The sequence below is a fragment of the Paraburkholderia sp. RCC_158 genome (assembly GCF_041355255.1).
Lineage (GTDB): Bacteria > Pseudomonadota > Gammaproteobacteria > Burkholderiales > Burkholderiaceae > Paraburkholderia > Paraburkholderia graminis.
In genome coordinates this window covers 1-56,499 of sequence record NZ_JBFUPM010000023.1, presented here as the reverse complement: position 1 = coordinate 56,499, position 56,499 = coordinate 1, and the positions used below count along the sequence as shown (strand labels likewise).

Below are 56,499 nucleotides of genomic sequence, written 5' to 3'. Positions count from 1 at the left end.
TGCTCACGCGAGCCGCGTCGATGTCCGAACGCAAGCCGACGATCTCGGTCACCAGCGCACGCTCCTTGTCGTAGCGCGCTTCGTCGGCGGCGAGATGCTTCAGATCTTCTTCGCGCAGCTCGCGCAATTGCGCGAGCCGTTCGTCGTGCTGCGCGCCGCTCGCGACCTCGCGTTCGAGTGCGGCGATTTCCGCGTCGATGCGTTCCAGGCGCTTTTTCGTATCGTCGATTGCGGCCGGTGTCGAGCTATGCGCGAGCGCGACTTTCGCGCAAGCGGTGTCGAGCACGCTGATCGCCTTGTCGGGCAATTGCCGCCCGCTAATATAGCGATGCGACAGGCGCACCGCTTCCGCGATCGCGTCATCGAGCACGCGCACGTTGAAGTGCTTTTCCATTAACGACGCCATGCCGCGCAACATCGCCGCGGCAAGCGCCTCGCTCGGCTCTTCGATCTTCACGACCTGAAAGCGGCGCGCGAGCGCCGCGTCTTTCTCGAAGTACTTCTTGTACTCGCTCCATGTCGTCGCCGCGATGGTGCGCAATTCGCCCCGCGCCAACGCGGGCTTCAGAAGGTTGGCCGCATCGTTCTGCCCGGCCTGGCCGCCCGCGCCGATGATCGTGTGCGCTTCGTCGATGAAGAGAATGATCGGATGCGGGCTCTTCTTCACTTCGTCGATCACGTTCTTCAGGCGGTTCTCGAACTCGCCCTTCACACTTGCGCCCGCTTGCAAGAGGCCCATGTCGAGCACATGCAGTGCGACGCCTTTGAGCGGCGCGGGTACGTCGTCGGCGGCAATGCGCAGCGCGAGTCCTTCGACCACGGCCGTCTTGCCGACGCCCGCCTCGCCCGTCATGATCGGATTGTTCTGGCGGCGCCGCATCAGAATGTCGATAGTCTGGCGAATCTCGCCTTCGCGTCCGATCACCGGATCAATCTTGCCTTCACGCGCGCGCTGCGTGAGATTGCTGGTGTATGTATCGAGTGCGGGCGTTTTTGACGGAGCGCCCGACGTTGATTCTGAACCCGCTATATCGCTCGTATTGTGTTCCGTGTTTTGCGCGTCATTGGCGCGCTCGACTTCGCGCGAGCCCGCGGTCAACTCGTCGAAGTTATGCTTGAGCTCGGTCACAGGTACATCGCGCAGCAGCGGCGACATGCGTTCTGCGAATTGCGCGAGATCAGGCGCACTCAGCAACGCAAGCAGCAAATGCCCGGAACGGATGCGCCCAATCTGCGAATCGAGCGATGCGATCAACCACGCCTGCTCGAGCAGATCGATCAGATGCTTGGAGAACACCGGCGTGCGCGTATTGCCGCTTTTCAGGCGCTGCAATTCGCGCTCGATGTCCGCGCGCAACGCATGCGGATCGATTCTGCTCGCACGCAGAACGAGCGCAACATCGCTTGCCGGCTCGTCGAGCAGCGCAAGCAGCAGATGCTCGACGTCGACCTCGTAATGACCGCGCGCGAGACAGTTGTTCGCCGCCAGCAACGCTGCTTGCCGGCAGGTCGGATTGAGTTTCGCGATCAGGGTGTTGAGGGACGTGCTCATGTCGTGCGATCCGGTCAGGTTCTATCGTTATGGTCAGTGAATCACATGCAGTTCGTAGCGGGCATCCGCGCGATCGCGGTCGGCATCGCGCGTGCAGAGGAATGCGTCCCAGCCGAGGCGCGCGCCGTTGCTCAGGAGCGCCGGCCCAACCGCCTCGCGGCGCAGTACCAGCGACACTTCGTACTCCAGCGTAATACCGGCGAGCAGCGTCAGCATGCGTTCGAGTGCAACGGCGCGATCCGCCCCCGGCAGGAATGCTTCGTAATCGGCTTTACCAAGCGGGCCGATCACGAGCCGCGCCCGCATGTCGCGCTGCCAGACGCGCTCGCCCGCCAGCGCAGTGGCGCCGAGCGTCGCGTTGACGCTGCCGAGTACCGTCAATTGATCGCGCGGTACGTCGTACCACTTGCCGACAAACTGTTCGACGCGCACAGGAACCTTGAAGTAGTCCGACAGCGTGCGTTGTAAATAAGCTGCCGACACGGGTCTGTGCCGCGCGGGCAATGCGTAACCGGCAATCGCTTCGTCGAATAGCGCGCCGTCGCCGCTTTGCAGGCTGCTGCGCGTGTCGTTGTCGGCCACGCCCGCAAGCGCGAGCAGCAATGGCAAATAGCGCTCGTCGCGATCCAGTTCGTAATGAAACGGCAAACGGTACTTCTTCCACGCCGCATAAAAGAGCGCGGTGGCGCGATTCGAAAATACATCGAAGAACTCGCGCGCGGCGCGGTCTCGCTTGATCTGCTCTCGCGCGATGATCTGCTCGGTGTAATGCAGCGGCAACGCACCTTGCCCGCCGAGCAAACCGAAAAACGCGGGGGTAATATCGACTTTATCGAGTGAGCCCGCCTCGAGCGCCGTGGTGCGCTGCGCTTTTTCTTTTAGCGGCAAGCCTTCGTCGTCGTAGGATTGCGCGCCGTGAATTTCGCTCGGCGGAAACGACAGGGACAGCGAATTGCGAAAGGAAATGCGCTGCGCGACGATGTCGCCCGAACGCCCGACTGTAGATGGCGATTGCTGTGCGAACCACTTCTCGAGCAGACGCACCGCCTGAAAAAATTCAAAGCGGTGCGGCTCGTCGAGAAACTGCTCGACTACGCCAGGATCGATTCGCCGCTGCGCGGTTTGCATCGCAAGATCTCCTCGCCCGTGCGCTTCGACACGACGACCAGTTGCACAAAGCTGTTCAGATGCACGTACAGCCCGAAGAATGTGTCGATCACCCGCACGAACGACGCGAGACTCGTGCCGACGAAATGTTCTTCGTCGATCGTCAGGCGAATTTCTATGCCGCGCACGAAAGTGGCGAACGGTTTGCCCGGCAGCCATTGCACGGCTGCGCGCTGCTCGATTCCGACGAGCCCGTCGATATGCCGCGCCGATACCGCCGTGCGCCGCAAATCGTAGAGCACCAGCATTTCCTTCAACGCGGAAAGACCGCTATTCGCGAGCGACACGTGATTCAGCGCGAGATGCGAAATGAGCCGCCAGTGCGCCGCGCGCCCACGTTCGAAACGCACAGTCGGCGTCGGCCGGCGCAGCATCGTAATGTTGCCGGTCAGCGAGCCGCCTTCGAGAAACAGATCGCCGCCTTCCAGACCCACCGCGAGACCGGCGGGCAAATCGCGATTCGTACACGTCAGGTCGAGACTCAGCGTGTCGGTTTGCGGCGCGGCCGGTTCAAAGTCGATATCGACAATGGAGATTTCCGTCTCATAGCCGGGGCTTTTTTGCGCGACCCAGTCGTTGCGCCGTGCGAACCAGTAGTGTCCGGCGCGGGCCGCCTCACCGTGATGCAGCGAATAGAACGGCCGGAATTCAGTCACCGATTCCTGATGCGCCTGTTGCCTGACGAGCTTCACCGAATCGATCGAATAGACTTCGTAAGCGAATGCGCGGCGCGCTTCGGCGATCACCGGATAGGAGATCGCCTGATGATTCACGCGAATGGGTTCGCCGTGCTGTTCGAACAGATTGACCACCGGCGTGCAAAAGAGCCGCAGGTGATGTGCGGACAACGCATCGAGAAGCCGCGCGACATGCGAATCGCTGCGTACTTCCTTGAGCACGACGTGTAGTGTCAGACGCTGGCAGCGGCCCGCCGCACGCGTCATTGCCGCGAGATCGAAGTCGGCGAAACTGAATTTTTCCGGGAACGCAAAGTACTCGGTGAGAAGCCGGTAAGCCGGGTGCGATTTGGCGGGATAGTCGATTAGCGCGTCGTCTTCGTCAAAGCCTGCTTGCGCGAGCGGCGACGTGCGCAATGGCGTCCATACGCCGCGCCGGTCCGCTTCGACATACGTGGCCATTGCATTGACGAACAGGCAATCGGCAAGCGCTGCAATGAACGACTGCTCGCCGTGCAGATGCGCGCGCAAGGTACTGACTTTCAATGCGGACAGATCGAGTTGCGCAGCGGTCGATTCGAAAGTGATCGACACAATGGCGGTTGCATTGCCGGGCAATACCGTCGCGCTCGGCGCCATCGCCACTGACGTGTACTTTGCCTCGGAAATGCGAACCGGCGCGAGCGTGACGTCGTACGCGGTACGGAAACGGCATTGCACGCCGCGAATGGGCCGCGATTTGAGTTCCGTGCCGCGCTCTATCGTAACGGGCTCGGTCAGATGACTCAGCGCTGCGGACGTGCCCAGTTGCGCGATCGAGCATGAAGGAAATGGCCGCAGATAGTGCGGATACAACACTTCCAGCAGCGCTTCGGTGAATTCGGGGTAATCGTCGTCGAGCTTCTTGTTGATGCGCGCGCCGAGCAATGCGAACGATTCGATCATCCGCTCGACGTGCGGATCTTCGCAATGCTCGCCGGACATTGCCAGACGCGCCGCGATCTTCGGATAGCGCTCCGCGAAATCGCGCGAATAGCGCCGCAGAAATGACAGTTCGCGCTCGTAATACGGCAGCAATTCTTCCATCGATCTATCCCCGAACCCGAACCCTCTACGCCTGAACTAATGCCGCCGTTGCGCGTCGCCGCGGCGCTCAGGCGGTATTGAAGCCAAGCGTATTAAACAAAACAGCGTCTACAGTTTCGCGCGTGCGCGCGTCACCGAGTATTGCAATGTGGACGGCTGCAACATCGCATCGAAACTGACCGGTTCTTCTGCCGGATGAACGACCAGCAACGCCTGAATCGCGAAATAAAGCGCGTTGGTCGATTGTTCGTTCAGTTCGAGTGTGACCGATACCTGCTGCAAGCGCGGCTCATGCCGTGCAATGGCCTGCTGAATCGATTTGCAAATGAACGTGCGGTCATAGTGACTCGCGAGACTCAAACCCGCGAAGTCGTTCAGACCATAGGTCAGCACCGAGCGCTGACATTCGGGCAAGGCCGCGAGTTCATGCTCGGTCAGCGCAATTCGCGTGTTGAGAATCGCCTCGACGTCGCGCGCGACGGTGGCCTTGAGTTCCTCCAACGACAATTGCCGCATCGCCGGTGAAGCCGGCAGATGCGGTTCGTCGTCGAACAGCTTGTCGAGAAAGCTGGGCTCGAAGCGTTTCATCGGCGTCCGAAGAAGCGGTTCATGACAGGCGCACGCCGCGCGCGCCAACCTTTTCAGGCAATGCGCGCTGCGGCGTGCGCCCGTGCATTACACCGCGTACGTCTTGTCGTTCTTCGTCAGGCTCCACGCGCCTTGCGCATTGCCGCCCTGATTGCCGCCGATCTTCTGCTGCGTGTACTTCCACTGCACCGCGGCGTACTTCAGCGAGAACTGCTCGCTCGGCAATCCTTCGCCGACGACGCTCGGCGTCACGCTCGAAATGATCACGTACTTCAGCTTCACTTCCAGGTACTTGATGCGATTGCCTTCGCCATCCGAACGCATGAAGTCGATGGTGACTTCGTCGAACGTCGTGCCGCCCGATGCATGCTGATAAATCAGCGGGCTCACCACGTCGATGTCTTTCGTGAACTGCATGTCGGCGTGTTCGCAACGCTCGGACGTATGACCGCCCGCCGTCGAAGCCGTCGCCGAACGCGGTTGCGTGATGGAGTGGCTCCACGAATCGATCTCGATCCAGCCAGCGTGATCTTTATCGGCAGACTCGCCTTTGATCGCCGGATTGCCGAATTTTAAATAGATGTCCTTCATAACTCATCGACTCCCCAAAGAGGTGGTTTTAACAGCTACCCCGGGCGGCCCGCCCGGGTATTCTGACTTCGTTTATGAATTGGCCGGTTTCGGCAGATCGGCGACGAGCCGCAAGGAAATGGACAGTTCGTCGAGCTGGAAATGTGGGCGCAGGAACGCCACGGACCGATAAACACCCGGCTTGCCAGGAATCTCCGAGACCTGGATCGATGCTTCACGCAGCGGGAACTGCGCTTTCTGCTCCTGAGTTGCGTTGTCATCCAGCAGCACGTACTGCGAGATCCAGCGGTTCAGGAAAACTTCCACGTTCTGCGCGGATGCAAAACTGCCGATCTTGTCGCGCATCATCGCCTTCAGGTAATGCGCGACGCGCGATACCGAGAAGATGTACTGCAATTGCGCAGAGAGAACCGCATTGGCGTTCGCGCTGTCGGTGCTGTATTTCTTGGGTTTCTGCACCGATTGCGCGGCGAAGAACGCGGCATAGTCGGAGTTCTTGCAATGCACGAGCGGAATAAAACCGAGGTCGCTCAGTTCTTTTTCGCGGCGGTCCGTAATGGCGATTTCGGTCGGGCACTTCAGCGCGATTTCGCCGTCGTCGGTCTTGAACGTGTGCGTCGGCAGATCTTCGACAAGACCGCCGCCTTCCACGCCGCGAATGGCGGCGCACCAGCCGAAGTCGTCGAATGCGGCCGTGAGACGTGCTGCAAATGCCCATGCCGCGTTACACCACAGGTACTTGCTGTGATCCGTGCCGTCCACGTCCTCGACGAAATTGAAGCCTTCCGCGGTGGCGCCGTCTTTCGGATTGAACGGCAAGCGGCCGAGAAAACGCGGCAGCGTGAGGCCGACGTAGCGCGAGTCTTCCGAGTCGCGGAACGACTTCCATTTTGCGTATTCGACGGTGTCGAATACCTTGCCGAGATCGCGCGGCTTGCCGAGATCGGCAAACGTTTCAAGGCCGAGCAATTCAGGCGACGCCGATGCGATAAACGGCGCATGCGCGGCTGCCGCAACATGCGACATCTGCTCGATGAAGTACACGTCTTCCGGCTGACGCGTGACTTCAAAGTCGCCGATGATCGCGCCGAACGGCGAGCCGCCGAACGTGCCGAACTCTTCTTCGTAAATCTTCTTGAAGAGCGCGCTCTGGTCGAATTCGATCGCGGTCTTGAAGTCGCGCACGAGGTCGCGCTTGGGCGCATGCAGCGCCTTGATCTTGACCGTCGAACCGGTGTTGCTCTCCTTGCACAGATAGTCGAGCCCGCGCCACGTGCTTTCCATGCGCTGGAATTCCGGCGCGTGCATCACCGCGCTCAATTGCGCGGAAATGAGCCGGTCGAGTTCGGCAACGCGCGCGTCGATCGTGGCCGACAGATTGTCGGAGACCACCACCGTGCCGTCGAGCACCTCGCGCACGAGTTCGCCGATCAGGTCTTTCGCGCGCGCATGCTCGGAATCGGACTTCGCCACGCGGCTTTTCTCGACGATCTCGTCGAGCAGCGTGGATTCCGTACCGCTTTGCGCGGTAGCGAGTTGGGCTGCCGCCGTTTGCTGGTTCATCTCACACCCCGTGCTTATTCGCCTTGCTTGTCTTGATCCGGCGCGCCGCCGTCCCGGTTCGCCGCATTGCTCTGGTCTTTCGCCAGCGTCTGCAACTGCTGCGTGTTGTTCAATACTTCGGACAGCAGATCTTCGAGCTTGTCGTTGCCGGCCAGCTTGTTGCGCAGATCGGCGAGCTTCGAACGCGCTTCGAGCAGACGCCGCAGCGGGTCGATTTGCGCAACCACTTCGTCCGGACTGAAATCGGCCATCGACTTGAAGCGCAGATCGACTGCGAATTTGCCGCCGGCTTCGCTCAGGCGGTTCTCGACCTGAAACGCCGCGCGCGGCTCGATCGCCTTCATCACGTCGTCGAAATTATCGCGGTCGATACTGACGAACTTGCGATCGCGCAGCTTGGGCTGCTCGACTTCGGACTGCCCCGCCAGATCGGCCACCACGCCGACGACGAACGGCAGCTCCTTGACTTCGATCGCATCGCCGCGCTCCACCTCATAGGTGAGCTGCACGCGGGGCGGCCGCACTTTCTGCAAGCGTTTCTGTATGCTTTCTTTCTTCGCCATCGTCGGCTCCCGAATGCTGATGGTGAGGCGTGAAGATCAGCGCAGCGCGCTGAACGGATCTGACGCGCCGCCGCTTTGCGCGGCCTTGGCGGGCGCTGCGGGCGCCGCAGGTGCGGGAGTGGGAGCGGCAGGAGCAGCCGGCGTGGCGGCAGGGGCCGCGGCGCTGGTGGTTGCTTCCGGCGCTTCCACGGCCTTGCTCTTCGTGACGCGGCGAATCACGCGCTTTTTCTTCTGAGCCTGCTTGTCGTTCGGGTCGGGCGGGAACAGCGTTGCCTCGCCGAGCGTGTCGCGCAACTGCTTCGCGAGCGCCTGCGCGTCCGACTTCGCATCGCCTGCGAGCGACGCGTCCTGACGCAACTCACCCAGTGATTGCGTGGCGACGCGCAGGCCCGCGACGGCCAGCACGCTCTTTGCCTGACGATCGGTCTGGTCGCGCTGCAACGCTTCTTGCGCGGCGACAATAGCCTGCCCGTAATGACCTTGCGCGAACTGGATCTGCGCAATGCGCGACCACGGTTCTTCGCGCGTCGGATCGGATTTTGAAAGCTGCTGATAAAGCGCGATAGCGCGATCCTGATCGCCGCCTTTCGCCACGGTATCCGCGTCCGCGAGTTGCTTATTAAAAGCCTCCGGTGTGGTTGCCGCGTTGTTGCCCTGTGTCGCGCAACCGGCCATCACGCCGCAAGCCAACACTACCCCAGATAGTTTTACTAACAGACGGTCATTCATCGTTTTTCACCGACGTGCGATTTTTTAATTCAAGGGAGAAACCGGAGTTTTGCTTTGCTTCAAGTGCGCGGGTATAGTACAGGCCAACTTTCGATAATTCAACTTTCATGTGAAGAAGCATTGCACGAAAAAAATACGCATGGATCTTTAAAACCAGGCGAGCAGAAATTGTTTCCTGACGCAATAGTAGCAGCTCGCGCTCCGGCAAAAATTTCCACTAGCGGACGAAAGATGCGCTCAGCATGGGCATTACATGCGCGTTGCATCGAGCGGCAGTAGAGCGGCAGTAAACGGCAGAAAGCGGCATTAGTTGCTGAAATCTCGCCGGAATGATTTCGTTATTGATGTTTAGACGGGGGACGGCGGCAGCCGGTCGATGTATATGAATTCGCGTCTTGTTCGCCATGCATCGCTATTGATTACTCACGCCGCCTTATGCGCCCTTCTGGGCGGTTGCGCCGCGGGCGTGACGGTGCTCGGAGCCGCTGCCAACGCGGCTTTGCAGGCAAGCGGCCTCGGTAAGCCGGAACTGCCGGACGCGCAGAAACCGCCGCGCAATGTCGCGCTCACGTTATATGCGGCGCCCAATCTGAATGCCGCGAATGACAAACGCCCTTTGGCGCTGGTCGTGCGTCTTTACGCTTTGAAAGATCCGACTTCATTCCAGCAGGCGCCATTCGACGCATTTACCGATGTCGGCAAGGAAAAGACCACTCTCGGCGGCGATCTGCTCAGCGTGCGCGAAGTGACGCTAATCCCCGGCCAACGTTACGTTGTTACCGAAAAGGTGTCGCGTGAAGCGCAGGCATTGGGTATCGTCGCGCTATTCCGCGATCCGGCCATGCAGCGTTGGAAATTCGCCTTCGACCCGGCGAAGTCGGAGAAATCCGGCATAATGGTCGGCCTGCATAACTGTGCAATGACCGTGACCAACGGCACAGTGATCCCGCCGGAACAGGGATTGCCCGCACAGCCGCTGAATATGCTTTCTTCGGTTAGCTGCGGTTAAAGATGCCGGACCATTGCGATTTAACATTTTCTAGAGAATTAACAATGCGACGCCCGAATCGGGTTATTCCGGGCGCGCCGCACGCTGAACCCATATAACAGGTTTGACATGAGTTATTCCGCAAAAGTGCTCTGGGGAGAAGGCCTGTTTCTGAGGCCGCAGCATTTTCAGCGTCAGGACGCCTATCACGAGGCGCGCCTCTTCGAGTCGATCCAGGCCATCCAGCCGTACAACTGGGGCGTGCGCTCCGCGCGCTTCGACCGCGACGCGCTCGGCAGCAACGTGCTGCGCGTGAGCGAACTGTCGCTGGTGTTTCCCGACGGCGCGCTCTACTCCGCGCCGCAAGCGGACGACCTGCCGCCGCCCATCGCGCTCGACACGTTGCCCGACGGCATCAACGAATTCACGTTCTATCTCGCGCTGCATCCGCTGCGCGAGACAGGCGCCAACTATTCGCAGGACAGCAGCGCGGGCTTCGTCGCGCGGTACGTGAGCGAGCAGACGCCCGTCGCCGATCATTTCACCGACGCCGCCGAAGCCGACATCACGTTCCTCAAGACGAGCGTCAAGTTGATCGCTCATAGCGAGCCGCGCGATCAATTGCTGTCGGTGCCGCTCGTGCGCGTGCGCCGCACGGCGACGTCGGGCTTCGAGATCGACGACAGCTTCGTGCCGCCGTGTCTCGCCATCGACGCGTCGCCGGTTCTGCATCAGCGGCTGCGCCAATTGATCGACGCGTTGCAGGCGAAGGTCAACGCGCTCTATGGTTTTCACCGCGAGCCGACCAAGAACATCATCGAGTTCCGTTCGGGCGACATCGCGTCGTTCTGGCTGCTGCACACGGCGAGCGCGGCGTTTGCGTCGCTTGCGCATCTGTATCAGCATTCGGCGCTGCATCCCGAGCGGCTCTTTCAGGAACTGCTGCGCCTCGCCGGCCAGTTGATGACGTTCTCGAAGGGCTATGCGCTATCCGATCTGCCGGCCTATCGTCACGACGATCCGGGCCCCGGCTTCGCGCGGCTCGACACGATCCTGCGCGATCTGCTCGAAACGGTGATCTCCACGCGCTACTTCGCGATCGCGCTCGAAGAAGTGCGTCCGTCGTTTCATGCGGGCCGGCTCGATTCCGGCAAGATCGACGACAAGACGATGTTCTACATTGCCGTGTCCGCCGACATGCCGACGGCCGAGCTCGTCGAAGCGGTGCCCGCACGCTTCAAGGTCGGCGCGCCCGACGACGTGGACAAGCTCGTGCTCTCGGCCATGCCGGGCGTGCGGCTCGTCTACACGCCGCAAGTGCCGCCCGCCATTCCCGTGCGACCCGGCGCGTGCTACTTCTCGTTCGAGCCGCGCGGCGGCCTCTATGAGCGCATGCTGCAGGCGCAATCGGCAATGATCTATGCGCCGTCGGGCATCAACGATCTTCAACTTGAACTGATCGCGGTCACATCATGAGCTACGCGCCTTCACTCTTTGGCGGCAGCACGCCTGCCGCGACGCCCGCTCCGGCGGCCGAGCCGAGCTATCAGGTCCGCTCGCTGCTCGACCTGCTGTACGACGGCTTCTTCATGCTGTTTCTTTTGAAGAACGGCCGCGAGCCGGGCGACGCGCATGAGTTCAGTCAGCGTATCCAGCAGTTTCTCGGCGACTTTGAGCGTGGCGCGAAGAAGCTGAACGCATCGGCGGAAGATGTGTACGCATCGAAGTTTGCGTTCTGTGCGGCTATCGACGAGTCGGTGCTGTCGTCCAGCTTCAGCATCCGCACCGAATGGGAACGGCGGCCGCTGCAACTGGTGCTGTTCGGCGAGCAGCTCGCGGGCGAGAAGTTCTTCCAGTATCTCGAGGAATGCCGGGCGCAAGGCGCGGCGCGGCTGCAATCGCTGGAAGTGTTCCATATGTGCCTGCTGCTCGGTTTCCAGGGCAAGTATCTGCTCGAAGGACCGGAGAAGCTCGCGTATCTGACGGCACGCATCGGCGATGAAATCGCGCATATGAAGGGCAAGCGCGCACCGTTCGCGCCGCATTGGCCGCTGCCCGATCAGGTCGCGCATCGTCTGAAGCGTGAAGTGCCGTTGTGGTCGATCGGCGCGGTTTTCGCGCTGGTCGGGTTGCTTGCGTATCTCGGCTTGAATACTTATCTGCGGGATCAGACGTTGCGCACGTTGGCGCCGTATTCGCAGGTGGTCAAGCTCGGGCCGCAATCGGCCACGCTGACGATTTCGCTGCCGTAGCGCGGCAACGCGATAACGCGACGCGTCGCGTCGCGTCGCGTCGCTGGACAAAAAAATGGCCTGCATCGCACAGGCCATTTTTCATTGCGCTAAAGAAGCCGACAATGACAATTGCCGGCCGCTCGCATGTGCTTAACTTACTGCGACTCCTCCGCCCAAACGGCATTCTCACGCGCCATGAGCGCCGTCGACGCAGCCGGCCCGAACGTGCCCGCCGTATAGTTGCGCGGCCGCTCGCCGGACTTCGCCCATCCTTCGAGAATCGGCTCGGCCCAGGCCCACGCGGCTTCGAGTTCGTCGCGGCGCATGAAGTGCGTGAGGCGTCCGCGAATTACGTCGATCAGCAAACGCTCGTAGGCTTCCGCGCGGCGCTCGCTGAACGCCTGCTGCAAATCGAGGTTCAGATTCACCGGCAGCATATGCATGCCGCTGCCCGGTTCCTTCGCGAGCACCTGAAGCTGGATCGACTCTTCCGGCTGCAACTGGATCACGAGACGGTTGCCGTAGTTGCGCCCGCCGCTCGGAATGATGGAGAACGGCAAGTCGGAGAATTCGATGACGATCTCCGACACCTTCTTCTGCATGCGTTTGCCGGTGCGCAGGAAAAACGGCACGTTGGCCCAGCGCCAGTTGTTGATATGCGCGCGCAACGCGACGAAGGTCTCGGCGCGGCTGCCGGCCGGCACATTCTCTTCCTGGAGGTAGCCCTTCACCGCCTCGCCGTCGACCGCGCCGGCCGTGTACTGGCCGCGCACGGTATCACGGGCGATGTCCTCGGGCGTCATGGGCCGCAGCGAGCGCAACACCTTGAGCTTTTCGTCGCGGACCGCATCGGGATCGAGCGACACGGGCGGCTCCATTGCAACGATGCACAGCAGTTGCAGCAGGTGGTTCTGCACCATGTCGCGCAGCGCGCCGGTCTTGTCGTAGAAGCCGGCGCGGCTGCCCACGCCGACCGTTTCCGCGACCGTGATCTGCACGCGCTTGATGTACGGCGCCTGCCACAGCGGCCCGAAAATCGGATTGCCGAAGCGCAGCACCATCAGGTTCTGCACCGTTTCCTTGCCGAGGTAATGGTCGATCCGGTAGATCTGCGCTTCGTTGAAATGCTTGCCGACCGCGGTGTTGATCTCCTGCGCGGACGCGAGATCGTGACCGAGCGGCTTTTCGAGCACGACACGCGACTGGTCGTCCACGAGTTCCGCAGCCGAGAGGTTCTCGCAAATGTTCATGAAGAGATCCGGCGACGTCGCCAGATAAAAGACGCGGCGCACACCGTCGCGCGATGCTTCCCTCAGGCGCAGATAGTCGTCGGCCGAATCGACGTCCATGCGCACGTATTCGAACAGCGCGAGGAATTTGTCCCACGCGGCGGCATCGAACGCTTTCTTTTCGATGAAGGGCTTGGCCTTCTGCTCCATGAACTCGGCGATGTATTCCTCGCGCGACCAAGGCTTGCGCCCGATCGTGAGAATGCGCGTCTCGGGCGGCAAATTGCAATGCAGATGCGCCATGTACAGCGCGGGCAGCAGCTTGCGAAACGACAGGTCGCCGGTGCCGCCGAAGATGATCATGTCGAGCGGAAGCTCGGGAGTCGCAGAAGCGTGTTGAGTCGTCATAGCGCGGTCGCAGCGTGGTGAGAAGGAAGGCGTCGTCGGATGCCGAAGAACCAGCGACAACCGCTGGCCCTGGGCAAAGGCGGAAGAAGCCGATGCTGGGCCTGACGGCACCCATCGGCAGGTTTTTCCGGCAAACGCCTATGGTGCAACGTTTTGCGATTGTTTGCACGGCAACATGCGCCGCACGTTGGCGCAATATGCCAACGCGGGCGGCAAGGCGCTGTTTTTAAGGCGTTTTTCGCGCGCCGGCCGATGTCGCTCGCTGTCGCGTGCTGTCACCTGCTTATCCGCGCGACCAAGCCTCGCGCGCGACGCGGCAGGCCGCCAGATCCCACGCCGCACAGCCGACGCTTTTGAAAACGACCGGTGTTTGGGCAGGCGCCGGAGCAGACGTGTCCAGCACCGAAGCAATGCCGCGAACGCTGGCCCAATCCACGCCGGCCTGGATGAAATCGCCGGCCTCGTGTTTCGCGCCCGCCTCGTCGTCGACGAAAAGCGCGCTGCCCGCAATGGTGCGCGCGCCGATTTCCACCATCTCGGGCGTGAACGCGCCGACGCCGATCACGAGCCGCCCCGCGCGCGCCGCCTCGTCGTAAACCGGCTGACGGCTCGTGGTCAGCGCAATCACCGTGTCGATCGATTCCGGCAGCGGCGCGTCGGGCTGCGCAAGCGGCTGCAACTCCGACACCTTGCCGCGATGCGCGGCGCAAAACGCCTCAGCGCGCGCCGGCGCACTGCCCTTCACCCAGACGCGCGCCTCGGGATAGAGCTCGCCGATCGCTTGCAGATGATTGAGCGCCTGCGTGCCCGTGCCGATCAGCAGAAACTCGCGCGGCCTGGCCGCGGCAAAGGTGGCGACGCCGAGCATCGACATAGCCGCGGTGCGGCGGCCGGTCACCGTCGGGCCGTCGAGGATGAAAAGCGTCTCGCCGGTGTCGGCGTCGAATGCCATCACCTGGCCGTGGATGGTCGGCAAGCCGCGCGGCCCGTTGCGCGGGCACACGTTGACCAGCTTGTGGATCGCGAGGTCCGGCGCGGTCGCGGGCATCGACAGCAGAACGCCGCCTTCGTTGAGCGGCACGACGAGGCGCTCGGGACTCGCTATGCGCCGCTGCGCGTAGTCGATGCTGGCGCGCTTTAACGCGTCGACGAGCGCGGCGTACGGTGTGAGCCGCGCGGTCGCTTCGGCGTCGAAGATCTGCGTGGTCGGACGGGTCATGGGTGAGATAGGTGGTCGCAGTCGGAATAACCGATTCTACGACGCGGGACGGCGTCGGCAGCGCATCACGGCATGCCGCGCCGATGCGCGACGCGCTTCCCCGCGCGTCGCGCACGCTGTTTCGCTCAAAGCGGATTTATTGCGCCGCGGTCGACTTCCCGTCGCTGTCGCCGGACTTCTTGCCGCCTTTGAACATCGCGCGGCAAGGCGGGCTCAGTTCGTCGACGTGCTGCTTCATGCACGCCGTGATCTTCGCCTTGTTCGGAATTTCGGACGCGCAAAAGTGCATGGCGTCGCCGCGGCAGGCCTTGGCCTGTTCATCGTGGGTGGCGGCATGCGCCGCGCCGACGGTGCTGAGTGCGACAAGGCTCGCGGCGAGCAGGGCGTGAGTTTTCTTCATGTCGGGTCCTGTATCGCAGATGTCGATACGGACGGTCGAGCAGAAAACGGGCCTGATCGGCAGCGGCTTGCCGCCGCTCAGCGCCCCGGCCAACTGAGCGTCATCCCGCGTCGCGCGTAGAACCGCGTCATCGTCGCGAACGGCAGATAAACATCAGCCTGCTGCGGCCCGATGCCCGAAGGATTGTGAAACCACACGCCGCCGGCATCGCGTCCGTGCAGCAAAACGAGGTGTCCGCCCTGGCGCTGGTTCGGCTCGTCGGGGTAGCGGATCTCCGGGCTCACCGACACGATGGCGAGCGTGCGCGCATCGAGACGCGCGGCGATTTCCTCCATGGACGCCTGCGGCAACACGTCGACGCGTACGCCGAACGCCTCCTGCACCCATACCGCAAACGGACGATAGATCAGGCCGTCGACGCCGCCGTCATCCCGCATGCGATATACGCCGTGCCGCAACGCTTCGTCGAGCAGCGCGGCGCGCGGCGCGTGTTCGATACGCCAATAGTCGAGCGCGGATTCGAGGCACGTCAGCCCGCAAAGGCGCTTCGCCCAGAAACGGTAGCGCTGCGGGTCCGTGAAGCCGCTCGTCTGCCAGCCGGGATCGTCGCAAGGATCGGCTGCCCGCTCGACGATAGCGCGCACCCAGTCGGGGCTGCCCCACTGGGTGTAGTACGGAACTCCGGCGTGACGCAAAGTCGGTTCGTTCATGCTGACGTGATCGGAAGAATGCGGGCGGAGAAAATCGGCAGGCGCGCTCATAGCATGCTGCGAGGCCGCTGCATCGTGCCGTCGAAGAAACGCTGCAAACGGAACGCGGACAGATCGAGCGACGGCTGCCCGCCGTCGTTGATCTCCGCGAGCAGCTTGCCGACGATCGGGCCCATCGCGAAACCGTGCCCGCAAAAGCCGGTGGCAATGGTCAGACCGCTGACTTGCGGCGGCGCGTCGATGACCGGAATGCCGTCGGGCAGCACATCGATCAGGCCGGCCCACGATTCGACGACCTGCGCGTCCTTCAACGCGGGAAAGAGCGCGCGCAGCTTCGCCAGCGCGCGCGGCGCGTGGCTCGTGTTCGGCTGCGGATGCGGATCGCGCGGATGCAGCAGGCGCTCGCCAGGCGGCACGGCGCCCGGCAGTCGCTCACGCAAGTCGCGCAGACACGCGCCGTTCAGATGAAAGCTGAACTTCTCGCGCTGACTCCACAGCTCCGGCACAAACCATTTGAGCGCACGGAAATGCCCGAGCGTCATGTCGACGTCGACCTGCATGTCGTCGGCGAGATTGATCGCCCCGTTCGCGCGCTGCCGCACGCCGAGCCCGTGGCCCCAGAAAGTCGACGCGCTCACATGCGGCAACGGATTCGTGCGCATGCAGGTGCCGCGCACCGCCTGCTGCGGCAGTTCGAGGCCCAGCGTCTTCAGCAGACGCCAACTGCTCGCGCCCGCGGCGCAAATGAAACGCGGCGTGTGGACCGTCCCGCGCTCGGTCACCACGCCTGCAATCGCACCGGCCGCGAGTTCCACGCCCAGTACGCCGCAGCCTTCGAAAAAAAGCGCGCCGGCTTGCGCGGCCCGCGCCGCGAAAGCGGCGGCGGCGCGGCGCGGCTCGGCCTGACCGTCGCTCGGCGTGTAGAGGCCGCCCAGCGCCGTGCCTTGCATGCCGGTCACCACCGCGTCGATCTGCTTGCGATCGAGCGTGCGCGTGTCGAGCCCGTGCTGCCGCGCCACGTCCATCCATTGCTGGAACGAGGTCCAGTCGTCCTCGTCGGTGGCGACATAGAGGCAACCGCCCTGACGCCACTCCAGATCGAAATCCAGTTCGCGCTCGAGGCTGGTCCACAGCGGAATGCCCGCCATCATCAGCGGAACTTCCGCCGATTCGCGGCCCTGCTGGCGCACGAAACCCCACGCTCGCGACGACTGCTGGCCGGCAATGCGCGACTTGTCGAGCACGACCACCGACAGCCCGCGCCGCGTCAGATAGTAGGCCGCCGCGCAACCCATGATGCCGGCGCCGGCGATCACCACGTCGGCGTGGTGCGGAAACGGTTGGTCGGCGGAGGTGAAGCCGGCGTGCAGCGGATAGGTTGTCGTCATCGGGCAAGGAGGTTTTAAGCGCGGACATCATCTTCGCAGGACAGGCGGTTGCCTGCAACGCCGACCTGCGCAAAGCGCTGGAAAGCCCGTCCGCATTGGGTTTGGCGGACGGACGACGGAGCGGGAAAATTATCTGCCAGACGAATAAATGGCAAATATCCGTCTGGCAGATATTTTGCACGCGTATTCATCTCGCGAATATTTGCCAAATATCCGCGAGACGAATAAAATGCATTTATTCGCCAAACGGATATTTGACATGCTGCATCTCATCGCCACCCCGAATCAGATTGCCCAGTTGCTTGCCGCGAGCAGACGGCAGGCAGGTCTCACTCAGGCGGAAGCCGCCGCGCGGGTGGGCGTGAGCCAAAGCCGCATTTCCACCTGGGAAACCGACGCAGCCGCGCTGACCGTGGCTCAACTGCTCGCGCTATGCGGCGCCTACGGGCTGCAGTTACAAATGCGCGACAAGAACAAGCCGGAGTTTGAGCCGGCGCCGTTGATCGAGTGGTGAGCATGACCCGCCCTACACATTCGCGCGCACTTTCCGTTTGGGCAAACGGCGAGCGCGTCGGCGTCTGGCGGATTCCGGCGCGCGGTCCGATGGAATTTTCCTACGACACAGCGTGGATCGCCTCGCCTGCCGGCAGGCCGTTGTCGCTCTCGCTGCCTTTCGCGCCCGGCAACCTGGCGCACAAAGGGCCGCGCGTCCTCAATTACTTCGACAACCTGCTGCCCGACAGCGAGGTCATCAGAAAGCGCATCGCGCAGCGCTATCAGACCGAGACGCTCGACGCCTTCGATCTGCTGCAAGCCATCGGCCGCGATTGCGTCGGCGCCGTGCAGTTGCTGCCCGAAGACGACGTGCCGGAGCACGTCGACCGGATCGAGGGTACGCCGCTCTCGGAGGCCGAAATCGAGACCATGCTGACGCGCACGGTGAGCGCGCCCACGCTCGGCGCAGCGGACCAAAGCGACGACGATTTCCGCATCTCCCTTGCCGGCGCGCAGGAAAAAACCGCGCTGCTATGGCACGAAGGACAATGGAAGCGGCCGCACGGCGCGACGCCCACCACGCATATCTTCAAGCTGCCGCTCGGACTCGTCGGCAACAAGCTGGCCGATCTCAGCACCTCGGTCGAAAACGAATGGCTGTGCCTGCGCATCCTGCGCGCCTACGGTTTGCCGGTCGCGAACACGGAAGTCGTGGCGTTCGGCAAACAGCGCGTGCTGAGCGTCGAGCGCTTCGACCGGCAACTGCATTCGAGCGGGCAATGGCTGTTGCGCCTGCCGCAAGAGGATTTTTGCCAGGTGTACGGCGTGCCGTCGCATCGCAAGTATGAGAATGAAGGCGGTCCCGGCGTGCTCGACCTCGCGCGCGTTTTGCAGCAATCGGTCGCGGCCGCGCAGGACATCGAAACGCTGCTCGCCAGCCAGATTCTCTTCTGGATGCTCGCCGCGCCGGACGGCCACGCGAAGAACTTCAGCATTCGCCTGCTCGCGGGCGGCCAATACCGGCTGACGCCGCTTTACGACGTCATGTCGATCTGGCCCGTCGAAGGCAGCGGGCCGAACCAGTGGTCGTGGTTCAAGGCGCGCCTTGCGATGGGCATGTGGTCGCGCAGCAAGCACGACGCGTTTCGCGACGTGCAGCGGCGCCACTTCAACACGATGGCGCTCAAATGCTCGTACGGCGCGAGCGCCGAACCGCTGATCGAGCGCCTCATCGAACAGACGCCGAACGTGATCGACCAGGTCTCGGCGGATTTGCCGGAACGGTTTCCGGCCAGGGTTGCCGAGCGGATCTTCAAAGGACTGAGGAACTCGGCGGCCAAACTCGCCAAGATGCCGGTGAACTGACGCCGTTCGCAAGAGCCCTGGGTGGATATGGCCCGGTTTCATCGGTAAAATGGGGTTATGCAAAGCGCATAACACAAAAAGCCGACCGCGATGTTTTTTGCGGTACATTTGCTGTCCCCCGCGTAGCTGCGTCGCGCCGTGTCCATGATGCATGGCCGCGTTACGCCTGCCGTATCGCCCACCACAGCCCTTTAAGACGGCGGATTCTCACGCAGTATGACCAACGAAACACACTCACCTGACTCCATCGCAGTCGCCGAGCGCGTGCGCGAGTTGATGAGCCGGCACGGAATCGGCAAGCGACAGCAAACCACAGAACTTTGCCGCATCCTCGATCTGAGCTTTTCGCAAGGGCACCGCAAGCTGCGCGGCAATAGCCCATGGACGCTGTCGCAAATCAAGAAGGTCGCCGAGGTGTACGGCGAGCCCGCCGCGCAGCTCTTCGGCGCGCAGTCGCTCGACCCCGGCATGGTCGGCGCGATCGCGCAGGAAGCCGTGTTCTGCATCGGCGCGATCGAATTGCCGTGCACCGCCTGGGTGGGCGCGGCGCTGGAACCCGGCAGCCGCCCGGACTTCGTCGCCTACTCGAAGCTCGGCCAGTGGCGCGTCGCGCGGCACGACGGCGCTCTGTATCAAAGCGCGTACGAAGTCCACAAGATCGAGATCTATCCGCGCCGCGCGGAGACCGACAAGCCGACCATCGCCGTGGTCGACGACGATCACGCGAGCGCCGACAATCTGCGCGATTACCTCGAGCGCAGCGGCTTTGCCGCCGTGGCGATCTACGGACTCGCGGCCTTTGCCGAGCAACTGCAAACGCAGGTGTTCGACGGCATCGTGATCGACTGGCTGTTCGGCTCGCAAACCTCGGCGGCCGCGATTCGCGCGGTGCGGGCGTCAGAAAATCCTGACGCGCCGATCTTCGTTCTGACAGGCGAATTGCTGACCGGCAAGGCGAGCGAGTCGGAGATCAGCCAGGTGATCCGTAATTACGACGTCGCCTGCTATGAAAAGCCCGCGCGGATGGCGATTCTCGTCGCCGATCTGTCGAAACGGCTGAATCGGCCCTGAGGCAGTAGTCCTGCGCTTGGGCTTGCGGCCTAGGCTTAGGGGCGGCGCCTCACGCGGTATGCCGCGAAGCCAGCGCGCGCTGCAATGCGTTGCGCAGATCGCCGTAATGTACTGGCTTTAATAACGCTTCAAAGAACGGCTGCGCGCCGTTCCTCTGTTCCTCCTGTTGTTCGCCGGGCTCCGGCGCATAAGCGCTGACCACGATCACCGGCACGCCTGACGACGGCCCGCCGCGCGCGGCGAGATCCGCGAGTAGCGCGTAGCCGTCGCGCCCCGGCATATGCAGGTCGAGCAGCACGAGATCGCAGCGGCGCGCGTCGAGCCACGCGAGCGCATCGTCGGCGTTGGCGACGGCGTGCGCGTCGTAGCCCATGTGCGCGACCATCTCGCTGAGCGACTCGCGAATCAGCCGGTTGTCGTCGACGATCAGCACGCCTGGCCGCGCGTCGCCCGGCTCCGTTTGCGCCGCGGCGTCGCGCGAAGGCGCAGGCGCGACCGGCGTGACCGGAATCGTCACGGTGAAAGTCGTGCCCTCGCCCACCACGCTCGCGACTTCGACGGTGCCGCCAAAGAGCCGTACGAGTCCCTGCACGATAGTCAGGCCCATGCCCGCGCCTTCGAAGCGGCGCGTACGCGAGCCGTCCAGTTGCGTGAACTCCTCGAAAATCAGCGGGATTTGCGCCTGGGGAACGCCCGGCCCCGTGTCGCTGACCACGAAGCTCAATAGCGCCGGGCGCTGCATCAGCTTCACGCGCACCGTGCCGGTTTCCGTGTAGCGGATCGCGTTGGTCACCAGGTTGTTGACGATCTGACGAATGCGGTGCGGGTCGGAATCGACGAGACCCGTCACGCCGCTTGCCTCGCTTTCGAGCTTGAGGCCGCGCGAGGCCGCGGACATCGCATGTTCGTCGACGATCGACGCCAGCAACTCGCGCGGCTCGAAGTGCTCGTGACGCAGTTCGAGCTTGCCGGCGCCGAGTCGCGCGTAATCGGTTAGGTCCTTCATCTGCGCTTCGAGATGCCGCGCCGCGGTTTCGAGCCGCTGAATCACCTTGCGGTCCGCTTCGGAGTGATAGTTGAAGCCGAGCAGTTCGATCGACGACACGATCGCATGCAACGGCGTGCGCAGCTCGTGACTGATCATGCCGAGAAACGCGTCTTTCGCGAGACTCGCCTCGCGCGCGGCGCGGCTCGCCTGGTGCTCGGCCTGAAGCGCCGCGTGCTGCTGATGCATGAGACGCGTGCGGCGCCGGCCGTTGACCACGAGCAGCAACGTGGCCGCCGCGGACAGCAGCAGCAGGATCATGCCGCCGGCAAACAGCAGCCGCCGCTTGTCGATGAAGTCGCGGTTCATCGCTTCGCGGTCGGCGACATCGGCGAAACGGCGGCTCAGCGCGAGATCGTTGACCTCGTTCCAGTGCTGGCGCAATTGCGCGACGATGCGGTTGACGCCGCCCCGATCGGTCGGCAGTGCGGCGACGTCAGGCGCGAGACCGGCGAGCATGCGGTCGAGCGCGTGGATTTCATCCAGTTGCCGCTGCACCAGCGCGACCTGCGTGGTGAGCCGGCGCGTCGAGCCTTCCATCACATGCAACTTGGATTGCAGCAACTGATAGCGCAACGTGAGCCGCGGGTAATCGTCGTCGACGCCGGCCTGATACAACAGCAACTGGTTCTCGAAGCGCGCGTAGGCGATCTGCAACTGCGCCGCGTCCCAGTAGAAGCCGTCGTAAGAGCCCGTCAGCGACTCGGTCGTGTCGGGATTGAGCAGGTTCGCGTAGAGCAGATAGCCGATCGCGCCGGCGGGCGCCGCAAGCGCGGTGAGCCAGATCAGCACATAAAAAAACCGGCGCCCAGGACGGCGCTTTATTTGACGATGAGTGCCTTGATCTGCCATACGAATTTCGAATCGCCCGAGGCGCCCGCGAGTTCATCGGGGAACGCATCGCGCGGGTAGATGAGAAACAGCGGACCGAAGTCGCTGATTTTTAGACGCCGGCCGTTGATGCTGTACGCCAATACAACGCCGTAGCGGTCGCAATCTGAGACGGGCACCGTGTACGTATAGTCGTCGAGCGTGTGGATCTCGATCTGCGTGCCGTACGCGCCGACCGTCTTCAGAATATCCGCCAGCAGCGGTCCTGTGAAGCTCGAACGCGGTGTCCAGGTGGTCGAGGTGGTGATCGAACGAGCCGGCAGCGCCAGCAATTGCGCCTCGTCGAAGTGATAGGAACGGTGCGCGGCGTCGTTGGTCTTGCCGATTTTTCCCGTGACGTCGAGCGCGAGCGCCGTCGCGTCCGTCTGCGCCTGCACGCTCCATGCGGTCAGCGCGAGGATCAACCCCATTGCCCAGCGCACGCTCGCAGGCGCGCCGAATCCTCGTTGCACTGTTGCTGTCGCTTTGGTCATTTCTTTTTATCCGTAGCTGTTCTTTTGCGGCGCCGCCGCCCTCGCGGAACGCAGCGCCCCGGCTTGCCGTAGCGCGCATCACCCCGACGCGCGATTGCCGAACGGCATGCATAATATGTCAAAATTCTTTGCAGGAAAAAACGAAGGCTCGCCAAAGCGCCCTTCGCTAGCGCGTCGCGCCGCTGGGCGGGCGCCTTCTCACTCGCGTTAAGCGACTCAACGAGCGTTATGAACAAGCCGGTTTTGCCCCTCACGTACGAGCAACTCGATCACTGGATTGAATCGCTGCAACCCGCGTTGCTCGCCGAAGGTTTTGCGATGGCAATCGGCATTCTGCGCGGCGGTGCGCCGCTCGCGCTGATGGTTTCGCATTCGGCCGGCGCGCCGGTCGCGTTTCTGCGCTACGACCGCGCATCGCGCAAGGTCGCGTGGGACTCGACGCTGCCGATCCCGCCCGCCGGCTCCAAGGTGCTGTTGTGCGAGGACATTGCGGGGCGCGGTTTTACGCTCGTCGATTGCATCGCGTTCCTCGAGCAGCATGGCCTCGTCGTGAGGACGCTGACCGGCGCGGTCGACGACCTGAGCCGCACGCAGCCCGACTACGCGATCGACGCACGCGGCTACTTCGCGCTATTTCCGTGGGAGCGCCAGGCCTACACGCAGCGTTATCGCGACGACTGGGCGCGCGTTGAAGCCGGCGAAGCGCCCGCGATGGCGGACGACCATCACTACGCAACCTACGCAATCGACCTCGACGGCATTCTGCTTCCCGACGTGCCGCTCGCGCGCTACGACGAAGACCTCGCTGCCGCGCTGCTCGAACGCGACGCGCTGCTGCCCTTCGAGGTGCTGCCGGGCATCGACCTGCAACGCGTTCGCACGATCATCACCGGCCGGCCGGAAACGGACCGCGCGCGTACCGAGGCCTGGCTCGAGCGGCATGGCTTCGACCATATGCAACTGGTGATGCGCGTGCCCGGCACGCACGACGAAAGCCCGGCCGGCGCGGCCGCGCATAAGGCGTCGGCGGCGCTCGCGGGCGGCGTCACGCACTTTGTGGAAAGCGATCCGGTGCAGGCCTTGCTGATCGCGCAACAAGCGCCGCTGTTGCGCGTGATCTGGTGGGACGCGCACACGCGCAGCGGTGTGCTGGTCGCCGCGCGCGCGTGGCCCGCGCTTGCCCATGAACTCGCGCAATAGCTAGTGCGCGCGTCAGGCTTCGCGCGTCTCCCGTTCCTTGCCGTCCTTCGCGTCACGCAGATGCAGATGCCGCGCGGCACGCTGCGAAGCGACGATGATCAGCTTCATCGTTGCGCGCGTCGCGCCGACGAACAGCTTGCGCGCGATACGCTCATCGAATGTATCGAAGTCGACCTCAGTGAGAATCACGCACGGCGCCGCCTGACCCTTGAAGCGATAGATCGACTCGAACAGAACGTCCCCGTCACGATATTCCGGATTCCCAAACAAATCGTACTTGCCCGTGAAGCTGCGCAGCCGATGCGGGCCGAGATGATCCTGCGCGGTCATCGCGGAGCCCTCGCGTCCGCGAAACGACAGCACTGCGATGTCCTGCTTGCGAAAGCCGAGCGACAGCGCCTGCGTGATGGCGCGCTTGGTTGCCTCAATGGCGCCCTCCGCCGCGTTCGCTTCGTCGTAGACGGACAGCGAGATGTCGGAGCCGTCGAACGGACTGCCTGACGCCAGCGCCGCCGCGCTCGACACCGAGCCGCCGACTACCTCGCGCACGTAATCGAGAATGTCGCGCGGGCTGCGGTAGTTGGTGGTTTCCTTCAGCGTCGTCCAGCCGGGCAAGGCGACCGGTTCGCGCATGTACAGGTTCTGCAGCGGATCTTCGAGCCACCACCACGCGCCGCCGGGGCTCAGCAGACGTTCTAGCGCAGCGACCCACGGCTCCTGAAAGTCCTGCCCTTCATCCACGATCAGCACGTCGAATTGCCAGCGCGCGTCGATTGGAGTTTCGGCGAACATCGCTTCGAGCTGATCGAACACCTGGCCCGATTGAAAATCGGGCTGACGGCCCGCATCGCGCGCGATCCAGTCGCACAGTTGATGATAGTTCGCGACCTTCGCCTCGGGCGGCGCGACGCGCGCGATGTGATCGGCGAGCGGCCGGTTGAAGCACACATACAAAGGACGTTGGCCGCGCGCGACCGCGTCTTTCATCACCTGCACCGCGAGTTGCGTCTTGCCTGAGCCGGCCGTGCCGATCACGCGCAGCCGGAACGGCGAGAACTCGAGCCGCCGCGCCCACGTTGCAAGGCCGCCCGCGAGCCGCGTGACGAGCGTGCCCGCCTGACCGACGAGCGCGCTTGCGTCCGGCGTGAGCGCGAGTTCATCGGCGAGAAAGTGATGGATCTTCGACGCGCACGGAAGACGCGGCTCGTCGGCGGGCAGCGCTTCACGAATCACTGCGGCGAGGCGATCGCGCCGGGTTGCGTCGACGATCCGCGCGGGATTCACGCCCGCAATCGCCGCGTCCTTCACGATATGGTCCGGGCAATACAGCAGTTCTTCGATGAAATAGGTGCCCGCGCCGAATGCCGCGGTAAAACGCCGGTGCAAGCCTTCGATGGTATGCGCGAGCGCGATCGCCACGTTGCGCTCGGTTTGCAGATAGACCTTGACGAGCCCCTTCGGCGTTTCGCGCAGAAAGCCGGTTTTCTGCTCGACGATCATCACGCGTCCGGCGGGACTGACGACCACGAAATCGGCCTCGCCGAACACCGAGAAGTTCTGGTTCAGACGCGTCCAGTGCACGCCGTGATAGACGGTGTAGTTTTCAGGCAGCGCCTTTTCGAGCAGCGCAAGGGTTTCGCGTTCGCGCGCCGCCGCGCCGGTGGCGGCGAGGCTCTTCCAGTCGTCGGGGACAATGCGGGCCATGCGGTGCCTCGTCGTTTTGCGGTGCGCTCATTGTACGCAACGCATCATGCCGTGCGCGGCGCGCTCGCGTGCAAAGCATGCGCATCGTGTATCGTTACTGGTTGAACGCCGCGCGAGGCGCGGCTTGCCAACTGTCGACAAAAAAGGATGACCGGATGATTACGATCTGGGGACGCGCGAATTCAGTCAACGTGCAAAAAGTTTTGTGGTGCTGCGATGAACTGGTGCTGCCGTACGAGCGCATCGACGCGGGCCTGCAGTTCGGGCGCAACAACGAACCCGCCTACCTTTCGATGAACCCGACGGGCAAGATTCCCACGCTGGTCGACGACGACTTCGTGCTGTGGGAATCGAACTCGATCTTGCGCTATCTGGTGCTGCAATACGGCGCGGCGAGCCCGCTTTATCCTGACGAGCCGAAATTGCGCGCGAGCATCGACCGCTGGCTGGACTGGTCGCTGTCCACGCTGCAACCGGCGGAGCGGCCGGTGTTCTGGGCGCTCGTGCGCACGCCGCCGGAACAGCGCGACGCCGCGAAGCTCGCCGACGACGTGCGCAACGTCACCGCGCTGTGGCACCTGCTAGACACGCATCTGCAAGGACGCTTTTTCCTCGAGAGCGACAAGTTCACGCTCGCCGACATCGTGATCGGCGCGTACGCGAAGCGGTGGTTCGGGCTGGATGGCGTCGAGCGTCCGCCGCTGCCCAATCTCGAGCGGTGGTATTCGCGCATCGCCACGCGTTCGGGCTTCAAGAAATACGTCGACTTTCCGTTGACGTGAGCTTCGACCGCGTTGCCTCGGCCAGGTGGGAACGTCCAGGGCCGGACGGCGATGCTATTTGCGCCCCGGCAGCAATAGCGCGTTGGCCTTTATAATCGACGCATGAAGAACGCCAAGCCCGCCGCGAACGCCGCCCATTCCGCCAGTCCCGCGAAAACGGAGAAACCCGCCGCTTCCGCCGACGCGCATGCTCATACGCACGCGCCGGCGCATACGCATGGCGAGTCACCCGAAGCGGCGCTCGCCCTTGCCGAGGAATATTGTCGCGAACGCGGGGAAAAGCTCACGCCGCTTCGCCGCAAAGTGCTCGAATTGCTGCTCAATTCGGGCCGCGCGACTAAAGCGTATTCGCTGCTCGACGAAATGCGCCAGATTCATCCGGGCTCGGCGCCGCCCACGGTTTATCGCGCGCTGGACTTTTTGCTCTCGGCGGGGCTCGTGCATCGCATCGAGTCCATCAACGCATTCACGGTCTGCCACGACCTGACGCAATGCCAGCACGGCATTCTCGTGGTCTGCCAGCAATGCGGCAACGTGACGGAACTGCATCAGCCGAAACTGCGCCAGGCGCTTATCGAGCAGATCGAAGACGCGGGTTACCGCGTCGCCAGCGACGAAATCGAATTGAAGGGATTGTGTTCCGCCTGCCAGGCCGCAGAGGCCGCCGCAGCGGTTTCTTCAAAGGCGGGAGCAACGGCGCCCGTCGCCGCGAAATAACGGCGGTTTGACTGTAACGGCGGCGCAAAGCGGTATCGGCTTCGCGCCGCATTTCGCGGCGTTTGGAGCGCCGCCGGCCAGGGCGGCGTGCCAGGGCGGCGTGTTAATTCACCTACTCAACGCGCCGCACGCGCGCCAATCGCGTCGTGCAGCAGCGTCACCAGATCTTCCGGCAACGCAGGTTTCGTCATGAAATGCTGGAAACCCTCGCCGATACTTCGCAGACGGTAAGCGTCATCCGTATGGCCGGTCAAGGCAACCGCCACCGACGGCGCATGATCTCCGCGAATCTCGTGATCACGCAGACGCTGGATCAGGTAGAAGCCGTCCATGGCGGGAAGTTCGAGGTCGCATACAACCGCGTCGGGCAGCAGCCGGACGGCCGCTTCGACGCCCTCTTCGGCATCCGCCACTGCAACGACGTTTGCCCCTTCCGCTTCGAGTAGCAGGGTCAGCGACTCCCGGCTGTCCGGGTCGTCTTCTACGAGCACGATCGTGGCCTGATCGAGTCTCAATGCTCCGTTCATCTTCTGTTGTTGCTCTAAAAATCCGGTTAGGCCGTCAGGCTTGGCCAACGTGTCGCCCTGCTGACTATGCTGGTTTTGCTGCTTGCCGCCGTTTTGTGCGGCCGCGATGTTGCTGTTCATGGTTCCGACTCGATTTCAGGTGCCGAGTTGCAGGAAAGCGCACGATTGTAAACAAGGGTCCCTGCAACGCGCGCACCATAACGCGCCAAAATTGCACGCCAATGAAAAAACGGCTCCCGGAGTCCTTGCGAGGACAACCGGTGCCGGCACCCGATTCCCCCGGCAGCGCATGCGATGCTCCGCACGTAGCTCGCCGCCGCGGCTTCTTTTCGTCTTTCCGCAGATTTTTGTGCGACGCCCGCAGCCCCGTTGCGCAGCGTTCGCGTTCATCCCATCGGTAGCACGTTATGTGCCGCGCATCGGTGCAACGTAACGTGCGCGAACCGGTTGCGCGTTATGGTTTTTAATCAGCTCACTGAGCTTTCTTCGGACCAATCCCCTGGGTGAGCAGCGCGACCGCGTGGCGCGCGATTTCTTCGCCGCCGACCTGGCGGCGCTTCGGATCGTTGCGCCACAGCTTCGACGTGGCGAGCGGCAAGACCGTCAGCCCGAGCAATGTGACGAACATCAACGACGGTTCAAGCGCCGCATTGAGAAGCCCCTCTTTCTGCCATCGTTCGATGGCGGAAAGCGACATCTTCTGATTTGCGTCGCCGAAACGCTCGTGCATGCGCTGCCGCAACAAACCGCTGTCGCTGATGACTTCGCGCACCCATAACGACGGAAACCACGGATGCTCCACCGCCCCCCGCACCATCCGCTGCGCAAGCTGCGTGATGGCCGCGACGGGATCGTCGGCATGCTCCTGGAATGGCACGCCGAGACCCGCGCGCAACGGTCCGATACGTTCGTCGATCAGCACGTCGAGCAACTGCTCGCGCGTCTTGAAGTAGTAATGCATCATCGCCGGCGTGAAACCGGCCTCGCGGGCAATCTCGCCGAGCGTCGTATCGACGATGCCCTGGCGCGCGAACAGCTCGAGCGCCGCGTCGAGCAGACGGTCGCGCTGCTGAGCTCCGCGCGCCGCGCCCGAAGGCCGGCCAGGCCGTCGCGCGGCAACGTCTTGCGGCGCGGCTGCCGGCGCTGCTTCCGGCACTGCCTTTCTAACAGCACCGCCTGCGACGCCCGCACCGCGCGTCGCGCTCTTGCGCACCCTGGCCGCGCCCGCGCTACTCGCGCCCGCCTTCCCACCGCTCATCTTCTTGCCCACCGACGAAGTCCTTTTCATTGCTGTCGTGTTTGACGCGCGACCGGATGTCGCATATATTAATTTCTGCATTAATTAATTTCAATACGCCCCCATGCAAGAGTCCACTATCACACAACCCGAGCGCGTGCTGAACGCTGAGCCGCACGCCGGTTCGCGGCAAGACAGGCAGGCGGAAAATCAGGCGGACGCGCAAGCCGCCGGCCATCCGCCGATTCGCCTGCTGTTCCCCGCGCTGCTGCTCGTCATGCTGCTTGCGGCGCTCGACCAGACCATCGTGTCGACGGCGTTGCCGACCATCGTCGGCGAATTGGGCGGGCTCAATAATCTGTCGTGGGTCGTGACGGCTTACCTGCTCAGCTCGACTATCGTCGTGCCGCTCTACGGCAAGCTCGGCGATCTGTTCGGCCGCAAGATTGTGCTGCAAACCGCCATCGGACTCTTTCTCGTGGGCTCCGCGTTGTGCGGCATCGCTCAGGACATGACGCAGCTCATCGTGTTGCGCGCGTTGCAAGGACTCGGCGGCGGCGGCCTGCTCGTCGTGACGATGGCCGCTATCGCAGATGTGATTCCGCCGGCCGAGCGCGGCCGCTATCAAGGCGTGTTCGGCGGCGTGTTCGGTCTTGCAACCGTGGTCGGGCCGTTGCTCGGCGGCTTTCTCGTCGAACACCTCACATGGCGCTGGATTTTCTACATCAACCTGCCGCTCGGCATTGTTGCGCTCGCCGTGATCGGCGCCGTGTTCAAGCCGCACGTGCGCCACGTCAAGCACACCATCGACTACATGGGCGCCGCGTTTCTCGCGGGCGCGCTGACCTGCATCATCCTGTTCACGAGCGAGGGCGGCACGACGTTGCCGTGGTCGTCGCCGGAACTCTGGTTCACGCTCGGGATGGGGCTCGTCGCGATCTGGGGTTTCATCCACGAGGAGCGCACCGCCGTCGAACCGATCATGCCGCTCGAACTGTTCAGGCAGCGCACGTTCGTCGTGAGCAGTCTGATCGGTTTTATCGTCGGCGTGTCGATGTTCGGCGCCGTCACGTTCCTGCCGCTTTATCTGCAAGTGGTGAAGAACTCCACGCCGACAGAAGCCGGCATGCAAATGCTGCCGATGATGGGCGGCCTCTTCGTCATGTCGATGATCACTGGCCGCACGATCAGCAAAATTGGCCGTTATCGCATGTTCCCGATTGCCGGCACGCTGCTGGTCTCAGTCGCGATGTTATTGCTCGCGCGCCTGCAGATCGACACGCCGATTCATGTGATGTATCTCGACATGGGCATTCTCGGTTGCGGCCTCGGCATGGTGATGCAGGTGCTGATCCTCGCCGTGCAAAACACGGTCGAATTCAGGCATGTGGGCGTGGCCACATCGGGCGCGACGTTGTTTCGTTCGATCGGCGGCTCGGTCGGAGTCGCCGCGTTCGGCGCCGTGTTTTCGAACGGCCTTGCCGCGCGGCTCGAGAAGCGGATCCCACCGGACACCCAATTGCCTCACGCGCTCGGACCCGCGGCGATTCACCAGTTGCCCGACGCATTGCGCGCCGACTATCTGCAGGCATTCGCAGGCGCGCTGCATATGGTGTATCTGTCAGCGGCGTGCGTGGTGCTGCTTGCGTTCGCATGCGCGTGGCTGCTGAAAGATCATCCGCTGCGCAAGCAGTAAGTAATCGCATTGCGCTTCTTCTCTGTCGGTCGCTTCATGCCAACGTTAGTTGCAAGCGCCCGAAATTCATCTTCGAGCGGCGCGCCAATAGCATAAAAAAAGCGGCGCGCGCTCGTCTTCCTCACATGCACGATCATTCGTCCTACCTGGTAATGTGCGGTAGCGCACATAACATAGGGTCGATCGTCCATTGACGCGCGTCTCGAAACGCCACATATTGAAAACGACGGCATGCAACGTTCTCTTCGTGCATGCCCGGACTCTCTGGCGCATGTAGATCGTGGTTTCCGCGGACGCCGACCCCGCCTCAAACGCGATCGGGAGCATGCCGTAACGGCATTGTTTTCCACAGGTGGAGCCATAGCATGTCCACTCAAACCTTAGCTGGCCATCAATTTCCGACGCCCTGCAACCGATGTGGCGGCGCCCTCTACCGGCAACTCGAACACTGCCCGTATTGCGGCGCTTTTCATCCGCTCGATGACGACGCGTCTACCCGCAACGCGTTGCATGAAAGCAGGCCGAAAACGTTGAATACACTGAACATGTCGACGTTGCACGACAGCTTCACCGTGCCGACATTCAGCGAGCCCGACTTCCCTGGCGGCGCACTACATGCCGGATTGAATTTCGCGCCGGTGGCCAGTCTTCAAACGGCGCCTTCGCCGCTCGTCGCGCCGGATACTTCGTTGCTGCCCGTCACCGAAACCGGCGAGGTGGTGCAGCGCGCCGGTCTGCGTGTGCGGCACGTGGTGGTGGCGAGCGTGGCCGTTGTCGCCGCGGGCCTGGCGTATGTCGGCTATGCGCTATTGAGCGAGAGCCGCGACCTGCATGGCAACGGCGACCAGGCCTTGGAATCCGCGCAGGATGCGAGGACAGCGACGGGCACCATCGCGCGATACTCGCCGGATCAGGCGGCCAACACGGGTGTTGGCGCCGTGCCTGGCAAACCGATCAGCGCCGGCGCCATACGAAGCACCACGGAGGCGTTGCCGGCCGCCGTGCCGATCGCGATACCTTCAACGAAACCGGCCACGCCGCAATTCCGCGATGCCGGCCAGGCGTTGCAGGCAGCGCGGACCGCATTCGCCGCGAACGATCTCAGCGCGGCGCAAGCCGCTCTCGCCGCGGTGCAATTGCTGCAACCGGACAGCATCGAGGCGCAGACCCTCGCCGCGCGACTGAAGCCGTTGACGGCGCGCCGCGACGCTGCATTGCTCGCCGCGCAAATGTGCGCCGATCAGCAGTCGTGGCCCTGCGCGCGCGAGCATTCAGACGAGGCGCTCGCGCTGGACAGCGGCAGCGACGCCGCGAAAACGATCCTCGAGCGCGTGATCCGCGAAACCGGCTGGGCGCCGCTCAACTCGCAGACGACGTCCAGTGCAAAAACCGTCCGTCAGACTACCAACTAATCAAACAGATATTTCGGATGCCGAATCGAACGGACGAGGTTGTGCCAACTGACCGATAGGTGCGAACCATGCTACATAAACTTTTGACGGGATGGCTCGGAGCGGCGTTGCTCCTCGCATCTTCGCTGATCAGTGCCGAACCCGCGCACTACAAGATCGTCACCGGCCCCGAACGGGGCACGTATATCCAGATCGGTCAGGACCTGTCGAAATGGGTCGCGCAACCCGTGGGCATCGACCTCGCCGTGGTCGCGTCCAAGGGCTCGGCCGAGAACGTGCAGCGCATGCGCTATGAGCCGGGGGTCAAGCTCGCACTCGTGCAGTCCGACGTGTATCAGGCGTACATCGACATGGCCAACTCCGGCAATCCCGATGCCGGTACGGCGATTCGTCCGCTGCGTCTCATCATGCCGCTTTATGACGAAGAGATAAACGTCGTGGTGCGCGCGGATTCGCCGCTCAAAACGCTAAGCGACATCAAGGACAAAACCATCAGCGTCGGCCTGCTCGGCAGCGGCACTGCGCAGTCGGCGACCACGCTGTATCGCCTGATGTTCGGCCAGGCGATTCCCGAACAGGACGTCCAGCATCTGAGCAACGAGGACGCACTCGCCGCGCTGATCGTGAAAAAAGTGGACGTCGCAATCATCGTCGTCGGGCAGCCCGCGAAACTGTTCAACGACATGAACCCGGAACTGTTGCAGCAAATCCGTCTGCTAAAGGCCGATTCCGCCGCGCCGGAAACGACCCGCGCGAAGCAGACCTATTTCCCGGCGACGATCCGCGCAACCAGCTATCCGAACTGGCTGAAGGAAGACGTCCCGACGCTGACGGTCAAGGCTTTCCTCGTCACTTACGACTACGGCTTGCGCGATACCGTCGGCAACCTGAATCACTTTGCCGACTCGCTGTGCGCGAACTTCGATAACCTGCAGGAACACGGGCATCCGAAGTGGAAACAGGTGAAGCTCGAGTTGCCGACGCTCGTACGCGGCTGGAAGTATTACCCGCCGGTCGAGAAGCATCTGCGCGCGTGCCTCGCCAACAGAACCGCGAGCGTCAACGCGGCGGCTGCCGCCGCGCAGGTCGCGCAAAAACCGCGCAGCACGTGTACGAACCAGGAGCGGTTGCTTTTGCTGTGCAAATGAATTGAATTGGGGGCGAGCAAACAGGCGCCCTCATGCACCGTCACGCCCGCTCGCGCTCGCCGCGCGTGGCCGCGCTTTCCATCGCCCGCTGTAAGGTTTCATACACTTTCGGCCGATTGCATTGCGATACGTTGAAGCGCAAATAGCCGCCAGCCGACTGCGAGACGCTAAACACATTGCCCGGCGCGAACACGACATTGGCGCCTAACGCATGACGCGCGACGTCGGCGGCGTCGAGCGAATCGGGCAGACGCGCCCAGACGAACATGCCCGCGCGCGGCCGCGTCCACACCTCCAGGCCGGCGTAGCCGAGGCGGCGCATGGTCTCGCCCATCGCATCCGCGAGCTTCGCGCGCATCGACTCGAGATGACGCCGGTACGTCCCATCCACCAGCAATCGATGCACGACGCTCGCCGTAAGCTGCCCGTTGCCAAACGTCGTGGCGAGCTTCAGGTCGATCAGCGGCTCGATCCACTCGCCGCGCGCAGCGATATAACCGCAGCGCGCCGCCGCCGAAAGCGTTTTCGAAAAGCTGCCGATCGACACCACGCGCGTGAGCCCGTCGAAGGCCGCGAGACGCGGCGCGGCTTCGTCTTCGAAGTCGGCGAAGATATCGTCCTCCACCACGATCAGATCGTGCTCGCCCGCGAGCTTGAGCAGCCGATGCGCGATCGCCGGCGCGAGCGTGGCGCCGGTCGGATTATGAATCGCGGAATTGGTCACATAAAGCCGCGGACGGTGCGTAATCAGCGCCCGCTCGAAGGCCGCGAGATCCGGCCCGGACGGCGTGTAAGGCACGCCGACGATACGCGCGCGATGCGCCCGCAGCAGCGCCTGAAAGTTGAAGTAACACGGGTCGTCGATCAACACTGTGTCGCCCGGTTCGAGCAAAAAGCGGCACACGAGGTCGAGCGCATGCGTGCCGCCGTCGGTCAGCACGATCTGCTCGGGCGGCGCGTCGACGCCGTGCTGCGCGAGCCGCCACGCGAGTTGCTGACGCAACGCGGGCAGACCGTACGGATTCGCGTAATCGGCGAGCGGCGACTGCGGATCGCGCGCTATCGCTCGCAACGCGCGGCGCACGCCGTCCTCGGGCAGCCACGACGCCGGCATCCAGCCGCAACCCGGCTTGAGCACCTTTGAGTCCGATTGCAACGACTGGCGCGTGAGCCACAGCGGATCGACCTCGCGATCGAGACGCGGCCCGAGATCGGCGAGCGCGAGCGGCGGCGCGTGGCCCGACACGAAAAATCCCGAGCCGCGCCGCGCGACGATCACGCCTTCGGCAACGAGCCGGTCATAGGCCTCGACCACCGTCGACTTCGACACGCCGAGCGCGTCCGTCATCACGCGGATCGACGGCACGCGTGCGCCTGGCATCAGCGAGCGGCTGGCAATGCGTTCACGCAGATTGTCCATGACGATGCCAACCCGCGTGCCTTGCGGCTTTTCGCCGTTGGCGTTCTGTCCACTATCGCCCATCTGTACTGCTCCTTCGTCGGTACAGTTTGCATGAATTGTACTGATCCGTAGCTTAACGTTTTCATGCCGGGAGCGGATGCTATAGGCTTCATTTCATTGCGCACGGACTTTTCGAATGGACAAGACGACGAACGGCTGGCTGAGCGGGTTCATAGGCGTGTTGATCTTCAGCGGCTCGCTGCCGGCCACCCGCATTGCCGTGCAAGGGCTCGACCCTGTGTTTCTGACGGTCGCGCGCGCAACCATTGCAGGCACGCTCGGTCTCGCGCTGCTGCTCCTCTTTCGCGAGGCGCGTCCCGCGCGCCGCGACGTGATTCCGCTCGTGGTCGTCGCCCTCGGCGTCGTGGTCGGCTTTCCGCTCTTGACCGCGCTCGCGCTGCGCCACGTCAGCTCGGCGCATGCAATCGTATTCGTCGGACTGCTGCCGCTTGCCACCGCGATCTTCGGCGTGCTGCGCGGCGGCGAGCGTCCGCAAGCGGCGTTCTGGCTGTTTTCCGCGCTCGGCAGCGGCGCAGTGGTCGCGTTCGCGATGCGCCACGGCATCGACGCGTCTCCGGTAGGCGATGCACTGATGCTCGCGGCGATCGTCGCGTGCGGGCTCGGTTATGCGGAAGGCGCGCGGCTATCGCGGCACCTCGGCGGCTGGCAGGTCATTTCGTGGGCGCTGGTGCTGTCGCTTCCGCTGATGCTTCCGCTTGCTTGGTGGACCCGGCCCGCGTCGTTCGAGGGCGTCAGCCATGCGGCGCTGTGGGGCCTCGCGTACGTGTCGCTGTTCAGCATGCTGATCGGCTTCGTGTTCTGGTATCGCGGCCTCGCGCTTGGCGGCATCGCGGGAGTCGGCCAACTGCAATTGCTGCAGCCGTTCTTCGGACTGCTGCTCGCGGGGCTTCTGCTGCATGAACAGGTGCCGCCCTCGATGATCGCCGTGACCGTCGCGGTGGTCGCGTGCGTGGCCGGCGCGCGGCGCTTTTCGAAGGCGCCGCCTGCACGGCGCACGGCGTGAGCCGCGCGGTGTTCGCGTACTACGATTTTTGAACGGCTTTGAATTTGGCGGCGCGGCGGGCATAGTAAAACGTATCGTCGGAAGAACCGGCACGACAGACCGTAAGCGCTATGCAAGGCCGCTCCTGGAATACGTTATGAGTACAACCCTCCCCGCCTCCGCTTCGGCATCGGCATCGAGCGCCCCATTGATCCGCGACGCGACAGAAGCCGATCTGCCCGCGATTCAGGCCATTTACGCGCACCATGTGTTGACCGGCGTCGCGTCGTTCGAGGAAGTCCCGCCTTCGGTCGACGAACTGCGCACGCGTCTCGCGTCCGTGCGCAACCACGGCTTGCCGTACATGGTCGCCGAGATCGACGGCGAAGTTGCGGGCTATTGCTACGCGACGCCGTACCGCCCGCGCGCCGCGTATCGCAACACCATCGAAGATTCGATCTACGTGAGCGACGCCTATCGCGGACGCGGCCTCGGCCGCGTTCTGCTGCAGGCGCTGATCGAACGATGCGAAGCCGGACCGTGGCGCCAGATGGTTGCCGTCATCGCGGACGGCGGCAGCGGCGGCTCGCTGTCGCTGCATCAGCAACTGGGTTTTGAGCTGACCGGCACGTTGAAGGCAGTCGGTTTCAAACATGGCCGCTGGCTCGACAGCACGTTGATGCAAAGGACGTTGGGCGCGGGCGCCACGACGCCACCCGATCAGCAAGCGTAGCCGGTTCGCCTTCCGCGCAGCGCGGTAAAATCGCGGGCATGCCAAAACCGCCTCCGTCACCCGCGCCCGACGCCTCGCAACAGCCCGCCAACATGCCCGCGAGTGCCGCGCCGCGCAACGAATACACCGTCGACGAACTCGCGCGCGTGAGCGACACGACCGTGCGCAACGTGCGCGCGTATCAGGACCGCGGGCTTCTCGCGCCGCCTGAGAAGCGCGGCCGGGTCGGCGTGTACGACGACACGCATGTGTCGCGTTTGAAGCTCATCAATCATCTGCTCGCGCGCGGCTACACGCTCGCGAACATCCAGGATCTGATCAAGGCCGTCGACGAAGGACACGATCTTCGCTCGATTCTCGGCCTCGAAACCGCGATCGGCGGACGCTGGTCGCGCGAGCATCCGCGGAAATATTCGTTGATCGAGTTGCTGCAGATGTTCGGCGACAAGGCTTCGCCGGCTGCGCTCGCGAAGGCGGTCGATCTCGGCCTGCTCGAACGCGACGGCCTCTCGTTCGTGTCGGCGAGCCCCACTGCGCTCGCAGCCGGGGCGACGCTCGCGAAAGAAGGCATTCCGCTCGCCGATCTGCTCGAGGCCGTCGGCGCCGCGCGTCCGCATTTCAGCGTGGTCGCGAAGGCGCTGGTGGATCTGGTCGTGCGTCAACTCGACCGCTACGATCCCGACGCGCTTCCGCCGCCCGCCGACGTGCCCGCGCTCGTCGACGCCATCTGGCGCGTGCGGCCGCTCGCGATGGTGCTCGTCGAAAGCGAGATGAACCGCGCGCTGGAAGAAGCGTCAGGCGATTATCTCGGCGATCGCGTCGCCGCGATCATGGCGAAGAAACTCGGTGAATCCGGCGCGAAGCCGAGCATCGCGCGCCCGACGGGCACAAAGAAAACGCGCAAACAGTAAGTCAGCCGATGCGCGAGCTTTGCGCCGCAACGACCATCGCGTCATTGCGCCACCGCCGTTTCACCACTTCCTAGAGTCGGGCGTCTAGCCGCCCTCTTGCATCGTCCGTCTCGACCTCCTATCGTTACATCACTCAATGTAACAGTTATGAGCGTAAAAGGGAGACGACGGGATGAACGCACGAATGCCCCACGACGCCGCGGCGGACCACCCGTCCGCGCCTGCCGAGACCGACATCGCCATTATCGGGACGGGTTTCGCGGGCCTCGGCATGGCAATCCGCTTGCGGCAATCGGGCTTGACCGATTTTCTCGTCGCCGAAAAAGCCGATTCCGTCGGCGGCACATGGCGCGACAACCACTACCCCGGCTGTGCATGCGACGTGCAATCGCACGTGTACTCCTTTTCGTTCGCGCCGAATCCTCGCTGGTCGCGCATGTTCGCGCGGCAACCGGAAATCCGCGCGTACCTGGACGACTGTGTGCGGCGCTTTGGAGTCGAGCGTCATCTGCGTTTCGGCCATGAACTGACGAGCGCCATCTACGACGACACACGCCGCCGCTGGCATCTGCGCTTTGCCAACGGACAGCAGTGGTCGGCGCGCGTGCTGATTTCGGCGATGGGCGGACTTTCGCGCGCGGCCATGCCGAACATTCCCGGCATCGAGACGTTCAAGGGCCGCGCGTTTCACTCGCAGCACTGGGACCACGGCTACCCGCTCGAAGGCAAACGCGTCGCCGTGATCGGCACGGGCGCAAGCGCGATCCAGTTCGTGCCGCAAATCGCGCCGCGCGTCGCGCATCTCGATCTGTTTCAGCGCACGCCGCCGTGGATCATGCCGAAGGCCGACCGCGCCGTGCGGCCCATCGAGCAGTGGCTTTTCAAACATCTGCCGTTCACGCAGAAGGTCATGCGCTCGGCGCTGTACTGCATGCTCGAATCGCGTGCGCTGGGGTTCGCGGTTCATCCGTCGCTGATGAAGACCGCGCAGAAAGTCGCCGAGCGGCATTTACGCCGCCAGGTGCGCGACCCGCAATTACGCGCGACGCTCACGCCGGATTACACGATGGGCTGCAAGCGCATCCTCATTTCGAACGACTACTTCCCCGCCCTGTCGCGAGCAAATGTGTCGGTGACGACGAGCGCGATTGAGCGCATCGACGAAGACGCCGTCATCACGAGCGACGGCGTGCGTCATCCGGCCGACTGCCTGATCTTCGGCACCGGTTTTCAGGTCGCCGATCCGTTTGCCCGAGGCGTGGTGCGCGGACGCGGCGGCGTCGACATCGTCGATACATGGAGAGACGGCGCGCATGCGTACCTGGGTACGACATTGCCTGGCTATCCGAATTTTTTCATGATCGTGGGTCCGAACACCGGCCTCGGTCACAACTCGATGGTGTTCATGATCGAGTCGCAGGTCGAATACATTCTGCGTGCGTTGAAGGCGATGCAGAACGAAGGCGCAGCGGCGATCGAGGTGCGTCCGCAAGTGGAGCGCGCGTACAACGAACAGATCCAGCAGAAGCTCGGCCGCGCGATCTGGTCGACGGGCGGCTGCAAGAGCTGGTATCTGGACCCGAGAACCGGGAAGAACACGACCCTGTGGCCTGGGTTCGCCTACAAGTTCCGCCGGGCCACCAGCACGTTCAGCATGGCCGATTACTTCGCCTATTCGCCCGCGCCTCAGAGCGTGAACGTGAGCGCACCTGCCGCTGCAACGCAAAGCGCGCATGTGCAAGGCACGGCATCGGCATCGGCGGAAGCGACCTGAAAACACGCAATAACGACAACGCACCTTCAGAGAGGACAGGAGATAAAACCAATGAAGCACTTCACCGACAAGGTCGCCGCGATCACCGGCGCGGGTTCGGGCATGGGCCGCTCGCTTGCGATTCGCCTCGCGCGCGAAGGTTGCCACCTCGCCCTCGCCGACCGCAACGCGACGAGCCTCGAGGAGACCGCTCGACTCGCACAGGCCGCAGCACCGCATATCGTGGGCGCGCCGCTTCTCATCACGACGGCCGTATTCGATGTGTCGGATCGCAACGCGATGTTCGCGTGGGCGGCGCAAACGGCTGCTGAGCATGGGCGCGTCAATCTGGTGTTCAACAACGCGGGCGTCGCGTTGTCGAGCACGATTGAAGGGATGGAGTACGCGGACCTCGAATGGATCGTCGGCATCAACTTCTGGGGTGTCGTGCACGGCACGAAGGCGTTTCTGCCTTATTTAAAGACTTCGGGCGAAGGTCACATCGTCAATACGTCGAGCGTGTTCGGTCTCTTTTCGCAACCCGGCATGAGCGGCTACAACGCGACCAAGTTCGCGGTGCGTGGCTTCACCGAAGCGCTGCGCCAGGAACTCGACCTGATGAAATGCGGCGTGTCGGCGACGTGTGTGCATCCGGGCGGCATCCGCACCAGCATCGCGCAGTCGAGCCGCATTGCGCCGAATATGATCGGCTTCATGGTGGAAAACGAACAGCAAGGCAAGGACGACTTCGAGAAGTTCTTTATCACCACCGCCGACGAAGCCGCGCGCGTGATTCTGGACGGCGTGCGCAGGAACAAACGGCGTGTGCTGATCGGCCGCGATGCACGCGCCGCCGACTGGCTCGCGCGCACGCTGCCCGCCGCCTATCAGGCACTCGTCGTGCTGCAAACGCGGCGCATGAAGCGCATCGCGGAGAAACGCGCACGGCGCGCGTCGCAGCTCGCCGGCAGGCGCGCATGATGCAATGCGCCGCTCGGGAATCGCAAAGCGTCATGAGGAATCACGAGGAATCACACGCATTCAAGGAGAAAAGGCCATGATGCCCGTTCGCCGCGACTTACGCTTCAATCTTCCGCCCGAGCGTGCCTGCGATTGGCATGCACAAGGCTCGCACGTCACGCACTTCTTCAACGCCCTTTCGCTGCTGTTCCCGGCTGGCGAGCGTTTTTTCATGGACAGCGTGCGCCACTATCGCGACGACATCGACGACCCCGTGTTGAAAAAGCAGGTGCTCGGCTTTATCGGCCAGGAAGCCATGCATACGCGCGAGCATGTCGAGTACAACGACCTGTTGCAACAGGCCGGCTTGCCCGCGCATAAACTCGACAAGCGACTGTGGGCGATCCTCAACTTCGGCCGCAAGGTGCTGCCGCATTCGTATCAGTTGGCCGTCACCGTTTGCCTCGAGCATTACACGGCGATGCTTGCGGGTTTGCTGCTCGAGGACGCGACGCGCATCGACGGATCGGTTCAAGGCTACGCGCAGATGTGGACGTGGCATGCGCTCGAAGAGACCGAACACAAATCCGTTTCCTACGACGTATGGAACGCAGTGCTGAAGCCCGGCCTCGGCCGCTATCTGTTGCGCACGGGCGTCATGCTCGCCACGACGATCACGTTCTGGCTGATCGTGTTCGACTACCACGTGCGTCTGATCATCGCCGATCGCAAACGCGGCGGTCATGTGAGCGGCATGTGGCGCGTGCTCAAGTATCTTTATGGGCCACGTCATGGCGTTTTTCCGCGGATTGCCGGCGAATGGCTGAGTTTTTTCCGGCCAGGTTTCCATCCGTGGGACCACGATAATCGCGCGCAGCTTGCGCGCATCGACGGCCTCGTCGCAGCAGTCGATGCCGCCAACGCAGCCGCGCCGAATACGCGCCGCTCAGCGCGTCGCGGCATGCAGGCGGCCGCGTGATACGCGACACGTTGTCGGTGGATGCCGGCGACGTGCGGCTCGCCGTCTACGTCAGCGGACCGCGAGAGGCGCCGCCCATTGTGTTCGTGCACGGCTATCCCGACTCGGCCGCGGTGTGGGAACCGGTGCGCGCGCAACTCGACGCGCGCTACCGCGTCATCAGCTACGACGTGCGCGGCGCCGGCGCGTCCGGCGCACCGGCCACGCGCGGCGGCTATCGTCTCGAACAGCTTGCTGCCGATCTCGCGGCGGTCGTCGATGCGACCTGCGGTGCGCAGCCGTTTCACCTGGTCGGTCACGACTGGGGCTCGATTCAAAGCTGGGAAGCCGTCACCAGTCCGGAATTCAAAGGACGGATTGCGTCGTATACGTCCATCTCGGGGCCGTGCCTTGATCACGCGTCGGTGGACTTGCGCGGCACGAACGCTGCTGACGAAAAACATAGGATGACAAAACAGTTTCCGCGCGGTCGCATCCGGCAAATTCTCAGGTCCTGGTACATCTTCTTCTTTCATCTGCCGTGGCTGCCGGAACTCGTATGGCGCCTTGGCGGCGCACGCATGTGGCCGCTGTGGCTGCGCATGACCGAGCGCGTGCGGGCACCGCGCGACCCCGCACAACTGCGCAACGCGATTAACGGCCTCGGTCTTTACCGCGCGAATTTCATCGACAAGCTGTTGCATCCACGCGCGCGCCACGCTCACGCGCCGGTGCAGTTCATCGTGCCGCTACGCGACCGTTATGTCGGGCCGGAATTGTCGCTCGGACAGGAAGCGTGGCTTGGTCCTTATGAGCGCATCGAGATTGACGCAGGCCATTGGGTTGTATTGCGCGAGCCGCAAGTGGTCGCCGCGCACATCGAACGCTTCGTTGCGCGGCACCTGTATCGGCCGGGCGGCTCGGGTACATCGTCGTTCAACGCGCCCTTCAACGCTCGCGCGGCAGGCGACTGAATAGCGTCGGATAGTCGATCACGAGCCCGTCGTCATCCACTTTCATATTCGCCGTGAAATCGCGGAAAATGCCTTCATAGCGATACTCGCGATTCAGCTCGATACACGAATACGCCTGCTCGACTCGCGTGACCTGAAGGTCCGGCGTCGAAATGTAGGCAACTTGCAGAGGCCGGCGCTCGCCTTGCGCGAGTTGCAACCGGCGAATCGGCAGCGTGTTGGTAAACGGCGTGGCTGCGATGTCGATGTCGATGCATCCTTCGATCGCGCTCAGCACAAGGCCGTGACCATCGCGCCAATGGCCCTCGCCGTCGCCGTGCAACTCCAGTTCTCCCGCGCCGACAATCTTCAGCCAAGCATGACGCGTGCGCCATTGCACATCGCAACGCACTGTGTAGTGCAGCCCATAGCTCTTGCCATAGCGCTGGCCGACGACAACGCTTTCGACTTCGAAGCCGTCGTCGCGCGCGTCGAAGCTCAGATGTTCGATACCGTCGCCCTCTTGCGATGCCCACCGAAGTTCACGCATTGGATCGCCTCCTCGCGATGAAAACCGCGGCACGTGCCGCGTTTCGTATCGTAGCGCGAACGTCTTACTTTCGCCGATGCGCGAATCGCCGCATGATGCGAGGTGTTGCAAATAGCGACTATCAACGCGCCGGCATGCACGCGGCGGCGGCACTGCCCTATGCTCGCGTTTCACCTGTGTCCGCGACGTCGCCGCGATTCCAACGCTCATCGATCCACAACTCATGCACGCCGCCGCGACCGAAGCACACTCCGCAGCACTACGCACGCTGCTGCGCAGTCTTGGCCAGATCGTGCTGCAAGCGAACGCTTTTACGGGCGCATGTCTGCTGGCCGGCTGGCTGCTGTGGGACCCGCGTCTCGCGTGCGCGGCGCTGACCGGCGCGGTCGCGGCCAACGTGAGCGCGGTGCTGGCCGGCTATTCCGACGACGACCTGCACGCGGGACTTTACGGCTTCAACGGCGCGTTGGCCGGACTCGCCGCGTTCAGTTTCATCGCCGACAACGCGACCGCTGCCGCCGTCGCGATTTTCGCCGCAACAGGCACGGCCTGGCTGCTCGCACCGTGGTCGCGATGGCTGTGCTCGCGCGGCCTCTGCTATTTCTCGAGCCCGTGTCTGATCGTGACCTGGCTTTGGCTGCCGATGACCGCAAGCGCGCCGTCATCGTCGACGCTCGCAACGGCGCACACGCACGCCGACCTCGCCAGCGGCCTGCTCGCCGGCCTCGCGCAAACCGCGTTTGCCGGCGGCGCAGGGGCCGGCGCGCTGGTGCTGATCGGCATCGCCGTCGCATCTCCGCGCCACGCGCTCTGCGCGCTGACGGGTGCGGCGCTCGCGAGCGCCGAACATCTGCTGCTGGGCGCGACGGCAAGCTCGTTTAACGCGGTCCTGCTAGGATTCAACGGCGCGCTCACCGCATTGGCGCTGACCGAATGCGGGCTTGTATGGATGCTCGGCGGCGTGACGCTGTCGGCGCTGCTGCAAGCGGGCGCTGCGTGCGTTGGCTTGCCCGTGCTGACCGCGCCGTTCGTCGCCGCAACGTGGGGCGTGCAATGGCTGAAGCAGCGTCGCGCGCTAATGCTCTACTCGTAGGCACTCCGTTACGCACCATCAGGAGAAACATATGTCGTTCGCTCATGTACCGAAGGGCCGCGTCGCGCAATCCGGGCCACGCTCCGAAGCGGAGCAGCAGACTCGCGTCGACCTCGCCGCCGCTTACCGGCTCGTCGCGCTCAACGGCTGGGACGATCTCATCTACACGCACATCTCTGCGAGCGTGCCGAACGAGCCGGGCCACTTCCTGATCAATCCGTTCGGCCTCGCATTCGATGAAGTGCGTGCGTCGAATCTCGTGAAGATCGACGTCGACGGCAATATCGTCGGTGCAAGCGAATACACGGTGAACGTGACGGGCTTCGCGATTCATGCGGCCGTGCATGCCGCGCGCGCCGACGCTTTCTGCGTGATGCATCTGCACAATACGGCGGGCGTGGCCGTCTCCGCGCAGCCTGCGGGACTGCTGCCCGCGTCGCAACACGCGCTGCGTTTTTATCGCCAGCTTGCGTATCACGACTATGAAGGCTTGGCATTCACACCCGCTGAGAGCGAGCGCCTCGTCGAGCATCTCGCGGACAAGCCGGCCATGCTGCTGCGCAATCACGGCACGCTGACGGTCGGCCGCACGGTCGCCGAAGCGTACGTGCTGATGGCCACGTTGCTCAAGGCTTGCGAGATCCAGTTGCAGGCGCAGGCATGCGGCGCGCCGCTCGTCGTGCCCGACGATGCAATCGCCACTCGCACGGCCGAGCAGCTCTACGATGGCGGCGCAATCGAAGGAATACTTGAATGGCCCGCGCTGCTGCGCAAGCTCGACCGGCTCGATCCGAGCTATCGTGATTAGCGCTTAACGAATACGCGGCGCAGCACGCCGATTGCTTTATCAACGGAGTCACATACATCATGCCCACGTTTCATATCGAACTGTTTGAAGGCCGCTCACTCGAGCAGAAGCGCCAATTCGTCGAAGCAATCACGAAAGCGACATGCGAGTCGCTCGGCGTCGAACCGAATTCGGTGGACATTATTCTCACCGACGTGAAGCGCGAAAATTGGGCGACGGGAGGACGCTTGTGGTCCGACAGCGAGAGTTGAATTGAACCGCTGCGCGCGCGGTGCGCGCAGCGGTTTTATTGCTCAGCGACGCATGAACAAAATGCGCCGCTGTGGCGGCGTAACAACACGCCGCCGCTACTCCAGAGCCATTAGAAGCGGTGGATGATGCCCACGCCGCCTGCAACCTGGCTGCGCGACGAAGACGGCGCGCTGTTCTGACCGTCGCCGATATCGGCCGTCGCGTTGATGATGCTCACGCCGTTGTTGCCGATCGTCTTGCCGTTCGCACGCTGATACGCTTCCACCGCATACAGACCCGTACGCTTGGAGAGGCTGTAGTACTGCGACAGGTTGAACTGGTGATAGCTGGCTGCGCTCGAAATGCCATTCGATTCCGTCGCACGCGTGTAGCTATAGCCGGCTGCCAAGTCGAGTGCACCGATCGGCTTGAAGTGCACCACTGCGCCACCCGTGTTGAACGTCGCCTGATGACGGAAACCCGAGTTCACACCCGGAATGTATTGCACGTTCGAGTACGAGAACGACACGTCCCATTGCGAGCTGAACGCGTAGCCGCCGGTAACCGCGAAGCGCTGCTGAGCCTGCGCCGTGCGGTAACCGTTCGTGATGCCCGACAGACCCGGGCCGCTCGTCGCGCCGTTATTCGACGTAGTCGACTCGGGGCCCCACAGACCACCACCAGGCGTCGAGTTGTTGATGCGCTGGAAGCCCGCTGCGATACCGAACGGACCGTTCAGGTACTGCACCGCGGCGCTCCACGTCGAGCCGGCGTTGAAGCTGCCCGGCACGCCGCCCAACGAGTACGAACCGCTTACCGTCACACCGTACATCTTCGGCGACGTGTACACGAGGGAGTTATTCGCGCGATAGATCGTATCCAGCGAATCGAGATCGCCCGGGTGTGCGCCGTAAGCGCCCGTCAGCCACGTAGTCGGGCTATACGGCGACAGCAGCGTGTAGTACGACGTGTACTGACGGCCAGCCGTCAGCGTACCGTACGTGGGGTTCGTCACGCCGATCCAGGCCTGGCGGCTGAAGCCGAGGCCGTTCACGCTCTGCGCGCCGGTTGCGCTGTTAAAGCCCTGCTCCAACTGGAAAATGGCCTTCGTGCCGCCGCCAAGATCCTCGCTACCCTTCAGGCCGAAGCGGCTACCCGCCCAGATGCCGTTGTTCATCTTCACAACCGAGCGGCCGCCCGAATTCGAGCCGAGCGCCGCCGAGCTGCTTTGGTAGCCGATCCCTGTATCGACGATACCGTACAACGTCACGCTGCTCTGAGCGTGTGCGCCAAGGGCGAACAGGCCAAGGGCGGAGGTTGCTAGTGCCTTTTTCATTTATGCTCCTCTTTAAAAAATTGTTCTTGACTACCGGTCATTGTCTGAACCGCGCAACCGGTGAATCGGGGATGTCCAGTCAGAAAACCGGGTGTCCATTAATCAGGCTCGGCAACCACGTGGAGAACATCGGGACGTACGTAACAATGTTAATGGCGCTGAAGATAGCGAGGTAATAAGGCCACGCCACCTTGGTAGTTTCCCCAATCGACACATTCCCAATCGCGCAGCCGATGAACTGCACCGAGCCGATCGGCGGATGCACGAGACCCAATGCGCAATTCAGCAGGATCATGATGCCGAACTGCACGGGGCCGACGCCGCTATGCATCGCCATCGGCAGGAACAGCGGCGTGGTGATCAGAATGTGCGCCGCCATATCGACAAACGTGCCGAGGAAGATCTGGATGATGTTGATGTACAGCAGCATCAACCAGGGAATGCTCGTTGCGCCGTCGAGCATGTGCTCGATTGCATCGGGGATCTCCAGATAAGCCATCTGGTAGCGCAGCATGTTCGATACGCCAATCAGAAGCAGCACGACGCCCGTCGTTTTCGCGGCTTTCGACAAGGCGAAAGAGAGCTTCTTCAGCGTCATCGTGCGATACACGACGACTGTCAGCACAAGCGAATAAGCGACTGCAATAGCGGCGGCTTCCGTCGCCGTAGCAATACCCTTTGCCACGCAGACCAGAATGATCGCGATGACCATCAGGCCCGGCAATGCGCCGAGGAACGTGCGCGCGACCGCGAGCCAGCCGGGGAAACGCTGCAGTCCGGTCGAACCGTCGGGACGGCGCGGATAGCCATAGCGCACCGCTTGCCAGTACGCGGCGATCAGCACGAAGCCCATCACCCACAACACCGGCAAGAGACCCGAGAACAGCAGATCGCCAATCGACACGCCGCTCATCGGCACACCGTTCAGCGTTCCGGTAATGCCCTGCGCGGCGAACGCGTAGATGATCATGTTCGTCGACGTCGGCATCAGCGCGCCCGCCAGCGACGAATGCGTCGTGACGTTGACGGCGTATGCGGCGCTATAGCCTTCGCGCTTCATCAACGGAATGATGACGCCGCCCATTGCCGATGTGTCCGCCGTGGGCGAACCCGAGACGCCGCCGAACAACGTGCACGCGACCACATTGGCCATGCCGAGGCCGCCGCGGAAATGACCGACAGTGGCTTGCGCAAAACGCAGGATGCGATCGGCAATCCCGCCGTGGAGCATCAGCTCGCCGGAGAAGATGAAGAACGGTACGGCGAGGAATGAAAACGCATTCATCCCCGAGACCATCGACTGCATGGCGGTGGCCGCGGGCAGTCCCTCGTACAGATACGTCAGCACGCACGAGAGTCCCAGCGCGAACGAAACAGGAACGCCGAGTACCAGAAAAACGATGAAACTGATAGAAAGGAGGGCAAGTTCCATGATTGTTCTATTTGTGTTTCTTTGCGAAAAGCGCGAGCAGGTTCTCGATTGAGAACGACGCGATGCAGACGCTGGCAATAACCGGGATCAGATAACGAAGCGCTTCCGGCAAACCCAGAATTGGAATGTGGTCATGCCGCGTGGTCTCTGCCATCTCCAGAGAGCCGAAGAAGATCGCCACGGCAAGCGCGATCAGGCACAAGTGCTGGAACACGTGCGCGATCAGTTGGCCTTTTACGGGCAGGCTCTTCACGAGCGAATCGAGCCCGATATGGCCGCCTTCGCGAACTTTGAGCGCGGCGCCGAACATCGCGATCACGATTACGAGCAATAGCGCGATGGGTTCGACGAAATCGGGCGCGTCGCTAAATACATAGCGCATCACGACACCATAGATCACCAGCAGACTCAGCGCGGCAAGGCTGACGGAGGCGATGACGGTTAGCGTGCGAAAGAGAAAATCGTTTGGGCGTTTCATGAATCTCTTGATCCCATTCTTGCCTGCCGACATCAGCGGCGACGGCATTCAGCATGCGGCATGCAGCGGGAAAGTCCGCAGCTTCCTGCAAGACTTTCCCGCTGCGTAAAACACCATGCGACTCTTACTTGATTGCCTGGATTTCGTCGACGAGCTGCTTCATTTGCGGGGTCTTTTCATACTTCGCCCACACCGGCTGCATCACCTTGACGAATGCCGCGCGATCGATCTGCGACGGTGCGACGATCTGCGCGCCGCCCTTCGTCACGGTCTTGCTCGCGTCGCTCTCGCGTGCGGTCCAGAGCTTCTGGTAGTACGGCACGGAATCAGCCGCGGCCTTCTTGATGATTTCCTGTTCTTGCGGCGAGAGCGTGTCCCAGATCTTCTTCGAGAAGACGAGAACTTCCGGCGTCATCGAGTGCTGCGTTTCCGAATAGACCGGCGCGACTTCGAAGTGCTTGGTCTCTTCGTACGACGGCAGATTGTTTTCCGCTGCATCGACGAGGCCCGTCTTCAGGCCCGTATAGACTTCGGCGAACGGCATCGGCGTCGGCGTGCCGCCCATTGCCCTGATTTCGTCGACCATCAGATCCGACGGTTGCACGCGCACTTTCAGGCCCTTCATGTCGGCGGGCGTGCGAATCGGCTTCTTCGTGTAGATGGAGCGCGCGCCGCTTTCGTAGAAAGTCAGCGCGATCATGCCCTTCGCTTTGAACGCGTCGAGAATCTTCTGGCCTTCCGGGCCGTACATCACCTTGCGGAAATGGTCGATGTCGCGGAACAGGAACGGCAGCGACGGGATCATCGATTCAGGAACGATCTCGTTGAATGCCGCGCCGTTCGCGCGCGCCATGTCGAGCGCGCCGATGCGCACCTGATCGATCGTATCGTTCTCCGAACCAAGTGCGCTGTTGCCGAATACCTTCACCGAGTCCTTGCCGTCGGTTGCCTTCTTGATCTGCTCGCCCATGTACTTGACGGCCATGTTGGTCGGGTACGTGTCGCCATGCACGTCCGACACGCGGAACACGCGCGCCTGCGCCGACATGGCGCCGAAGGCCAGCACGGACGCGGCGACGATCAACGAAACACGGGAAGAGGCAAACTTCTTATTCATCGTGACATTCCTCAAAATTAGACATCCAATCGATGCAAAGAGCCGCTTGCAACAGCCGCTCGCGGACAGCCGGTAGCGAACTGCCGTAACGACGGCCAGTCTCGGATGTGACATGGTTTTGCTGCGTCTCCCGGCGCGGCGCCCGCGGTCTCCTGCGGTGGCGAACGCCCTGCCGTGCTGTCCGTGCAACGTCCCCGGCACAAAGATCAGCACTCCTGTCAGACAACTCGACTTCTTTTACTTCTGCTGCGTCGGCATGCCTGGGCGTGAACCTGTGAACCATCGCGCACGCCAAAGCCGCCGCGTACCACGCAATGCGCTGCTATCTCGAAAAGTACAGAAAGCAATCTGTTTGCGCTCATACGTTGTACGACGACATACGAAGTCTATAAAACGCAGTTTGAGTTGTACAGACGGTATTTACCCGAGGAAACGGGTATCCGGTAGAGATGACCTGAATACGCTGTCAGCATGGATAAGCGCGGCAGCGGCGGGATTGGAGATCCACGCGAGCGGAGAAGGCCGGAACGCCGATTTTTCGTAAAACGACGACGCAAATCGTCGTATCGACGCCACAATGTTGTATGACGAGTGATGAATTAACGAGCGTGAAACAATAAGCGCCGGTCGCGTTGCCCGTGCCGGCGCTCTTTCCGACTGCTCTCTTTCGCTTACAGATCGCCGGCGAATTCCGGCTCGGGCAAGCCGGTGACCCCCGGACGCACCGCGAACAGATGCCCGTCGTGTTCGGTCGCGCCGGCCGCCGGGCGAATCGACGTGACGAAGAGCGTGTCGAGATCGCGGCCGCCGAACGCGCACATCGCGGGTTTGATCGCGGGCACGTTAATCTGCCGGTCGAGCTTGCCTTGCGGCGTGAAGCGCAGCAGCGCGCCCGCGTCGTTCGCGCAGATCCAGTAGCAGCCGTCGGCATCCACCGCCGCGCCGTCGGGCCGCCCCACATAGTGGTTCAGGTCCGCGAACACGCGCCGGTTGCGCGGCTCGCCGGTTTCGACGTCGTAGTCGAAAGCCCATATCTGTCTGCGCAGCGGGTGCGAGTCCGACAGATACATCGTGCTGCCATCGGGCGACCAGCCGAGGCCGTTCTGCGTGATGAGTCCGTCCACGATCGGCGCCGACAACACCCCGCCCGCGTCGAATCGGTACAGCGCGCCGGCCGGGTTGGCGGCCGCCATATCCTGCACCATCGTGCCGGCCCAGAAGCGGCCTTGCCGGTCGCAGCGGCCGTCGTTGAAACGCATGTCGCCGAACGGGAAGACCGGCGCGGCGAGCTTGCGTCCGCTGACTTTCACGGGCTCGGCTTGCGTCGCAAGAGGCGCCGAAGCGTCGCTCAGCGTGACCGCGAAAAGACCGGTCTCACAGCCCGCGAGCACGTTGCCGCGACGATCGAACGCGATGCACGCGACCTTCTCGGGCAACAGCCATTCAGACCGCTCGCCGCTTTCGAGTCGCAAGCGCACGATTTTTTGCGCCGGAATATCGACCCAGTAAAGCGCCTGTTCGGCCGCGCGCCATACCGGACTCTCGCCCACGGCAGCCGGCACCGGCCCCGCCGCTTCGACGCGTTCGACCCGTTCGACGCGAGGATTGCCCGCCGCGCTCATCGCTTCGGCTCCATCGGCCCGGCCAGCACGAATGGGCCGCCCTGAAAGCGCTGCGTGGGATCGTCCAGATCGGCAGTCGGCGCGGTGACCGGGAACAGATGCTCGAACCGAACCGAGCTGTCCTGCGGACGAAAACCGAGAAACGCCGCTTTGGTGTTATCGACCCACTTGGTGCGGTTATCCGACACGCCGTACACGATCGCGTGGCCGACGCGATTCGTGAACAGCGAACAGCGCACGAGTTCGATGAAGTCGCGATAGCTCAGATACGTGACGAGCATGCGCGGGTTCTTCGGCTGCTCGAACGACGAGCCGATCCGCAGACACACCGTCTCGAGCCCGAAGCGGTCGAAGTAATAGCGCGACAGCGATTCGCCGAAGCATTTCGTCACGCCATACAGGCTGTCGGGGCGCAACGGCGCATCCGTATCAAGCACTTCCGTCACAGGATGAAAACCGACCGCGTGATTCGAGCTTGCGTAGACGATGCGCTTCACGCCCTGCTTCTGCGCCGCCGAATACAGGTTGTAGAGACCGCGAATGTTCGCTTCGAGCAGATCCGCGAACGGCGCTTCGACGGAGATGCCGCCGAGGTGAATCACCGCGTCCACGCCTTCGAGCAGCGCGAGGACCGCGGCTTCGTCGGCGAGGTCGACGATCGACGCTTCTTCGTGCGCAGCCAGCTCGCCGAGCGGCGCGATGTCGGTCACGCGCACCACGTCGGCCCACGCGGCCAGCGCGCCGCGCAATTGCTTGCCGAGATTGCCTGCCGCGCCGGTGAGCAGCAGGCGTCGAAACGGTTTTTTCGAGGATGGGCGGTCGGAATTCGAATCAGTCATGTCTTTTTGTTTGAGCCGTCTATGAGGCGGATGAGGCGAACAAGGCAAATGAAGCTAACGAAGCAGTGAAGCCACCACGTAAAACGAGCCGCGAATTTCGCGGCTCGCCAGATGCGGCACTCAGGTCACCGGCGCCGGATTGAACAGCGCCAGCGCATTATGCAGCTTCAGCTTCTCGGCGCAGGTCTTCTTGCGCCCGCTCGCGACGTCGAGCATGAAGCGGAACAGTTCCCAGCCCACCTCTTCGATCGTCGCCGTGCCGGTTGCGATGGTGCCCGCGTTGATGTCCATCAGGTCGTGCCAGCGGCGCGCCAGATCGGAACGCGTCGCGACCTTGATGACCGGCACTTCGGCGAGACTGTACGGCGTGCCGCGGCCCGTCGTGAAGACGTGCAGATTGATGCCGGCCGCCAGTTGAAGCGTGCCGCAGATAAAGTCGCTCGCCGGCGTCGCCGCATAAATCAGCCCTTTCTGGCGCACTTTCTCGCCCGGCGACAGCACGCCCGAAATCGCCGAGTTGCCCGACTTGATGATCGAGCCCATCGCCTTTTCGACGATGTTCGACAGCCCTCCCTTCTTGTTGCCCGGCGTGGTGTTCGCGCTGCGGTCCGCGCCGCCGCGCTTCAGATAATCGTCGTACCACTGCATCTCGCGGATGATCGCCTGCGCGACGTCCGCGTTCGCCGCGCGCGCCGTCAGTTGATCGACGCCGTCGCGCACTTCGGTCACTTCGGAGAACATCACGGTCGCGCCCGCACGCACCAGCAGGTCGGTCGCGAAGCCCACGGCCGGATTCGCGGTGAGGCCGGAAAACGCGTCGCTGCCGCCGCATTGCACGCCGACCACGAGATCCGCGGCGGAACACGTCTCGCGACGCCGGTTGTTGAGCCGCTTCAGATGACCTTCGGCGGTCCTCATGATCGAGTCGATCATCGACTGGAAGCCGACGTGCGATTCGTCCTGCAACACGACGACGTCGCCGTTCTCGTCGGCGCCAAGATCGCCGATGTCCGCGATCTCGCTCGGGTTCTGCGCGGCGGCAATCGGAATCGTGCCGGGCGGCATCAGGCGCTCCGGCTGCAATTTCTCGCAACCGAGGCTCACCATCATCACCTCGCCGCCGAAGTTCGGATTCAGCGCGATGTTGCGCACCGTGCGGATCGGCACCATCGCGTCGGGCGCGTCGATCGCCACGCCGCAGCCGTAGGTGTGGCCGAGGCCGACCACGTCGTCGACATTCGGGTACTTCGGCAGCAACTCGGCCTTGATGCGCACGACCGCGTGTTCGACCACATCCGCCACGCATTGCACTGTCGTGGTGATCGCCAGAATGTTGCGCGAGCCCACCGAGCCGTCCGCGTTGCGATAGCCCTCGAAGGTGTAGCCCTCGAGCGGCGGCATCTCCGGCGCCTTGATCGTCGCAATGGGCAAGTCTTCGAGTCCCGGCGGACTCGGCATGCGGATCACGTGCTCGTTGATCCAGCTTCCCTTGGGCAGCGCCTTCAGCGCATAGCCGATCACCACGTTATAGCGGATGACCTCGTCGCCCTCGGCCAGATCGGCCAGCGCGACCTTGTGGCCCTGCGGCACGCGCTCGCGCAGCACCAGGCCGTCGGGGAATACGGCGCCCTCACCCAGTCCGCCGTCGTTCACGACGATCGCGACATTGTCATTGGGGTGAACGCGAATGTAGAGCGGTGAAAGTTCCATTGCATCGATCCTTATGGCTATTTACGCCTTCTGCGCCAGCTTATTCATACGTCATCCTACAACATGCGAATCGCGTGGGATGTTCCGTATTTACCCTAAGAGCACCATTATGCCGCGAAAACACCGTTGAGTTAGCCGAATTGTTGTTGTACGATGACGTATAAGAAATCTTCATTTCTATTGATCCAACCTACACCGACGCCTGGATACAGACATCATGACGACACCGCAGGAACTCAAGCAGATCGTTTCAGAAGGCCTCCTCTCCTTCCCGGTCACCGACTTCGACGCACAAGGCGAATTCCGCGCCGAGACTTACGCTGAGCGCCTCGAATGGCTCGCTCCGTACGGCGCTTCGGCGCTGTTCGTCGCTGGCGGCACGGGCGAGTTCTTCTCGCTGACGCACAACGACTATTCGAACGTCGTGCGCACGGCAGCCGAAGTCTGCAAGGGCAAGGTGCCGATCCTGGCCGGCGCGGGCGGCCCGACGCGCGTCGCCATCGAGTATGCGAAAGAAGCCGAACGCCACGGCGCAAACGGCATTCTGCTGATGCCGCACTACCTGACGGAAGCCTGCCAGGAAGGCATCGCCGCGCACGCCGAAGAAGTCTGCAAGTCGGTGCCGAACATGGGCGTGATCATTTACAACCGCGCCAATTCGAAGCTTAACGCCGACATGCTCGAGGGTCTCGCCGAGCGCTGCCCGAACCTGATCGGCTTCAAGGACGGCGTGGGCGAGATCGAAAACATGGTGACGATCCGCCGCCGTCTGGGCGACCGCTTCTCGTACCTCGGCGGCCTGCCGACCGCGGAAGTCTACGCCGCGGCCTACAAGGCGCTGGGCGTGCCGGTGTACTCGTCGGCGGTGTTCAACTTCATTCCGAAGACCGCGATGGACTTCTACCGCGCAATCGCCGCGGACGACCACGCGACCGTCGGCAAACTGATCGACGAATTCTTCCTGCCGTACCTGAAGATTCGCAACCGCCGCGCCGGGTACGCGGTGAGCATCGTCAAGGCGGGCGCGAAGCTCGTCGGCCACAGCGCCGGTCCGGTGCGTGCGCCGCTGACCGATCTGACCGAAGAAGAAATGGCGCAACTCGACGCGCTCATCAAGACGCTCGGCCCGCAGTAACGCAGCGCGCGTGGCCGGCGGATCGACTGCCGGCCACGCGGACAACTGCCGCAGATGAGAGCCGCATAGACGGCTGCGCAAGGAGCGCCCGGAGACGACCGCGTCGCCGGGCGTTTTTCGCACATGCGGTCGAGGCCACGAGCCCGCTCTCTTGTACAAGAATTAAGGAGATGACCATGGAAATGAGCCGCACGGCGAGTTCCGCCAACGTCGCAAAGCGCACCAAAGTCCGCTACGCGATCCTGCTTCTTATCTTTGTAATCACCACGTTCAATTACGCAGACCGCGCGACGCTGTCGGTCACCGGCTCGGCGATGCGCGCCGAATTCGGCTTCGACGCGATCCGCATGGGCTACATTTTCTCCGCGTTCAGCTGGGCTTACGTGGCCTCGCAATTGCCGGCCGGCTGGCTGCTGGACCGCTTCGGCGCACGGCGCGTGTACGCCGCGAGCATTTTCTTCTGGTCGCTCTTCACGCTGCTGCAAAGCTCGATCGGATTGCTCGGCAGCGCGGCCGCCGCGGTGACGGGTCTCTTCGTGTTGCGTTTCGCGATGGGCGCGGCGGAATCGCCGGCCTTTCCGGCCAACGCCAAAGTCGTGGCGAGCTGGTTTCCGACCAAGGAACGCGGCACCGCATCGGCGATCTTCAACTCGGCGCAATACTTCGCGGCAGTGATCTTCACGCCGCTGATGGCCTGGCTCACGCACGCGTTCGGCTGGCACATGGTGTACGTCGTGATGGGCGTGGCCGGCTTGCTGCTCGCGCTCACCTGGCTCAAGGTGATGAAGCATCCCGCCGACCATCCGGGCGTGTCGGCTTCGGAACTGGAGTACATCGAACAGGGCGGCGGCGTGATCAACGGTCACCAGAAAACCGGTCCCGCCGACGTCGAAAAGGCCGGCGGCTGGTCGCTCGTGCGCCAGTTGCTGACGAACCGGATGCTGGTCGGCGTCTATCTCGCGCAGTACTGCATCAACGTGCTGACGTACTTCTTCCTGACCTGGTTTCCGATCTACCTCGTGCAGGCGCGTCACATGACGATTCTGCAGGCGGGCCTCGTCGCGTCGTTGCCGGCGATCTGCGGATTTTCCGGCGGCGTGCTCGGCGGCATTCTGTCGGACTCGCTGATCCGGCGCGGCCATTCGCTGACCGTCGCGCGCAAGGTGCCGATTGTCGGCGGCATGCTGCTGTCGGTGTCGATCATCGGCTGCAACTACGTTTCGACCGACTGGATCGTCGTCGCCCTGATGTCGCTCGCGTTCTTCGGCAAGGGCATCGGCGCGCTCGGCTGGGCGGTGGTCGCCGATACGTCGCCGAAGGAAGCGCTCGGTTTGTCGGGCGGCATCTTCAACATGTTCGGCAACGTGGCCGGCATCGTCACGCCGATCGTGATCGGCTACCTGGTCGCGCAAAGCGGCTCGTTCAACGGCGCGCTGGTGTTCGTCGGCGCGAACGCGCTGCTGACGGTGTTCAGCTACCTCGTGATCGTGAAGGACATCAAGCGCGTGGAGCTGCGCCCGCGCTAAGCGCGGCGCGAATTGCAGCGCCCGGCTTGGGGCCGCGGCCGCGCGCTGCGGCCCGGCCCTCACCTCCCGCTCAAATTGATCCGGCCTTTCTATAATCAGTCGTCAGACGACGGTATAATGGATCGCAGAAAGTATCTGCAACTATCTGATTCAAGGGGCGTTTTCGATGGCTACACCACTGGCATCCGCGGCACCGCCACGACGCGCTCGTAATCTCGCCGAGCTCGTCGTCAATTACGTCACCGAGCAGATCGCGTCCAACGCGCTGAAACCAGGCGACAAGCTGCCGACCGAATCGCAACTCATGGTCACGCTGAGCGTGAGCCGCACGGTCATTCGCGAGGCGATTTCGCGCCTGCAGGCGGGCAAGGTCATCGAGACGCGGCACGGCATCGGCAGCTTCGTGCTCGAGCCGCAGCGCGAAAAGCTCGGTATCGACATGGTGCCGGCCACCACGCTGCGCGACGTGCTGTGCATCCTCGAATTGCGGATCAGCCTCGAAACGGAATGCGCGGGTCTCGCGGCCCAGCGTGCCAAACCGGAAGACCTCGCGCGCATGCGCGCCGCGCTCGACGCGATCGAAGCGACGCGCCATAACGGACTCGACAGCGTCGAGGCCGACCTGCAGTTTCATATTTCGGTGGCGCGCGCCACGGGCAACCGCTATTTCGTCGACATCCTCACGCAAATGGGCAGCGCGCTGATTCCGCGTAACCGTCTCGATTCCGCGGGCATTGCGCGCGCCGAGCCGGACGCGTACCTGTCGCTCGTCAACCTCGAGCACGAGAGCATTCTCGAAGCGATCAGCCGCCACGACGCCGACGGCGCGCGCGCGGCCATGCGGATGCATCTGTCGAATAGCCGCGAACGGCTGCGTCGCGCGAACGAAACGTCCGAGGCGAATAGCTGAACGCGCCGGTTTTTCAAGCGCATAGACGTACGACTACGCGCCAACGGTAAATCGGCATAGGGGACGGCCATGAGGCCGTACCCCTGCCACACCACCCGGCATGCGGGTCCGCACCGGGCGGTTC

The 56,499-nt window shown here is 63.1% G+C and carries 52 protein-coding genes (1 of these 52 only partly in view); 25 read left to right on the top strand and 27 right to left on the bottom strand.

Going from position 1 to position 56,499, the window contains the following annotated elements:
* From tssH to AB6809_RS30265, 8 genes are all read right to left on the bottom strand, one after another.
* Positions 1 to 1,552, bottom strand: partial view of a type VI secretion system ATPase TssH gene (gene tssH / locus AB6809_RS30300; protein ID WP_029968707.1) — the 5' portion only. The gene continues 1,124 nt to the left of window position 1, outside the view; the window shows 1,552 of its 2,676 coding nt (coding positions 1–1,552); the start codon lies at positions 1,550 to 1,552; its stop codon lies beyond the left edge, outside the window.
* Between the two features lie 33 nt (positions 1,553 to 1,585).
* Positions 1,586 to 2,680 carry a type VI secretion system baseplate subunit TssG gene (tssG, locus tag AB6809_RS30295; RefSeq protein ID WP_006052920.1) on the bottom strand — a complete coding sequence of 365 codons (1,095 nt, stop codon included), beginning with the start codon at positions 2,678 to 2,680 and terminating at the stop codon, positions 1,586 to 1,588.
* A complete protein-coding gene (tssF, locus tag AB6809_RS30290; protein ID WP_006052921.1) occupies positions 2,644 to 4,482 on the bottom strand; it encodes a type VI secretion system baseplate subunit TssF in 1,839 nt (612 codons plus the stop codon). Before tssF ends, tssG begins: the two co-directional genes overlap by 37 nt.
* Before the next feature lie 108 nt (positions 4,483 to 4,590).
* Entirely contained in the window at positions 4,591 to 5,070 is a 480-nt protein-coding gene (gene tssE / locus AB6809_RS30285) for a type VI secretion system baseplate subunit TssE (protein ID WP_006052922.1), read from the bottom strand.
* Positions 5,071 to 5,157: 87 nt separating this feature from the next.
* Complete coding sequence (locus AB6809_RS30280) at positions 5,158 to 5,661, bottom strand: type VI secretion system tube protein Hcp (protein WP_006052923.1); 504 nt, start codon at positions 5,659 to 5,661, stop codon at positions 5,158 to 5,160.
* 72 nt (positions 5,662 to 5,733) lie between these two features.
* Positions 5,734 to 7,224, bottom strand: coding sequence for a type VI secretion system contractile sheath large subunit (gene tssC, locus AB6809_RS30275; RefSeq protein ID WP_006052924.1), 1,491 nt, complete (start codon positions 7,222 to 7,224; stop codon positions 5,734 to 5,736).
* 14 nt (positions 7,225 to 7,238) lie between these two features.
* Positions 7,239 to 7,787 carry a type VI secretion system contractile sheath small subunit gene (gene tssB, locus AB6809_RS30270; protein ID WP_006052925.1) on the bottom strand — a complete coding sequence of 183 codons (549 nt, stop codon included), beginning with the start codon at positions 7,785 to 7,787 and terminating at the stop codon, positions 7,239 to 7,241.
* 36 nt (positions 7,788 to 7,823) lie between these two features.
* The gene (locus AB6809_RS30265) at positions 7,824 to 8,516 is read right to left on the bottom strand and encodes a M48 family metallopeptidase (RefSeq protein WP_006052926.1); all 693 of its coding nucleotides are present in this window, start codon (positions 8,514 to 8,516) and stop codon (positions 7,824 to 7,826) included.
* Positions 8,517 to 8,898: 382 nt separating this feature from the next.
* Here AB6809_RS30265 and tssJ point away from each other — a divergent pair, with 382 nt between their 5' ends.
* The 3 genes from tssJ to icmH all read left to right on the top strand — a co-directional run bounded on the left by tssJ (position 8,899) and on the right by icmH (position 11,756).
* Entirely contained in the window at positions 8,899 to 9,525 is a 627-nt protein-coding gene (gene tssJ / locus AB6809_RS30260) for a type VI secretion system lipoprotein TssJ (protein ID WP_029968704.1), read from the top strand.
* Positions 9,526 to 9,633: 108 nt separating this feature from the next.
* Positions 9,634 to 10,980 carry a type VI secretion system baseplate subunit TssK gene (gene tssK / locus AB6809_RS30255; protein ID WP_029968702.1) on the top strand — a complete coding sequence of 449 codons (1,347 nt, stop codon included), beginning with the start codon at positions 9,634 to 9,636 and terminating at the stop codon, positions 10,978 to 10,980.
* Positions 10,977 to 11,756: a type IVB secretion system protein IcmH/DotU gene (gene icmH, locus AB6809_RS30250; RefSeq protein WP_029968700.1), complete on the top strand. Its 780-nt coding sequence runs from the start codon at positions 10,977 to 10,979 to the stop codon at positions 11,754 to 11,756. Before tssK ends, icmH begins: the two co-directional genes overlap by 4 nt.
* Before the next feature lie 137 nt (positions 11,757 to 11,893).
* On the opposite strand, the gene zwf is transcribed toward icmH, so the two are convergent.
* The 5 genes from zwf to AB6809_RS30225 all read right to left on the bottom strand — a co-directional run bounded on the left by zwf (position 11,894) and on the right by AB6809_RS30225 (position 17,092).
* The gene (zwf, locus tag AB6809_RS30245) at positions 11,894 to 13,375 is read right to left on the bottom strand and encodes a glucose-6-phosphate dehydrogenase (RefSeq protein ID WP_029968698.1); all 1,482 of its coding nucleotides are present in this window, start codon (positions 13,373 to 13,375) and stop codon (positions 11,894 to 11,896) included.
* Positions 13,376 to 13,658: 283 nt separating this feature from the next.
* Positions 13,659 to 14,594 carry a bifunctional Delta(1)-pyrroline-2-carboxylate/Delta(1)-piperideine-2-carboxylate reductase gene (gene lhpI / locus AB6809_RS30240; protein WP_029968696.1) on the bottom strand — a complete coding sequence of 312 codons (936 nt, stop codon included), beginning with the start codon at positions 14,592 to 14,594 and terminating at the stop codon, positions 13,659 to 13,661.
* Positions 14,595 to 14,730: 136 nt separating this feature from the next.
* A complete protein-coding gene (locus AB6809_RS30235) occupies positions 14,731 to 14,994 on the bottom strand; it encodes a hypothetical protein (RefSeq protein WP_029968694.1) in 264 nt (87 codons plus the stop codon).
* 77 nt (positions 14,995 to 15,071) lie between these two features.
* Positions 15,072 to 15,704, bottom strand: coding sequence for a C39 family peptidase (locus tag AB6809_RS30230; RefSeq protein ID WP_029968693.1), 633 nt, complete (start codon positions 15,702 to 15,704; stop codon positions 15,072 to 15,074).
* Between the two features lie 47 nt (positions 15,705 to 15,751).
* Complete coding sequence (locus AB6809_RS30225; protein WP_029968692.1) at positions 15,752 to 17,092, bottom strand: FAD-binding oxidoreductase; 1,341 nt, start codon at positions 17,090 to 17,092, stop codon at positions 15,752 to 15,754.
* 259 nt (positions 17,093 to 17,351) lie between these two features.
* On the opposite strand from AB6809_RS30225, the gene AB6809_RS30220 reads away from it, so the two are divergent.
* The 3 genes from AB6809_RS30220 to AB6809_RS30210 all read left to right on the top strand — a co-directional run bounded on the left by AB6809_RS30220 (position 17,352) and on the right by AB6809_RS30210 (position 20,023).
* The gene (locus AB6809_RS30220) at positions 17,352 to 17,606 is read left to right on the top strand and encodes a helix-turn-helix domain-containing protein (protein WP_029968691.1); all 255 of its coding nucleotides are present in this window, start codon (positions 17,352 to 17,354) and stop codon (positions 17,604 to 17,606) included.
* A gap of 2 nt (positions 17,607 to 17,608) precedes the next feature.
* A complete protein-coding gene (locus AB6809_RS30215) occupies positions 17,609 to 18,952 on the top strand; it encodes a type II toxin-antitoxin system HipA family toxin (RefSeq protein WP_029968690.1) in 1,344 nt (447 codons plus the stop codon).
* A gap of 216 nt (positions 18,953 to 19,168) precedes the next feature.
* Complete coding sequence (locus AB6809_RS30210; protein WP_006053220.1) at positions 19,169 to 20,023, top strand: helix-turn-helix domain-containing protein; 855 nt, start codon at positions 19,169 to 19,171, stop codon at positions 20,021 to 20,023.
* 49 nt (positions 20,024 to 20,072) lie between these two features.
* On the opposite strand, the gene AB6809_RS30205 is transcribed toward AB6809_RS30210, so the two are convergent.
* Together AB6809_RS30205 and AB6809_RS30200 are read right to left on the bottom strand one after the other, a co-directional pair.
* Positions 20,073 to 21,920 carry an ATP-binding protein gene (locus AB6809_RS30205; protein WP_029968689.1) on the bottom strand — a complete coding sequence of 616 codons (1,848 nt, stop codon included), beginning with the start codon at positions 21,918 to 21,920 and terminating at the stop codon, positions 20,073 to 20,075.
* Positions 21,890 to 22,432, bottom strand: a complete 543-nt coding sequence (locus tag AB6809_RS30200) for a molybdopterin-dependent oxidoreductase (protein ID WP_006053222.1) — start codon at positions 22,430 to 22,432, stop codon at positions 21,890 to 21,892. Before AB6809_RS30200 ends, AB6809_RS30205 begins: the two co-directional genes overlap by 31 nt.
* Before the next feature lie 228 nt (positions 22,433 to 22,660).
* On the opposite strand from AB6809_RS30200, the gene AB6809_RS30195 reads away from it, so the two are divergent.
* Positions 22,661 to 23,632, top strand: coding sequence for a phosphoribosyltransferase (locus AB6809_RS30195; RefSeq protein ID WP_029968688.1), 972 nt, complete (start codon positions 22,661 to 22,663; stop codon positions 23,630 to 23,632).
* 12 nt (positions 23,633 to 23,644) lie between these two features.
* On the opposite strand, the gene AB6809_RS30190 is transcribed toward AB6809_RS30195, so the two are convergent.
* Positions 23,645 to 25,336, bottom strand: coding sequence for an ATP-dependent helicase (locus tag AB6809_RS30190; RefSeq protein ID WP_029968686.1), 1,692 nt, complete (start codon positions 25,334 to 25,336; stop codon positions 23,645 to 23,647).
* 155 nt (positions 25,337 to 25,491) lie between these two features.
* On the opposite strand from AB6809_RS30190, the gene AB6809_RS30185 reads away from it, so the two are divergent.
* Both AB6809_RS30185 and AB6809_RS30180 read left to right on the top strand, forming a co-directional pair.
* Entirely contained in the window at positions 25,492 to 26,118 is a 627-nt protein-coding gene (locus tag AB6809_RS30185) for a glutathione S-transferase family protein (protein ID WP_006053226.1), read from the top strand.
* A 102-nt stretch (positions 26,119 to 26,220) separates the two neighbouring features.
* On the top strand, positions 26,221 to 26,835 hold the full coding sequence (locus AB6809_RS30180; RefSeq protein ID WP_006053227.1) for a Fur family transcriptional regulator: 615 nt from the start codon (positions 26,221 to 26,223) through the stop codon (positions 26,833 to 26,835).
* A gap of 116 nt (positions 26,836 to 26,951) precedes the next feature.
* Here the strand turns inward: AB6809_RS30180 and AB6809_RS30175 are convergent, their stop codons facing one another.
* The gene (locus AB6809_RS30175) at positions 26,952 to 27,482 is read right to left on the bottom strand and encodes a response regulator (RefSeq protein ID WP_029968684.1); all 531 of its coding nucleotides are present in this window, start codon (positions 27,480 to 27,482) and stop codon (positions 26,952 to 26,954) included.
* Between the two features lie 352 nt (positions 27,483 to 27,834).
* Positions 27,835 to 28,650: a TetR/AcrR family transcriptional regulator gene (locus AB6809_RS30170; RefSeq protein WP_029968682.1), complete on the bottom strand. Its 816-nt coding sequence runs from the start codon at positions 28,648 to 28,650 to the stop codon at positions 27,835 to 27,837.
* 73 nt (positions 28,651 to 28,723) lie between these two features.
* On the opposite strand from AB6809_RS30170, the gene AB6809_RS30165 reads away from it, so the two are divergent.
* The 3 genes from AB6809_RS30165 (at position 28,724) to AB6809_RS30155 (ending at position 32,855) form a co-directional block, all read left to right on the top strand.
* Positions 28,724 to 30,295, top strand: coding sequence for an MDR family MFS transporter (locus tag AB6809_RS30165; protein ID WP_029968681.1), 1,572 nt, complete (start codon positions 28,724 to 28,726; stop codon positions 30,293 to 30,295).
* A gap of 365 nt (positions 30,296 to 30,660) precedes the next feature.
* Positions 30,661 to 31,707, top strand: coding sequence for a hypothetical protein (locus tag AB6809_RS30160; protein WP_029968679.1), 1,047 nt, complete (start codon positions 30,661 to 30,663; stop codon positions 31,705 to 31,707).
* 68 nt (positions 31,708 to 31,775) lie between these two features.
* Entirely contained in the window at positions 31,776 to 32,855 is a 1,080-nt protein-coding gene (locus AB6809_RS30155; protein ID WP_029968677.1) for a TAXI family TRAP transporter solute-binding subunit, read from the top strand.
* 40 nt (positions 32,856 to 32,895) lie between these two features.
* Here the strand turns inward: AB6809_RS30155 and AB6809_RS30150 are convergent, their stop codons facing one another.
* Positions 32,896 to 34,338, bottom strand: a complete 1,443-nt coding sequence (locus AB6809_RS30150) for a PLP-dependent aminotransferase family protein (RefSeq protein ID WP_307259652.1) — start codon at positions 34,336 to 34,338, stop codon at positions 32,896 to 32,898.
* Between the two features lie 115 nt (positions 34,339 to 34,453).
* Between AB6809_RS30150 and AB6809_RS30145 the strand changes: the two genes are divergently transcribed.
* From AB6809_RS30145 to AB6809_RS30115, 7 genes are all read left to right on the top strand, one after another.
* A complete protein-coding gene (locus AB6809_RS30145) occupies positions 34,454 to 35,341 on the top strand; it encodes a DMT family transporter (protein ID WP_029968674.1) in 888 nt (295 codons plus the stop codon).
* Between the two features lie 136 nt (positions 35,342 to 35,477).
* Entirely contained in the window at positions 35,478 to 36,053 is a 576-nt protein-coding gene (locus AB6809_RS30140; protein WP_029968673.1) for a GNAT family N-acetyltransferase, read from the top strand.
* A 38-nt stretch (positions 36,054 to 36,091) separates the two neighbouring features.
* The gene (locus AB6809_RS30135; protein WP_029968671.1) at positions 36,092 to 36,964 is read left to right on the top strand and encodes a MerR family transcriptional regulator; all 873 of its coding nucleotides are present in this window, start codon (positions 36,092 to 36,094) and stop codon (positions 36,962 to 36,964) included.
* A 172-nt stretch (positions 36,965 to 37,136) separates the two neighbouring features.
* Positions 37,137 to 38,738: an NAD(P)/FAD-dependent oxidoreductase gene (locus AB6809_RS30130; RefSeq protein ID WP_029968670.1), complete on the top strand. Its 1,602-nt coding sequence runs from the start codon at positions 37,137 to 37,139 to the stop codon at positions 38,736 to 38,738.
* Positions 38,739 to 38,789: 51 nt separating this feature from the next.
* Complete coding sequence (locus AB6809_RS30125; protein ID WP_029968669.1) at positions 38,790 to 39,698, top strand: SDR family oxidoreductase; 909 nt, start codon at positions 38,790 to 38,792, stop codon at positions 39,696 to 39,698.
* Positions 39,699 to 39,774: 76 nt separating this feature from the next.
* Entirely contained in the window at positions 39,775 to 40,656 is an 882-nt protein-coding gene (locus AB6809_RS30120; RefSeq protein WP_029968668.1) for a metal-dependent hydrolase, read from the top strand.
* Complete coding sequence (locus AB6809_RS30115) at positions 40,653 to 41,609, top strand: alpha/beta fold hydrolase (RefSeq protein ID WP_029968667.1); 957 nt, start codon at positions 40,653 to 40,655, stop codon at positions 41,607 to 41,609. The genes AB6809_RS30120 and AB6809_RS30115 overlap by 4 nt, the downstream gene beginning before the upstream one ends.
* Here AB6809_RS30115 and AB6809_RS30110 read toward each other — a convergent pair.
* A complete protein-coding gene (locus AB6809_RS30110; protein WP_006052327.1) occupies positions 41,584 to 42,138 on the bottom strand; it encodes a putative glycolipid-binding domain-containing protein in 555 nt (184 codons plus the stop codon). The two genes, AB6809_RS30115 and AB6809_RS30110, sit on opposite strands and share 26 nt — an antisense overlap.
* 223 nt (positions 42,139 to 42,361) lie before the next feature.
* Between AB6809_RS30110 and AB6809_RS30105 the strand changes: the two genes are divergently transcribed.
* From AB6809_RS30105 to AB6809_RS30095, 3 genes are read left to right on the top strand one after another with little or no spacing between them, the layout of a single operon-like run.
* Entirely contained in the window at positions 42,362 to 43,231 is an 870-nt protein-coding gene (locus tag AB6809_RS30105; protein WP_029968666.1) for an urea transporter, read from the top strand.
* A 31-nt stretch (positions 43,232 to 43,262) separates the two neighbouring features.
* Complete coding sequence (locus AB6809_RS30100) at positions 43,263 to 44,039, top strand: class II aldolase/adducin family protein (RefSeq protein WP_029968665.1); 777 nt, start codon at positions 43,263 to 43,265, stop codon at positions 44,037 to 44,039.
* A 59-nt stretch (positions 44,040 to 44,098) separates the two neighbouring features.
* Positions 44,099 to 44,290, top strand: a complete 192-nt coding sequence (locus AB6809_RS30095; RefSeq protein WP_006052330.1) for a 4-oxalocrotonate tautomerase — start codon at positions 44,099 to 44,101, stop codon at positions 44,288 to 44,290.
* Between the two features lie 110 nt (positions 44,291 to 44,400).
* On the opposite strand, the gene AB6809_RS30090 is transcribed toward AB6809_RS30095, so the two are convergent.
* The 7 genes from AB6809_RS30090 to garD form a co-directional block, all read right to left on the bottom strand.
* The gene (locus AB6809_RS30090; protein WP_006052331.1) at positions 44,401 to 45,606 is read right to left on the bottom strand and encodes a porin; all 1,206 of its coding nucleotides are present in this window, start codon (positions 45,604 to 45,606) and stop codon (positions 44,401 to 44,403) included.
* Positions 45,607 to 45,685: 79 nt separating this feature from the next.
* The gene (locus AB6809_RS30085; RefSeq protein WP_006052332.1) at positions 45,686 to 47,038 is read right to left on the bottom strand and encodes a TRAP transporter large permease; all 1,353 of its coding nucleotides are present in this window, start codon (positions 47,036 to 47,038) and stop codon (positions 45,686 to 45,688) included.
* Between the two features lie 7 nt (positions 47,039 to 47,045).
* Positions 47,046 to 47,564 carry a TRAP transporter small permease gene (locus AB6809_RS30080; RefSeq protein ID WP_051153951.1) on the bottom strand — a complete coding sequence of 173 codons (519 nt, stop codon included), beginning with the start codon at positions 47,562 to 47,564 and terminating at the stop codon, positions 47,046 to 47,048.
* A gap of 76 nt (positions 47,565 to 47,640) precedes the next feature.
* Positions 47,641 to 48,633, bottom strand: coding sequence for a TRAP transporter substrate-binding protein (locus AB6809_RS30075; protein ID WP_006052334.1), 993 nt, complete (start codon positions 48,631 to 48,633; stop codon positions 47,641 to 47,643).
* A 671-nt stretch (positions 48,634 to 49,304) separates the two neighbouring features.
* The gene (locus AB6809_RS30070) at positions 49,305 to 50,255 is read right to left on the bottom strand and encodes an SMP-30/gluconolactonase/LRE family protein (RefSeq protein WP_029968663.1); all 951 of its coding nucleotides are present in this window, start codon (positions 50,253 to 50,255) and stop codon (positions 49,305 to 49,307) included.
* Positions 50,252 to 51,094 (bottom strand): NAD(P)-dependent oxidoreductase, encoded by an 843-nt coding sequence (locus tag AB6809_RS30065; protein ID WP_310032213.1) that lies wholly within the window; start codon positions 51,092 to 51,094, stop codon positions 50,252 to 50,254. The genes AB6809_RS30070 and AB6809_RS30065 overlap by 4 nt, the downstream gene beginning before the upstream one ends.
* Positions 51,095 to 51,214: 120 nt before the next feature.
* On the bottom strand, positions 51,215 to 52,804 hold the full coding sequence (gene garD, locus AB6809_RS30060) for a galactarate dehydratase (RefSeq protein ID WP_029968661.1): 1,590 nt from the start codon (positions 52,802 to 52,804) through the stop codon (positions 51,215 to 51,217).
* A 217-nt stretch (positions 52,805 to 53,021) separates the two neighbouring features.
* Between garD and kdgD the strand changes: the two genes are divergently transcribed.
* The 3 genes from kdgD to AB6809_RS30045 all read left to right on the top strand — a co-directional run bounded on the left by kdgD (position 53,022) and on the right by AB6809_RS30045 (position 56,375).
* Positions 53,022 to 53,939: a 5-dehydro-4-deoxyglucarate dehydratase gene (gene kdgD, locus AB6809_RS30055; RefSeq protein WP_029968660.1), complete on the top strand. Its 918-nt coding sequence runs from the start codon at positions 53,022 to 53,024 to the stop codon at positions 53,937 to 53,939.
* Positions 53,940 to 54,115: 176 nt separating this feature from the next.
* Positions 54,116 to 55,465 carry an MFS transporter gene (locus AB6809_RS30050; RefSeq protein ID WP_006052339.1) on the top strand — a complete coding sequence of 450 codons (1,350 nt, stop codon included), beginning with the start codon at positions 54,116 to 54,118 and terminating at the stop codon, positions 55,463 to 55,465.
* Positions 55,466 to 55,631: 166 nt separating this feature from the next.
* On the top strand, positions 55,632 to 56,375 hold the full coding sequence (locus tag AB6809_RS30045) for a FadR/GntR family transcriptional regulator (RefSeq protein ID WP_006052340.1): 744 nt from the start codon (positions 55,632 to 55,634) through the stop codon (positions 56,373 to 56,375).
* Positions 56,376 to 56,499: the final 124 nt, after the last annotated feature.

Bases quoted from the DNA above. Each gene is read 5' to 3' on its own strand.
- AB6809_RS30140 (WP_029968673.1), top strand. From the start codon at position 35,478: ATGAGTACAACCCTCCCCGCCTCCGCTTCGGCATCGGCATCGAGCGCC.
- AB6809_RS30200 (WP_006053222.1), bottom strand. From the start codon at position 22,432: ATGACCAAAGCGACAGCAACAGTGCAACGAGGATTCGGCGCGCCTGCG.
- AB6809_RS30095 (WP_006052330.1), top strand. From the start codon at position 44,099: ATGCCCACGTTTCATATCGAACTGTTTGAAGGCCGCTCACTCGAGCAG.
- AB6809_RS30190 (WP_029968686.1), bottom strand. From the start codon at position 25,336: ATGGCCCGCATTGTCCCCGACGACTGGAAGAGCCTCGCCGCCACCGGC.
- AB6809_RS30280 (WP_006052923.1), bottom strand. From the start codon at position 5,661: ATGAAGGACATCTATTTAAAATTCGGCAATCCGGCGATCAAAGGCGAG.
- AB6809_RS30235 (WP_029968694.1), bottom strand. From the start codon at position 14,994: ATGAAGAAAACTCACGCCCTGCTCGCCGCGAGCCTTGTCGCACTCAGC.
- icmH (WP_029968700.1), top strand. From the start codon at position 10,977: ATGAGCTACGCGCCTTCACTCTTTGGCGGCAGCACGCCTGCCGCGACG.
- tssG (WP_006052920.1), bottom strand. From the start codon at position 2,680: ATGCAAACCGCGCAGCGGCGAATCGATCCTGGCGTAGTCGAGCAGTTT.
- AB6809_RS30105 (WP_029968666.1), top strand. From the start codon at position 42,362: ATGCACGCCGCCGCGACCGAAGCACACTCCGCAGCACTACGCACGCTG.
- zwf (WP_029968698.1), bottom strand. From the start codon at position 13,375: ATGACGACTCAACACGCTTCTGCGACTCCCGAGCTTCCGCTCGACATG.
- AB6809_RS30130 (WP_029968670.1), top strand. From the start codon at position 37,137: ATGAACGCACGAATGCCCCACGACGCCGCGGCGGACCACCCGTCCGCG.
- tssE (WP_006052922.1), bottom strand. From the start codon at position 5,070: ATGAAACGCTTCGAGCCCAGCTTTCTCGACAAGCTGTTCGACGACGAA.
- AB6809_RS30220 (WP_029968691.1), top strand. From the start codon at position 17,352: ATGCTGCATCTCATCGCCACCCCGAATCAGATTGCCCAGTTGCTTGCC.
- AB6809_RS30120 (WP_029968668.1), top strand. From the start codon at position 39,775: ATGATGCCCGTTCGCCGCGACTTACGCTTCAATCTTCCGCCCGAGCGT.
- AB6809_RS30135 (WP_029968671.1), top strand. From the start codon at position 36,092: ATGCCAAAACCGCCTCCGTCACCCGCGCCCGACGCCTCGCAACAGCCC.
- lhpI (WP_029968696.1), bottom strand. From the start codon at position 14,594: ATGACCCGTCCGACCACGCAGATCTTCGACGCCGAAGCGACCGCGCGG.
- AB6809_RS30225 (WP_029968692.1), bottom strand. From the start codon at position 17,092: ATGACGACAACCTATCCGCTGCACGCCGGCTTCACCTCCGCCGACCAA.
- AB6809_RS30110 (WP_006052327.1), bottom strand. From the start codon at position 42,138: ATGCGTGAACTTCGGTGGGCATCGCAAGAGGGCGACGGTATCGAACAT.
- AB6809_RS30215 (WP_029968690.1), top strand. From the start codon at position 17,609: ATGACCCGCCCTACACATTCGCGCGCACTTTCCGTTTGGGCAAACGGC.
- AB6809_RS30085 (WP_006052332.1), bottom strand. From the start codon at position 47,038: ATGGAACTTGCCCTCCTTTCTATCAGTTTCATCGTTTTTCTGGTACTC.
- AB6809_RS30180 (WP_006053227.1), top strand. From the start codon at position 26,221: ATGAAGAACGCCAAGCCCGCCGCGAACGCCGCCCATTCCGCCAGTCCC.
- kdgD (WP_029968660.1), top strand. From the start codon at position 53,022: ATGACGACACCGCAGGAACTCAAGCAGATCGTTTCAGAAGGCCTCCTC.
- AB6809_RS30195 (WP_029968688.1), top strand. From the start codon at position 22,661: ATGAACAAGCCGGTTTTGCCCCTCACGTACGAGCAACTCGATCACTGG.
- AB6809_RS30205 (WP_029968689.1), bottom strand. From the start codon at position 21,920: ATGGCAGATCAAGGCACTCATCGTCAAATAAAGCGCCGTCCTGGGCGC.
- AB6809_RS30160 (WP_029968679.1), top strand. From the start codon at position 30,661: ATGTCCACTCAAACCTTAGCTGGCCATCAATTTCCGACGCCCTGCAAC.
- AB6809_RS30125 (WP_029968669.1), top strand. From the start codon at position 38,790: ATGAAGCACTTCACCGACAAGGTCGCCGCGATCACCGGCGCGGGTTCG.
- AB6809_RS30050 (WP_006052339.1), top strand. From the start codon at position 54,116: ATGGAAATGAGCCGCACGGCGAGTTCCGCCAACGTCGCAAAGCGCACC.
- tssB (WP_006052925.1), bottom strand. From the start codon at position 7,787: ATGGCGAAGAAAGAAAGCATACAGAAACGCTTGCAGAAAGTGCGGCCG.
- AB6809_RS30100 (WP_029968665.1), top strand. From the start codon at position 43,263: ATGTCGTTCGCTCATGTACCGAAGGGCCGCGTCGCGCAATCCGGGCCA.
- AB6809_RS30230 (WP_029968693.1), bottom strand. From the start codon at position 15,704: ATGAACGAACCGACTTTGCGTCACGCCGGAGTTCCGTACTACACCCAG.
- AB6809_RS30185 (WP_006053226.1), top strand. From the start codon at position 25,492: ATGATTACGATCTGGGGACGCGCGAATTCAGTCAACGTGCAAAAAGTT.
- AB6809_RS30175 (WP_029968684.1), bottom strand. From the start codon at position 27,482: ATGAACAGCAACATCGCGGCCGCACAAAACGGCGGCAAGCAGCAAAAC.
- AB6809_RS30165 (WP_029968681.1), top strand. From the start codon at position 28,724: ATGCAAGAGTCCACTATCACACAACCCGAGCGCGTGCTGAACGCTGAG.
- tssK (WP_029968702.1), top strand. From the start codon at position 9,634: ATGAGTTATTCCGCAAAAGTGCTCTGGGGAGAAGGCCTGTTTCTGAGG.
- AB6809_RS30045 (WP_006052340.1), top strand. From the start codon at position 55,632: ATGGCTACACCACTGGCATCCGCGGCACCGCCACGACGCGCTCGTAAT.
- AB6809_RS30145 (WP_029968674.1), top strand. From the start codon at position 34,454: ATGGACAAGACGACGAACGGCTGGCTGAGCGGGTTCATAGGCGTGTTG.
- AB6809_RS30090 (WP_006052331.1), bottom strand. From the start codon at position 45,606: ATGAAAAAGGCACTAGCAACCTCCGCCCTTGGCCTGTTCGCCCTTGGC.
- garD (WP_029968661.1), bottom strand. From the start codon at position 52,804: ATGGAACTTTCACCGCTCTACATTCGCGTTCACCCCAATGACAATGTC.
- AB6809_RS30210 (WP_006053220.1), top strand. From the start codon at position 19,169: ATGACCAACGAAACACACTCACCTGACTCCATCGCAGTCGCCGAGCGC.
- tssJ (WP_029968704.1), top strand. From the start codon at position 8,899: ATGAATTCGCGTCTTGTTCGCCATGCATCGCTATTGATTACTCACGCC.
- AB6809_RS30155 (WP_029968677.1), top strand. From the start codon at position 31,776: ATGCTACATAAACTTTTGACGGGATGGCTCGGAGCGGCGTTGCTCCTC.
- AB6809_RS30170 (WP_029968682.1), bottom strand. From the start codon at position 28,650: ATGAAAAGGACTTCGTCGGTGGGCAAGAAGATGAGCGGTGGGAAGGCG.
- AB6809_RS30080 (WP_051153951.1), bottom strand. From the start codon at position 47,564: ATGCCGTCGCCGCTGATGTCGGCAGGCAAGAATGGGATCAAGAGATTC.
- AB6809_RS30150 (WP_307259652.1), bottom strand. From the start codon at position 34,338: ATGGGCGATAGTGGACAGAACGCCAACGGCGAAAAGCCGCAAGGCACG.
- AB6809_RS30265 (WP_006052926.1), bottom strand. From the start codon at position 8,516: ATGAATGACCGTCTGTTAGTAAAACTATCTGGGGTAGTGTTGGCTTGC.
- tssF (WP_006052921.1), bottom strand. From the start codon at position 4,482: ATGGAAGAATTGCTGCCGTATTACGAGCGCGAACTGTCATTTCTGCGG.
- AB6809_RS30065 (WP_310032213.1), bottom strand. From the start codon at position 51,094: ATGACTGATTCGAATTCCGACCGCCCATCCTCGAAAAAACCGTTTCGA.
- tssC (WP_006052924.1), bottom strand. From the start codon at position 7,224: ATGAACCAGCAAACGGCGGCAGCCCAACTCGCTACCGCGCAAAGCGGT.
- AB6809_RS30070 (WP_029968663.1), bottom strand. From the start codon at position 50,255: ATGAGCGCGGCGGGCAATCCTCGCGTCGAACGGGTCGAACGCGTCGAA.
- AB6809_RS30075 (WP_006052334.1), bottom strand. From the start codon at position 48,633: ATGAATAAGAAGTTTGCCTCTTCCCGTGTTTCGTTGATCGTCGCCGCG.